The 57,671-nt window shown below is 63.1% G+C and carries 47 protein-coding genes and 2 pseudogenes (2 of these 49 only partly in view); 8 read left to right on the forward strand and 41 right to left on the reverse strand.

Annotation, left to right across the window (positions count from 1 at the left end):
- Positions 1–181 carry the 5' end (the start) of a flagellar biosynthesis protein FlhF gene (gene flhF, locus QCE64_RS12715; protein ID WP_309931329.1) on the reverse strand. It extends 1,631 nt beyond the left edge of the window, so 181 of the gene's 1,812 nt are visible here — the first part of the coding sequence; its start codon is at positions 179–181; its stop codon lies off the left edge, out of view.
- Between the two features lie 323 nt (positions 182–504).
- Between flhF and QCE64_RS12720 the strand changes: the two genes are divergently transcribed.
- The 3 genes and pseudogenes from QCE64_RS12720 (at position 505) to QCE64_RS12730 (ending at position 2,977) form a co-directional block, all read left to right on the forward strand.
- Positions 505–2,211 (forward strand): thiamine pyrophosphate-binding protein, encoded by a 1,707-nt coding sequence (locus tag QCE64_RS12720; protein ID WP_310004007.1) that lies wholly within the window; start codon positions 505–507, stop codon positions 2,209–2,211.
- A 78-nt stretch (positions 2,212–2,289) separates the two neighbouring features.
- Positions 2,290–2,574, forward strand: a pseudogene (locus tag QCE64_RS12725) (PepSY domain-containing protein).
- Positions 2,559–2,977: pseudogene (locus tag QCE64_RS12730) on the forward strand (cytochrome b/b6 domain-containing protein). The pseudogenes QCE64_RS12725 and QCE64_RS12730 overlap by 16 nt, the downstream one beginning before the upstream one ends.
- A gap of 51 nt (positions 2,978–3,028) precedes the next feature.
- Here QCE64_RS12730 and QCE64_RS12735 read toward each other — a convergent pair.
- The 4 genes from QCE64_RS12735 to hemE all read right to left on the reverse strand — a co-directional run bounded on the left by QCE64_RS12735 (position 3,029) and on the right by hemE (position 12,540).
- Entirely contained in the window at positions 3,029–4,174 is a 1,146-nt protein-coding gene (locus QCE64_RS12735) for a branched-chain amino acid ABC transporter substrate-binding protein (protein ID WP_310004009.1), read from the reverse strand.
- A 100-nt stretch (positions 4,175–4,274) separates the two neighbouring features.
- Complete coding sequence (putA, locus tag QCE64_RS12740; RefSeq protein WP_310004012.1) at positions 4,275–8,213, reverse strand: trifunctional transcriptional regulator/proline dehydrogenase/L-glutamate gamma-semialdehyde dehydrogenase; 3,939 nt, start codon at positions 8,211–8,213, stop codon at positions 4,275–4,277.
- Positions 8,214–8,724: 511 nt separating this feature from the next.
- Complete coding sequence (locus QCE64_RS12745; protein ID WP_310004014.1) at positions 8,725–10,965, reverse strand: primosomal protein N'; 2,241 nt, start codon at positions 10,963–10,965, stop codon at positions 8,725–8,727.
- 477 nt (positions 10,966–11,442) lie between these two features.
- Positions 11,443–12,540 carry a uroporphyrinogen decarboxylase gene (hemE, locus tag QCE64_RS12750; RefSeq protein WP_309919219.1) on the reverse strand — a complete coding sequence of 366 codons (1,098 nt, stop codon included), beginning with the start codon at positions 12,538–12,540 and terminating at the stop codon, positions 11,443–11,445.
- Positions 12,541–12,754: 214 nt separating this feature from the next.
- On the opposite strand from hemE, the gene QCE64_RS12755 reads away from it, so the two are divergent.
- On the forward strand, positions 12,755–13,609 hold the full coding sequence (locus QCE64_RS12755) for a transporter substrate-binding domain-containing protein (RefSeq protein WP_309919221.1): 855 nt from the start codon (positions 12,755–12,757) through the stop codon (positions 13,607–13,609).
- A 4-nt stretch (positions 13,610–13,613) separates the two neighbouring features.
- Here QCE64_RS12755 and QCE64_RS12760 read toward each other — a convergent pair whose 3' ends face one another.
- The 27 genes from QCE64_RS12760 to QCE64_RS12890 all read right to left on the reverse strand — a co-directional run bounded on the left by QCE64_RS12760 (position 13,614) and on the right by QCE64_RS12890 (position 44,564).
- Entirely contained in the window at positions 13,614–14,561 is a 948-nt protein-coding gene (locus QCE64_RS12760) for an alpha/beta hydrolase (protein ID WP_309931334.1), read from the reverse strand.
- A gap of 625 nt (positions 14,562–15,186) precedes the next feature.
- On the reverse strand, positions 15,187–16,917 hold the full coding sequence (locus tag QCE64_RS12765) for an AMP-binding protein (RefSeq protein ID WP_309931335.1): 1,731 nt from the start codon (positions 16,915–16,917) through the stop codon (positions 15,187–15,189).
- 308 nt (positions 16,918–17,225) lie between these two features.
- Positions 17,226–17,651: a F0F1 ATP synthase subunit epsilon gene (locus tag QCE64_RS12770; protein WP_309919230.1), complete on the reverse strand. Its 426-nt coding sequence runs from the start codon at positions 17,649–17,651 to the stop codon at positions 17,226–17,228.
- 81 nt (positions 17,652–17,732) lie between these two features.
- The gene (gene atpD, locus QCE64_RS12775) at positions 17,733–19,127 is read right to left on the reverse strand and encodes a F0F1 ATP synthase subunit beta (protein WP_309919232.1); all 1,395 of its coding nucleotides are present in this window, start codon (positions 19,125–19,127) and stop codon (positions 17,733–17,735) included.
- Positions 19,128–19,165: 38 nt separating this feature from the next.
- Positions 19,166–20,050: a F0F1 ATP synthase subunit gamma gene (gene atpG, locus QCE64_RS12780; RefSeq protein ID WP_309919235.1), complete on the reverse strand. Its 885-nt coding sequence runs from the start codon at positions 20,048–20,050 to the stop codon at positions 19,166–19,168.
- Between the two features lie 113 nt (positions 20,051–20,163).
- Entirely contained in the window at positions 20,164–21,705 is a 1,542-nt protein-coding gene (gene atpA, locus QCE64_RS12785; RefSeq protein ID WP_309931337.1) for a F0F1 ATP synthase subunit alpha, read from the reverse strand.
- Positions 21,706–21,774: 69 nt separating this feature from the next.
- Positions 21,775–22,317, reverse strand: coding sequence for a F0F1 ATP synthase subunit delta (locus QCE64_RS12790; protein ID WP_309810895.1), 543 nt, complete (start codon positions 22,315–22,317; stop codon positions 21,775–21,777).
- Between the two features lie 2 nt (positions 22,318–22,319).
- Entirely contained in the window at positions 22,320–22,790 is a 471-nt protein-coding gene (locus tag QCE64_RS12795) for a F0F1 ATP synthase subunit B (RefSeq protein WP_309810898.1), read from the reverse strand.
- A 134-nt stretch (positions 22,791–22,924) separates the two neighbouring features.
- Positions 22,925–23,194 carry a F0F1 ATP synthase subunit C gene (gene atpE, locus QCE64_RS12800; RefSeq protein ID WP_007180033.1) on the reverse strand — a complete coding sequence of 90 codons (270 nt, stop codon included), beginning with the start codon at positions 23,192–23,194 and terminating at the stop codon, positions 22,925–22,927.
- A gap of 94 nt (positions 23,195–23,288) precedes the next feature.
- Positions 23,289–24,140, reverse strand: a complete 852-nt coding sequence (gene atpB / locus QCE64_RS12805; RefSeq protein WP_309810900.1) for a F0F1 ATP synthase subunit A — start codon at positions 24,138–24,140, stop codon at positions 23,289–23,291.
- A 176-nt stretch (positions 24,141–24,316) separates the two neighbouring features.
- Complete coding sequence (locus tag QCE64_RS12810; RefSeq protein WP_309919238.1) at positions 24,317–24,862, reverse strand: ATP synthase subunit I; 546 nt, start codon at positions 24,860–24,862, stop codon at positions 24,317–24,319.
- Positions 24,863–25,073: 211 nt separating this feature from the next.
- On the reverse strand, positions 25,074–26,210 hold the full coding sequence (locus QCE64_RS12815; protein ID WP_309931340.1) for an SLC13 family permease: 1,137 nt from the start codon (positions 26,208–26,210) through the stop codon (positions 25,074–25,076).
- 12 nt (positions 26,211–26,222) lie between these two features.
- Positions 26,223–27,125 carry a ParB/RepB/Spo0J family partition protein gene (locus tag QCE64_RS12820; protein ID WP_309810907.1) on the reverse strand — a complete coding sequence of 301 codons (903 nt, stop codon included), beginning with the start codon at positions 27,123–27,125 and terminating at the stop codon, positions 26,223–26,225.
- 46 nt (positions 27,126–27,171) lie between these two features.
- Entirely contained in the window at positions 27,172–27,951 is a 780-nt protein-coding gene (locus QCE64_RS12825) for a ParA family protein (RefSeq protein ID WP_309919244.1), read from the reverse strand.
- A gap of 76 nt (positions 27,952–28,027) precedes the next feature.
- Positions 28,028–28,693 (reverse strand): 16S rRNA (guanine(527)-N(7))-methyltransferase RsmG, encoded by a 666-nt coding sequence (gene rsmG / locus QCE64_RS12830; RefSeq protein ID WP_309919247.1) that lies wholly within the window; start codon positions 28,691–28,693, stop codon positions 28,028–28,030.
- Entirely contained in the window at positions 28,690–30,654 is a 1,965-nt protein-coding gene (gene mnmG / locus QCE64_RS12835; protein ID WP_310004016.1) for a tRNA uridine-5-carboxymethylaminomethyl(34) synthesis enzyme MnmG, read from the reverse strand. The genes rsmG and mnmG overlap by 4 nt, the downstream gene beginning before the upstream one ends.
- Before the next feature lie 157 nt (positions 30,655–30,811).
- Complete coding sequence (locus QCE64_RS12840) at positions 30,812–31,570, reverse strand: ABC transporter ATP-binding protein (protein ID WP_404987335.1); 759 nt, start codon at positions 31,568–31,570, stop codon at positions 30,812–30,814.
- Positions 31,567–33,351 (reverse strand): branched-chain amino acid ABC transporter ATP-binding protein/permease, encoded by a 1,785-nt coding sequence (locus QCE64_RS12845; RefSeq protein WP_310004019.1) that lies wholly within the window; start codon positions 33,349–33,351, stop codon positions 31,567–31,569. Before QCE64_RS12845 ends, QCE64_RS12840 begins: the two co-directional genes overlap by 4 nt.
- Positions 33,352–33,355: 4 nt before the next feature.
- Positions 33,356–34,411, reverse strand: coding sequence for a branched-chain amino acid ABC transporter permease (locus tag QCE64_RS12850; protein WP_310004021.1), 1,056 nt, complete (start codon positions 34,409–34,411; stop codon positions 33,356–33,358).
- 143 nt (positions 34,412–34,554) lie between these two features.
- On the reverse strand, positions 34,555–35,727 hold the full coding sequence (locus QCE64_RS12855; protein ID WP_309810925.1) for an ABC transporter substrate-binding protein: 1,173 nt from the start codon (positions 35,725–35,727) through the stop codon (positions 34,555–34,557).
- Positions 35,728–36,051: 324 nt separating this feature from the next.
- Complete coding sequence (locus QCE64_RS12860) at positions 36,052–37,218, reverse strand: ABC transporter substrate-binding protein (protein WP_404987336.1); 1,167 nt, start codon at positions 37,216–37,218, stop codon at positions 36,052–36,054.
- A 501-nt stretch (positions 37,219–37,719) separates the two neighbouring features.
- Positions 37,720–38,691: a branched-chain amino acid ABC transporter permease gene (locus tag QCE64_RS12865; RefSeq protein WP_309811755.1), complete on the reverse strand. Its 972-nt coding sequence runs from the start codon at positions 38,689–38,691 to the stop codon at positions 37,720–37,722.
- Positions 38,691–39,575, reverse strand: coding sequence for a branched-chain amino acid ABC transporter permease (locus tag QCE64_RS12870; RefSeq protein ID WP_309810934.1), 885 nt, complete (start codon positions 39,573–39,575; stop codon positions 38,691–38,693). The genes QCE64_RS12865 and QCE64_RS12870 overlap by 1 nt, the downstream gene beginning before the upstream one ends.
- A 95-nt stretch (positions 39,576–39,670) precedes the next feature.
- Positions 39,671–40,891 (reverse strand): ABC transporter substrate-binding protein, encoded by a 1,221-nt coding sequence (locus QCE64_RS12875; protein ID WP_309919259.1) that lies wholly within the window; start codon positions 40,889–40,891, stop codon positions 39,671–39,673.
- An 81-nt stretch (positions 40,892–40,972) separates the two neighbouring features.
- The gene (locus QCE64_RS12880; RefSeq protein WP_309898389.1) at positions 40,973–41,734 is read right to left on the reverse strand and encodes an ABC transporter ATP-binding protein; all 762 of its coding nucleotides are present in this window, start codon (positions 41,732–41,734) and stop codon (positions 40,973–40,975) included.
- Positions 41,731–42,510, reverse strand: coding sequence for an ABC transporter ATP-binding protein (locus QCE64_RS12885; protein WP_309810943.1), 780 nt, complete (start codon positions 42,508–42,510; stop codon positions 41,731–41,733). The genes QCE64_RS12880 and QCE64_RS12885 overlap by 4 nt, the downstream gene beginning before the upstream one ends.
- Before the next feature lie 377 nt (positions 42,511–42,887).
- Positions 42,888–44,564, reverse strand: coding sequence for a GMC family oxidoreductase N-terminal domain-containing protein (locus QCE64_RS12890; protein ID WP_310004023.1), 1,677 nt, complete (start codon positions 44,562–44,564; stop codon positions 42,888–42,890).
- A 135-nt stretch (positions 44,565–44,699) separates the two neighbouring features.
- Here QCE64_RS12890 and QCE64_RS12895 point away from each other — a divergent pair, with 135 nt between their 5' ends.
- Positions 44,700–45,602 (forward strand): LysR family transcriptional regulator, encoded by a 903-nt coding sequence (locus QCE64_RS12895; protein ID WP_309919264.1) that lies wholly within the window; start codon positions 44,700–44,702, stop codon positions 45,600–45,602.
- Positions 45,603–45,717: 115 nt separating this feature from the next.
- Entirely contained in the window at positions 45,718–46,245 is a 528-nt protein-coding gene (locus QCE64_RS12900) for a class IV adenylate cyclase (RefSeq protein WP_309931354.1), read from the forward strand.
- On the opposite strand, the gene QCE64_RS12905 is transcribed toward QCE64_RS12900, so the two are convergent.
- Positions 46,242–46,727, reverse strand: coding sequence for an Lrp/AsnC family transcriptional regulator (locus QCE64_RS12905; protein WP_309810952.1), 486 nt, complete (start codon positions 46,725–46,727; stop codon positions 46,242–46,244). The genes QCE64_RS12900 and QCE64_RS12905 overlap by 4 nt on opposite strands.
- Positions 46,728–46,975: 248 nt before the next feature.
- Complete coding sequence (locus QCE64_RS12910) at positions 46,976–47,206, reverse strand: DUF3717 domain-containing protein (protein ID WP_309898397.1); 231 nt, start codon at positions 47,204–47,206, stop codon at positions 46,976–46,978.
- Between the two features lie 177 nt (positions 47,207–47,383).
- Between QCE64_RS12910 and QCE64_RS12915 the strand changes: the two genes are divergently transcribed.
- Positions 47,384–48,070 (forward strand): response regulator transcription factor, encoded by a 687-nt coding sequence (locus QCE64_RS12915; RefSeq protein WP_309810954.1) that lies wholly within the window; start codon positions 47,384–47,386, stop codon positions 48,068–48,070.
- A 93-nt stretch (positions 48,071–48,163) separates the two neighbouring features.
- Complete coding sequence (locus QCE64_RS12920; RefSeq protein WP_310004217.1) at positions 48,164–49,618, forward strand: sensor histidine kinase N-terminal domain-containing protein; 1,455 nt, start codon at positions 48,164–48,166, stop codon at positions 49,616–49,618.
- Between the two features lie 61 nt (positions 49,619–49,679).
- Here the strand turns inward: QCE64_RS12920 and QCE64_RS12925 are convergent, their stop codons facing one another.
- From QCE64_RS12925 to mnmC, 7 genes are all read right to left on the reverse strand, one after another.
- On the reverse strand, positions 49,680–50,156 hold the full coding sequence (locus tag QCE64_RS12925) for an SET domain-containing protein-lysine N-methyltransferase (RefSeq protein ID WP_310004025.1): 477 nt from the start codon (positions 50,154–50,156) through the stop codon (positions 49,680–49,682).
- A gap of 182 nt (positions 50,157–50,338) precedes the next feature.
- A complete protein-coding gene (locus QCE64_RS12930) occupies positions 50,339–51,451 on the reverse strand; it encodes an NADH:flavin oxidoreductase/NADH oxidase (protein ID WP_310004027.1) in 1,113 nt (370 codons plus the stop codon).
- Between the two features lie 88 nt (positions 51,452–51,539).
- Positions 51,540–52,268: a glutamine amidotransferase gene (locus QCE64_RS12935; RefSeq protein ID WP_309919276.1), complete on the reverse strand. Its 729-nt coding sequence runs from the start codon at positions 52,266–52,268 to the stop codon at positions 51,540–51,542.
- Positions 52,269–52,414: 146 nt separating this feature from the next.
- A complete protein-coding gene (locus QCE64_RS12940; protein ID WP_310004218.1) occupies positions 52,415–53,059 on the reverse strand; it encodes a MarR family winged helix-turn-helix transcriptional regulator in 645 nt (214 codons plus the stop codon).
- Between the two features lie 709 nt (positions 53,060–53,768).
- Positions 53,769–54,881 carry a YbdK family carboxylate-amine ligase gene (locus QCE64_RS12945; protein WP_309810973.1) on the reverse strand — a complete coding sequence of 371 codons (1,113 nt, stop codon included), beginning with the start codon at positions 54,879–54,881 and terminating at the stop codon, positions 53,769–53,771.
- Between the two features lie 20 nt (positions 54,882–54,901).
- Entirely contained in the window at positions 54,902–56,104 is a 1,203-nt protein-coding gene (locus QCE64_RS12950) for a cation:proton antiporter (protein WP_309919281.1), read from the reverse strand.
- Between the two features lie 785 nt (positions 56,105–56,889).
- Positions 56,890–57,671 carry the 3' portion of a bifunctional tRNA (5-methylaminomethyl-2-thiouridine)(34)-methyltransferase MnmD/FAD-dependent 5-carboxymethylaminomethyl-2-thiouridine(34) oxidoreductase MnmC gene (gene mnmC / locus QCE64_RS12955; RefSeq protein ID WP_310004030.1) on the reverse strand. Its footprint extends 1,060 nt past the window's final position, so the window shows 782 of its 1,842 coding nt (coding positions 1,061–1,842); its start codon lies beyond the right edge, outside the window; the stop codon is at positions 56,890–56,892.

Genomic DNA, 57,671 nt, shown 5'->3' on the forward strand with positions numbered 1-57,671 from the left:
CCGCCTGCTCCTGCGCGGCGGGCGAGATCGAAGCGATGTCGCTGTCCGCGACCGCGACGATTTCGACCGAGCCGTCGTCCAGCGTGCGATTCGACAACACCACGGCATCGGGACCGAGCGTTTCACGAACCTGGCGCAGTGCGTCACGGCTGTTCGCGCCGATGAATTTACGAATGTTCAAACTTGCCCCCGATGAGGTGTGATACGGCGATCGTTGCGAGCGAACCGGTCTGTCTGCTTGCCGGTCCCGCTTTTCAGTGAAGCCATTATTGCGAAGTTCCCCTTGGGTCCATCGCTGGATAAAGGGTGGGAAAAAGGGGTATTTCGGCTGATGGACAGTTCGGGGCCCGAACACGGCGCGCCCGCCGCAGCCAAATGTTCCCGGGCGGCGTGTGGCCGAAGGCGCGGCCGAACGCGTAAGCTGGAGGGCACGTCGCTCACCGTCCGGCACCTCTCCGGCATCGAACCGAGGCGTTTCCGGACATTTCAAGGAGACTTCATCGCATGACGTCCGCTGCTTCCGCTGCTCCGTCCGCCGCTCCCGAAAGCCAGACGACCGGCGCCCGTCTCGTCGTCGATGCGCTCGTTCATCACGGCGTCGAGCGCGTGTTCTGCGTGCCCGGCGAGAGCTTCCTCGCGGTGCTCGACGCGCTGCACGACGAAACCGCGCACATCCAGACCATCGTCTGCCGCCACGAGGCCGGCGCGGCGAACATGGCGGAGGCGGTCGGCAAGCTGACCGGACGTCCGGGCGTGGCGATCGTCACGCGCGGGCCCGGCGCGACGCACGCGTCGATCGGCGTGCACACCGCGTTTCAGGATTCGACGCCGATGCTGCTGCTCATCGGCCAGTGCGCGCGCGATCACATGGACCGCGAGGCGTTCCAGGAGATCGATTACCGGCGCATGTTCGGGCAGATGGCGAAGTGGGTCGCGCAGATCGACGACCCGCGCCGCGTGCCGGAATACCTGAGTCACGCGTTTCACGTCACGACGGCCGGGCGTCCCGGGCCGGTCGTGCTCGCGCTGCCGGAAGACATGCTCACCGAGACGCTCGCCGCCATCCCGCCGCTGCCGCGCTACCAGCGCGTGGCGGCCGCGCCCGCGCCGGCGCAGATGGAACGCCTGCGCGAGCTGCTCGGCAACGCACGGAAGCCGTTCGTGATCGCGGGCGGCAGCGGCTGGACGGAGGAAGCCACGCAGGACTTCGCGCGCTTCGTCGAGCAATGGCAGTTGCCGGCGGGCTGCGCATTCCGCTATCAGGACACGCTGTCGAACGAGCATCCGAACTATGCCGGCGATGTCGGGCTCGGCATCAACCCGGCGCTCGCCGCGCGCGTGCGCGACGCCGATGTGCTCTTCGTGCTCGGCCCGCGCTTGGGCGAATCGACGACGGGCGGTTACGCGCTGATCGACATCCCGAAGCCGAGGCAGACGCTGATCCACGTACACCAGGGCGCGGAGGAACTCGGGCGCGTGTACCACGCCGATTTGCCGATCGTCTCGGGCATGCCGGAAATCGCGGCGATGCTGGCCGCGCTGCCGCCGCCGCCTTCCATCGCGTGGGCCGGCGAGGACGAAGCGGCACACGCTGCGTATCTCGACTGGCGCGAGCCGCGCCCGATGCTCGGCGATGTCCAGCTCGGCGAGATCATGCGCCAGCTTGCCCAGACCCTTCCCGCCGACGCCATTCTCACCAACGGCGCCGGCAACTATGCGACGTGGCTGCATCGGCATTACTCGTACCGGCAGTTTCGCTCGCAGGTCGCGCCCACCAGCGGCGCGATGGGCTATGGCGTGCCTGCCGCGATCGCCGCGAAGTCGCTGTACCCGGAGCGCACGGTGATCGCGTTCGCAGGCGACGGCTGCTTCATGATGTCGAGCCACGAGCTGGCCACGGCCATGCAATATGAATTGCCGGTGATCTTCATCGTCGTCAACAACGGCCAGTACGGGACCATCCGCATGCATCAGGAACGGCACTATCCGAACCGCGTGCATGGAACCGGACTCACCAACCCCGACTTCGCCGCCTACGCGCGGGCGTTCGGCGCGCACGGCGAACTCGTCCAGACGACCAGCCAGTTCATGCCCGCGTTCGAGCGCGCACAGCGTTCCGGCCTGCCAGCCGTAATCGAAGTCCGCATTCCGGCGGAACAGAGCACGCCGGGCGCGACGCTCGAACACATTCGGCAGCAAGGCAAGCGTTAGCGGACAAACTTTCAGCCTGCTTTCAGTGCGCTCCCGGTGGCGCTAGAGTAGCCCGTCCAGAACCACCGGGAGTAAGTCATGCTGAAGATTCTGGCGTTGTCGCTGGCGATGGGAATGTCGGGTGCGGCGTTCGCGAAGGCGGATTGCACGGCGCATCCGAAAAGCAAATAGATGAAGGAGTGCGACGCGAAGGCCAGGCTCGAGGCCGAAGGCTGCAAGATCCGCAAGTTCAAGGTCGATGGCAACTGCTACGAGATCTACGGCCACGACAAGAACGGCAAGAAGGTCGAGATCTATGACGACACGAAGACGCTCGCGGTCGTGAAATCGGAAGTGGAACAAGCGTCATGTCTCCGCCCGTGACCCGGCCCACGAGAGTCTGGGACCTCTGGGTGCGGCTCACGCACTGGGTCGTTGCGGGCATCGTCCTCTGGAACCTGTTCGGTCCGACCGATTCCACTCACCGGCTGCTCGGGTATGGCGCGGCGGGTCTGGTTGCCGCGCGCATCGTGTGGGGCTTCATCGGGCACGCTGTGGTGCCTGATTCTCGCGCTCGCGCTATCCGGCTGGATCATGCGGCTCGATGCCTTCTGGGGCGAAGACTGGCGGCAGGAGATCCACAGCTGGCTCGCGGTCGCGGTGGAAGTGTGCGTCTGCGTGCATGTCCTTGCGGCTGTGCTGATGAGTGTGTGGACGCAGGAAAAATCTCGTCGGGGCGATGCTGACGGGCAACATGCGCGGTCCCGAAAAGGAAAAAGCCCCGTGACCGGAGTCACGGGGCCTTCACCCGAAACATCAACCGCGAGAGCTGGCGTGCTTACTTGCCGCCCACGCTCTGCAGCGTCGTCCACTTGCCGCCGACGACCTTGTACAGCGTGATGCCGCCGTTCTTCAGATCGCCCTTCGTGTCGTATTCCAGATGCTTCGCCGTCACGCCCTGCATGTCGGTCTTCGCGAGGAACGGCAGGTACTTGGCCGGATCCGTCGAGTTGGCCGCCTTCATGGCGGTGAACATGGCCATGGCGCCGTCGTAGGCGTACGGCGAGTAGGTCTGCACGTCTTCGTTGAAGCGCTTCTTGTACTTCGCTTCGTAGGCCGGGCCGCCCGGCATTTCGTTCATCGGCAGGCCGGCGAGCGAGGCCACCGTGCCGTCGGCCGAGTTGCCCGCGATCTTGAGGAACGTGTCGGTCTTGACCATTTCGCCCGCCATCAGCGGTGCGCGCAGGCCGAGCGTCTTCATCTGCTTGACCATCGGAGCGGCTTGCGAATCCGCGCCGCCGTAGTACACGAGGTCCGGATTCATCGACTTGATCTTGGTCAGGATCGCCTTGAAGTCGACGGCCTTGTCGTTCGTGAATTCACGGTCGACGATCGTGCCGCCCGCCGCCTTCGCCGCCTTCTCGAACTGGTCGGCAAGACCCTGGCCATAGGCCGTGCGGTCATCGACGATCGCAATCTTTTTGACCTTCAGGTTCTTCACCGCGAACTCACCCGCGACCGAGCCCTGCTGCGTGTCCGAGGTCATCATGCGGAACGCCGTCTTGAAACCCTGCGTCGTGTATTCCGGCGCCGTGGCCATGGCGATCTCGGGAATGCCCGCGTTCGCGTAGATGCGCGAAGCCGGGATCGTCGTGCCCGAGTTGAAGTGCCCCAGCATGCCCTTGATGCCGCCATCCACGAGCTGCTGCGCGACCGTCGTGCCGGTGCGCGGGTCAGCCTGGTCATCGGCCGATTCCAGCACGATGCGAACCGGCTTGCCGCCGATCACCGGCTTCGTCGCGTTGAAGTCTTCCACCGCGAGCGTGATGCCGTTCTGCATGTCCTTGCCGTAGTGCGCCTGCGCGCCCGTCAGCGGGCCGGCGTAACCGACCTTCACGTCTTCCGACGTCTGCGCGACTGCCGTCCCCGCGAACAGGCCGGCGAGCGTCATGGCTGCTGCCAGCTTGGTTATCGTGTGCTTCATAGCTTCTCCTGGTTCCAGTGTGGATGGCAGCGCGTGCCGGGATCGCCGTGCCTGCTGCCGCTTGTTTGAATGTTCCTGATCCGAACGTCCGAGGGGTAACTCAGCCGATCGTCATCAAATTGGCATTGCCGCCTGCCGCCGCCGTGTTCACGCTCACCGAGCGTTCCGTCAGCAGACGTTCGAGCGCATAGTCTTCGCCGTCGTGGCCTGCGTCGGCGAACGCTCCCGCAGCCACGCCCTGCACCGATACGATCGGTCCCGGACGCTTCGCGACTTCCTTCACCAGCGACAGCAGTTCATCGCTGTCGCCTTCGAACAGCACGGCGTCGAAGTCCTCGGCCGCCTTGCGAACCTGTGCATACGGCTTGAGCGCCGCCGGCAGCGACGCCGCCAGTTGCTCACCCGCCGATCCGCCGAACAACGCGCGGTTGCCCGTCGCGAGCACCGCCGCGAACTGCGCGCGCGCGCCGCTTTGCGTCGCCGCCACGCACAGCACCGTGCCGCGCGCGCCGAGCGTATAGGTATTGCGCTCGCCCGTCGGGCCGGTCAGCACCGCCGTCGCGCCCGCCATCACATGCTGCAGATAGCCGTCGCAACGCGCGGCCGTGTGCGGATCGCGCTCGCCGATCGCCCAGTCGCGCAACGCGGTGAGCGCCGCGGCCGGCGTGTCCTTCGTCGCGGCCGGATCGACGGTCAGCGCGCTTTCCAGCGACTTCGGCAAACCGCTCGGGCGCTTGGCCAGGAGGCGTTGCAGATACAGCGCGCCACCCGCCTTCGGACCCGTTCCCGACAGACCTTCGCCGCCGAACGGCTGCACGCCGACCACGGCGCCGATCACATTGCGGTTCACGTAGATGTTGCCCACGTGCGCCCGCGAAATGACGTGCGCGATGGTTTCGTCGATGCGCGTATGGATGCCGAGCGTCAGGCCATAGCCGGTCGCGCGAATTTGGTCGAGGAGTTTATCAAGGTTCGATCGGCGGTAGCGAACCACATGGAGCACCGGGCCGAACACTTCGCGCTTCAGTTCGTCGATGTTCTCCAGTTCGATCAGCGTCGGCGGCACGAAGGTGCCTTGCGCGCAGTGGTCCGGCATCGGCAGTTGCACGACGTTGCGGCCTTTCTCGCGCATCGCGTCGACGTGCGCGTCGATGCCGCGCTTCGCGTCCGTATCGATGACCGGGCCCACGTCCGCCGAAAGCCGGTCCGGATTGCCCACCGCCAGTTGATTCATCGCGCCGGTGAGCATCTCGAGCGTGCGGTCGGCGACGTCGTCCTGCAGGCACAGCACGCGCAGCGCCGAACAGCGCTGGCCGGCCGAGTCGAACGACGATTGCAGCACGTCCGCCACCACCTGCTCCGCGAGCGCGGACGAATCGACGATCATCGCGTTCTGGCCGCCGGTCTCGGCGATCAGCGGAATCGGGCGGCCGTCCGGATCGAGGCGCTCGGAGAGCGTCTTGTTGATGAGGCGCGCGACTTCGGTCGAGCCGGTGAACATCACGGCGCGGGTGCGCGGATCGGCGACCAGCGCCGCGCCCACCGTTTCGCCATTGCCCGGCAGCAGTTGCACCGCGCCCGCCGGCACGCCGGCCTCGCGCAGGATGCGCACGGCCTGCGCGGCGATGAGCGGCGTCTGTTCCGCCGGCTTCGCGAGCACCGGATTGCCGGCCGCGAGCGCGGCGGCGACCTGGCCCATGAAGATCGCGAGCGGGAAGTTCCACGGGCTGATACACACGACCGGACCGAGCGGACGATGCGTATCGTTCGAAAACTCGCCACGGATCTGCGCGGCGTAGTAGCGCAGGAAATCGACGGCTTCGCGAATCTCGGCAATCGCGTTCGGCAGCGACTTGCCTGCCTCGCGGATGATGAGGCCCATCAGCGTATGCATCTGCGCTTCGAGCAGGTCGGCGGCGCGGGTCAGGCAATCCGCGCGGTCTTCGACCGGCGTCGCCTGCCAGATCGGCGCGGTGGCGACAGCATTGGCGATGGCCGCGCTCACCTGTTCCGGCGACGCCTCGACCACCGTGCCGACGAGATCGCGCAGATCCGACGGATTGCGCACGTCGCGGGCGACGCCGTTGCTCGCGGCATCGTCGGCCGATGCGCCTTCGAGCATCGGCTGCGCGCGCCACGGATGATTCGCGCTCGCCAGCAGCGCCGACGACAGCGACGCCAGACGATGCTCGTTCGACAGATCGAGGCCCATAGAATTGGGCCGCTCGTCGCCGTAGAGATGGCGCGGCAGCGGAATCTTCGCGTGCGGCGCGCCGAGCGGCACGAGTTTCTGCGCTTCGTCGATCGGATCCTGGACGAGGTCCTTCACCGGAATCGATTCGTCGGCGATGCGGTTCACGAACGACGTGTTCGCGCCGTTTTCGAGCAGGCGCCGCACGAGATACGCGAGCAGCGTTTCATGCGTGCCGACCGGCGCATATACGCGGCACGGACGGTTCAGCTTGTCGCGGCCGGTGACTTCCTCATAAAGCGGCTCGCCCATGCCATGCAGGCACTGGAACTCGTACTGGCCGGGATAGTAGTTCTGGCCCGCGAGGTGATAGATCGCCGACAGCGTGAATGCGTTGTGCGTCGCGAATTGCGGATAGACCGCGTCGGGCGCGGCCAGCAGCTTCTTCGCGCACGCGAGATACGAGATGTCCGTGTAGATCTTGCGCGTGTAGACCGGATAGCCTTCGAGGCCGTCCACTTGGGCCCGCTTGATTTCCGTGTCCCAGTAGGCGCCCTTCACGAGGCGGATCATCAGGCGATGGCGGCTGCGGCGGGCCAGGTCGACCAGATAGTCGATCACGAACGGGCAGCGCTTCTGATAACCCTGCACCACGAAGCCGATGCCATTCCAGCCCGCGAGTTCCGGATCGAAACACAGCGCTTCGAGCAGATCCAGCGAGAGTTCGAGGCGGTCCGCTTCTTCGGCGTCGATATTCAGACCGATGTCATAGCGGCGCGCGAGTTGCGCCAGCGAACGCACGCGCGGCAGCAGCTCGTTCATCGTGCGTTCCTGCTGGGCGCGCGAGTAGCGCGGGTGCAGCGCGGAGAGCTTGATCGAGATGCCCGGGCCTTCGTAGATGCCGCGCCCGCCGGCCGCCTTGCCGATCGCATGAATGGCCTGCTCGTAGGACGCGTAGTAGCGCAGCGCGTCCTCCTCGGTCGTCGCGGCTTCGCCGAGCATGTCGTACGAGTAGCGGAAACCGCGCGCCTCGAACTTGCGGCTGTTCGCCAGCGCCTCGGAAATGGTCTCGCCGGTGACGAACTGCTCGCCCATCAGGCGCATCGCCATGTCGACGCCCTTGCGGATCAGCGGCTCGCCGCCCCGGCCGATCAGGCGCGTCAGCGCGGACGACAAACCTGCTTCGCTGTTCGTGGTCACCAGCTTGCCGGTGATCATGAGGCCCCACGTGGCGGCGTTCACGAACAGCGACGGCGCCTGGCCCATGTGCGATTTCCAGTCGCCCTTGCTGATCTTGTCGCGGATCAGCGCGTCGCGCGTGGCGCGGTCGGGAATGCGCAGCAGCGCTTCCGCGAGGCACATCAGCGCCACGCCTTCCTGGCTCGACAACGAAAACTCGTGGATCAGCCCTTCGACACCGCCGCCCGAACTCTTCGCGCGCAAGGCTTCGACGAGCTTGGTCGCGAGTTTTTCGGTATCGGCGGAGACGTTCGCCGGCAGGCGCGCCTGGCCGATGAGGAACGGCACGCACTCCGGCTCGGGCCGGCGATACGCGGCGGTGATCGCCGCGCGCAGCACCGATTGCGGCTGCACGTTCTGGGCAAAGTCGAGGAAGGGATGCGGCGCGCCATCTTCGTCGCTGTGGACGGGCGCGGCGTCAGCCAGTTCCGAGCCGCCGTTCGCGCCCGACAGTTCGGGCGGCAACTGGCCGTGCTCGATGCGCTCGAGGTAGGCGAAGATCGCCTGCTTGATCAGCCAGTGAGGGGTGCGCTCGAGACGCGTCGCGGCATCCTTCAGCCGGGAACGCAGCAGATCATCGACTTTGACGCCTAAGGTTGTGCTCGCCATGGTTCCTTCGTTTGCCGGTGGTGGGGCCCGGCGAAAGACTAAAAAGTGGGCGAATCGTACTCCGCTGATATAAAAGGTGCAACCATTTCAGAAATGGGTTGCACCCTGCTTATAACCCTTATGGGTCAAGGGGTTGCGGGGAATGTTCTCGGACCGAGGGCAACTGGTTTGCTCGGTACTTTCCCTGAAGCAAGGAAATTTTGGGACAAACCCTAAGTAATGCCTGCGACAACGCCGATATAAACACAATGCGCCGCCCACGGCGCGGCATACGCGGTCAATGATCCGCGACCTCGGGGAGAGTTACGAGCATGAGCACTTGGATGGTGGTAGCCAGCGTTTGGGTAATGTTCGCAGTCTGTGTCGTGCTGTTCGTGCGGGGCGCATCGCCACAGGTCTTCCGTTCGGAAGACGCTCAGGAGGAAGGCCGACCCGCACGCAACGACGTTTCCCGCGCAAAGTCCTGAGTCTTCGAAGCGGCATGACTTTGCCTGCCGCTCTCGCGTCAGCATCAGACGTCCTGTGGATCGACTTCCACATTCCAGCGCAACACACCCTTCAGCGAACGCAGCACCGGCTGCCACGCGCGCAGCGAGGCTTGCAGCGCCGCGCGTGAGTTGCTTTCCAGCAGCAATTGCGCGCGGTGCACGTTGAACACTTTCACGATGGTCAGCGGCACGGCGTCGTACACCGTCACGCGCTCGGCGCCCGGCAGCGGCGCGAAGCCGGCGGCTGCCTGCTCCAGAAAGGCCAGCGCCGCTTCGAGCGTGCGTCCCTCGGCACGCAGCATCGCCTGATAGACGAACGGCGGAAGGTGCGCGTCGCGCCGTTCGGCCAGCGTCGAGTTGGCAAATCCCGCATAGTCCTGGCGCGTCAACGCCTGGTAGAGCGCATGGCGCGCATAGCGCGTCTGGATCATCACTTCGCCGGGCAGGCCGGCGCGTCCCGCCCGGCCGCTCACCTGCGTCAGCTGGGCAAAGAGGCGTTCGCTGGCGCGGAAGTCGTGTGAGAACAGCGCCAGGTCGGCATTGAGCACGCCGACGAGCGTCACGCGACGGAAGTCGTGCCCCTTCGCGATCATCTGCGTGCCGACCAGAATGTCGACTTCCCCGGCGTGGACATCGGAGAACAGCGCCTGTGCGCTGCCCTTGCGGCGCGTGCTGTCGGCATCGATGCGCAGCACGCGCGCGCCCGGCACCACGCTCGCGAGCGTCTCCTCGACGCGCTGCGTGCCGCGGCCCATCGGCGCGATGTCGATGTTGCCGCAATCCGGACACGACTTCGGAATGCGCGACTCCCAGCCGCAGTGGTGACAGCGCAGCGCCCGCTCCGGCTTGTGGAGCACGGCATAGGCGCTGCAACGCGGGCAGCCCGCGACCCAGCCGCAGGCGTCGCATGACAGGATCGGCGCATAGCCACGCCGGTTCAGGAACACGAGACTCTGTTCGCCGCGCTCGACACGTGTCTTCAATGCGGCGATCAACGGCCCCGAGAGCCCGTCGACCGAGGCGCGGCCGCGGCGCCGCTCTTCTTCCAGATCGATGAGGCGGATGCCCGGCAGCACGGCCTCGGCGACGGCCCGCCGTGTAAGCGTCAGGCGCGTGTAGCGGCCCTGCTCCGTCTGCCACCAGGTTTCGAGCGACGGCGTCGCTGAGCCCAGCACGACGGCGATGTCGAGCTGCTTGGCGCGATAGATGGCGAGATCGCGCGCCGAATAGCGCAAGCCTTCCTGCTGCTTGTAGGCGGGGTCGTGCTCTTCGTCGACGACGATCATCGCCAGATTCGGCATCGACGCCAGGATGGCGAGACGCGTGCCCAGCACGATGCGCGCGTGCCCCGTGTGCGCGGCCAGCCAGTTGCGCGCGCGCTCGCCTTCTGCGAGACCGCTGTGCATCGTGACGATGGCTCCATCCGCGAGGCCCGCGAAACGCGCGCGAAAGGCGGCCTCGAACTGCGGCGTCAGATTGATTTCGGGCACCAGGACGAGCGCCTGTGCGTAGGGGCGTGCGGCGAACAACTGCGCCAGCGCCTGCAGATACACCTCGGTCTTGCCGCTTCCCGTTACGCCGTGCAGCAGGAACGGGGCGAAACCTTGTGCGGCCGAGATGGCGTCGACGGCTGTGCGTTGTTCGTCGGTCAGCACCGGAAGGGGGGCGTTGCCCGTCGGCGTGGCTTGAGGTGGCGACGCCGGGGCGCCCTCATTCACTTGCTCGATCCAGCCGCGTCCCAACCACTCTTCGAGCGTCGCGCCCGCCTTGGGGTGCAGGGCGCGGGCGTCACCGAGGCCGAGAACAGGCTGTTCGGCGAGCGTCTGCGCCAGACGTCGCAGCGCGCTGGCGCGGGCGGGCAAGGCATCGGGCAGGGCGTCGCGTCCCTCGGCCAGCAAGCGGTAACGCGCTTCGATGGCAAACAGGCGATTCCACCTCGACGCGTCACGCAGCGCCTGCGGCAGCGCCGGCAGCGCGACTTCTCCAAGACCACGCTGATAGTAGTCGGCCGCGAACTCCGCGAGCGCGATCCACGACTCCGACAGCGGCGGGCAAGACACGCAGATCGCGCTTACGCTGCGCAGCTTGCCGGCGGGGACATCGGTCGTGGACGCGATCTTGCAGATCAGTCCCACCACTTCGCGCCGGCCGAACGGCACGAGCACCAGCGATCCTTCAACCGGAGCCTCGGCCAGCGCATAGCGATAGTCGAACAGCACCGGCATGGGCTGGTCCACGGCGACGCGCACGAAAAGGTCGGCCATTATCCACAGCTCCGGCCCGGTGGGCGTGGGACAGAAGCATGGATTGCCCGGCTGAAGTTAAAGTAAAACATCAGAATCGTTGGTAAACCGCAGATTAGTTTTGGATTTCCGATGCTTTCCACAGCCTTGTGGATAACTTTGTTGAGAAGTGCTGGCGGGCATGCCGCAAAGCCCGTCACGAAACCCTTATGTGCGCTAGCCCACATTTCGGGTCATGCCGATTAAAACTCTTATCATTCATGGACTTAAAGCACATATAGAGATGCCGCATCAGCTCTTTCAGGCCATAGGTCTGATGGCGCGCCGCAGCGAACGAAATGTGTATAAGTTCAGTCTTGACATCGCCGGACTCCGCGTGAGACGGGCGATTGCGACAAAAAGCTACACCCGCTGACGATTCCAGCCGCGATCGTGACATTGCAGCGCAACATGCGTTCGTAACACGGGCTTTCGGACGCAGCGGCTCGGCGACGCTGATTACCGCGAGCCTTGTCCAGCCCGAATGGCGCGGCTATGCCGATGCACCTCGTCGACCAGTTCCGCGACATGCTCCGGCGGCGTGAATTGCGAAATGCCGTGGCCCAGGTTGAAAACGTGGCCCGGATGGTTGCCGAAACTGTCGAGCACGGCGCGTGCTTCCATGCGGATCGCGGCGGGCGGCGCAAACAGCACGTTCGGATCGATGTTTCCCTGCAGCGCGACGCGCGCGCCCACTTTCTCCCGCGCCCGGCCGAGGTTCATGGTCCAGTCGAGCCCGACGGCATCGACACCCGTCGCCGCGATCTCCTCCAGCCACAGGCCGCCGCCCTTCGTGAAGGTGATGACCGGGACCCGCGCGCCGTCGTGCTCGCGCTTCAGCCCCGCGACGATCTTCGCGATGTAATCGAGCGAGAAGCGCTGGTAGGCGCCGTCCGCAAGCGCTCCGCCCCACGTGTCGAAGATCATCACGGCTTGCGCGCCCGCTTCGATCTGCGCATTCAGGTATGCGACCACTGCCTGCGCGTTGATGTCGAGGATGCGGTGCATCAGGTCCGGCCTGGCATAAGCCAGCGACTTGACCGTACGGTGGTCGTCCGAACCGCCGCCTTCCACCATGTAACACGCAAGCGTCCACGGACTGCCCGAGAAGCCGATCAGCGGCACTTTCTGGCGACCCTGCGAATCAGTGAGCGCGCGCCGGATCTGGCTGACGGCGTCGGTGACGTAGCGCAAAGTGCTGTCGATGTCCGGCACCGCGAGGCGCTTCACGTCGTCTTCCGTGCGCACGGTCCGCTCGAAGCGCGGACCCTCGCCCTGCACGAAATTCAGCCCGAGGCCCATGGCGTCAGGCACGGTCAGGATGTCGGAAAAGAGGATGGCGGCGTCCAGCGGAAAGCGTTCGAGCGGCTGGAGCGTGACTTCGGTTGCGTAATCCGGGTTCTTCGCGAGCCCCAGGAAACTGCCGGCGCGCGTCCGCGTGGCGTTGTACTCGGGCAGGTAGCGGCCTGCCTGACGCATCAGCCAGATCGGCGTGTAGTCGGTGGGCTGGCGCAGCAGCGCGCGCAGGAAGGTGTCGTTCAGAAGTGTGTGTGCCACGTCGCTCGGTGCTCAGTGCTGAAGGCGGAGAATCATTCATTCTACCGGACCGCCCGAGCGTTGCCGTTGACGGATCCGGACGATTCGGAGAGTCTCACACGGCGCCGGCCTATGCCGTTCGGCCGACTGTCGGGCCGTCGAAAGGCTCGTTATGATCGCTGGACGGTCATCGCCCGTTACAACCCACCAGAAACAAAGACAACCGGGAGAATCAATGAAACGCACGTCTGTCCGTCTTGCCGCAGCCTTTTGCAGCGTCGTGCTGTCGTCCGCATTCGCGGGCGCCGCGCATGCCCAGACCGTTCAGGCGGGCGCCGTCTCAGGCGCACCGCCGGCTCCGGCGTCTGCGCCTGTCGCCAGCGCGCCGGCCACACGCCTCGACAGCATTCTCGCGCGCCACACGCTGCGCGTCTGCACCACCGGGGACTACAAGCCGTATTCGTTCCTGCGGCCGGACGGCCAGTTCGAAGGCATCGACATCGATCTGGCAGAGAGCCTCGCGAAGTCGCTCGGCGCGAAGGTGGAATACGTGAAGACGTCGTGGTCAAACCTGATGAACGACTTCATCGCACAGTGCGACATCGCCGTGGGCGGCGTTTCGACCACTCTGGAACGGCAGAAGCGCGCGTTCTTCACCGCGCCGTATATGGAAGACGGCAAGACGCCCATCGTCCGCTGCGACGATGTGGACAAGTATCAGACGGTCGCGCAGATCGACCAGCCGGGCGTGCGCACCATCGTCAATCCCGGCGGCACGAACGAACGCTTTGCCAAGCAGTATTTCCCGCACTCGCAGCTGATCGAATATCCGGACAACGTGACCATCTTCAAGCAGATCCTCGACGGCAAAGCGGACGTCATGGTCACGGACGCCTCCGAGACGCTGCTCCAGCAGAAGCTCAACCCCGGCTTGTGCTCGGTGCATCCGGACAAGCCGTTTCAGTTCGGCGAGAAGGCGTATCTGCTGCCGCGCGGCGACGTGGTGTTCCAGCAGTACGTCGACCAGTGGCTGCATCTCGCCCGCGCGTCGGGCGAGTATCAGGCGGTGTATGACAAGTGGCTGAAGTAAGGGCTCAGCGCCCTGCCCGCAGCAGCTCGCCGGTGCGCACGCCGATCTTGCGCAGCCAGGCGAGCGCCGCCTCGGAATGCGCATGCAGGCGGGCGAATCCGTGCGTCATGTCGCGCGCGTCGATCATTTCGGCGCGGCCGCCGTTGGCTTCGAGAAAGCTTTTCAGGGCGTAGGCGTCGTCGTAGAGCGGGTCATAGGCCGCCGCGACAATCAGCGCGGGAGCCGGCGCGCGCTCGCACGGTTCAGCGAGCGGGAAGGCGCGGGCGTCGTCGGAATCCGGCACGCCGGCCGCGAAGAACCGGGCCCAGTACCACCTCATCTCTTCGTTGGTGAGGCCTGGACCATTCGCGTTGGCCACGCAGCTCGGGCTGTCGAACTGCTGCCGCATGACCGGATAGAGCAGCACCTGCAAGTCGACGATGCCGGCCACCTGGTGGTTCGCCCCGCGCGCCGCGACCACCGCCAGATGGGCGCCGGCGCTGTCGCCGCCCACGGCCAGGCGGTCAGTCGCGAAGCCGAGCCGGGATCGGTGCTCGGCGAGCCAGATCAGCGCGTCGAGTGCGTCGGCACAGGGCGCAGGGAAGGGAAACTCGGGCGCCAGCCGGTAGTCGACGCTCGCCACCGCGCATTGGGCGTCCCGTGCAAGCCGCGCGACAAGGCCGTGGTGCGTTTCCAGATCGCCGACCACCCAGCCGCCGCCATGGAAATACACGAGGAGCGGCAAAGGGCCGGTGGTGCCGGCGGGTTTGTATATGCGCGCGTTGACGGAGCGGCCTTCGAGCGGGATCTCGATGTCCTCGGTCGTGACATCGGCATCGCTCGGGCCTGCGTAGGCGCGGGCGATTTTGCTGAACCGGTCTCGCACTGCTCGCGCATCGTCGTCCAGCGCGGGAAGCGGAAAGGCCTGGGCGACTTGCTGGTAGTAACGGAGCAGGGCTGCATCGATGGTCATGCTTGTCTCCATGGTGCGTTTTTTGGAAAGGACGCCCGCATTTCGGGTTTTGCGCTCCGTTTACATGCGTCCACGTGTTCTATTTTCTCGGACGATTAGAATAATCGCACTAGTCCTTAAGTCGGCATTTTTTCATTCGAACAATCCGATGAAGTGAACGTTTCGATGTTCAGGCAATATATCCACGCGAAACCCACAGTTTGCGCGAGAAAATTTCCTGAAAGCCTTACAGGACGGGGGTTACAACCTGAAACACTTTGTTACGGCGACGCGGATTCAATTCGCCCACAATCTGTTCAAACGGTTTCAACACGGATGTATTGGGCGTGCGAGTCAAAAACTCCGCGTTTCCAATGGTCGGCAATCGCCGAAGCTCACTTTTGGGGCATCTTTGCTGGGATCGTTTTTCGAGTCTCTTGCTCGAAACATCTCACCTTTGGTCTCCTCGCGCTAACCCCGTAGCGTGTGGTTTTTAGCGGGCTCCAGGCCCGCTTTTTTTTTGCCTGAACAAACGTTTGCGCCGTTCGGGAGCTTTGAAGAGCTTCGGCAGCGCCAACGTTTCGTCCCATGACAGAAGGGAGCGCACTGCGCTCCCTTCTTCGTTTTGGCTGAATCATCCGCGTCGTCAGGCTGTCCGGCTCTCCGAAAGCTTCAGCTCGTCGATCATGCGGGCGCGCATGACGAATTTTTGCACCTTCCCGGTTACCGTCATCGGCAGGTCGTCGACGAAACGAATGTAACGCGGCACCTTGTAATGCGCGATCTGGCCCGCGCAGAAGTCCCGCACTTCGTCCTCGCTCATTTGCTCGCCCGGGCGCACGACGATCCACGCGCACACTTCCTCGCCATACTTCTGGTCCGGGACACCGAAGACCTGGACCGACTGCACCTTCGGATGGCGGAACAGGAATTCTTCGATCTCGCGCGGATAGATGTTCTCGCCGCCGCGGATCAACATGTCCTTCAGCCGGCCGACGATGTTGCAATAGCCCTCGGCGTCGAGCGTGGCGAGGTCGCCGGTATGCATCCAGCCGTCGACCACGGTTTCGCGCGTCTTCGCCTCGTCGCCCCAGTAGCCTTTCATGACCGAGTAGCCGCGCGTGCAGAGTTCCCCCGTCTCGCCAACCGGCACGATCTCGCCCAGCGGATCGACGATCTTCACTTCGAGATGCGGCTGGACCCGTCCGACGGTCGTCGTGCGCTTGTCGAGCGGATCGGTGGTCGAACTCTGGAACGACACCGGGCTCGTCTCCGTCATGCCGTAAGCGATGGTGATCTCGCTCAAATGCATCTTCGACACGACCCGCTTCATGGTCTCGATCGGACACGGCGAGCCGGCCATGATCCCGGTGCGCAGGCGGCTGAGATCGAACTTGCTGAAATCCGGGTGATCCAGTTCGGCGATGAACATGGTCGGCACACCGTGCAGCGCCGTGCATCGCTCTTCGTGGACGGCGGCGAGCGTTGCGCCCGGGTCGAAGGCCTCGCCGGGGAAGACCATCGCACAGCCCGTCGATACGCACGCGAGCACCGCCAGCACCATGCCGAAGCAGTGGTACAGCGGCACTGGAACGCACAGCGAGTCCTGCTCGGTGAGCCGCATCGCCATGGCGATGTAGCGCGCGTTGTTGACGATGTTGCGATGCGTAAGCGTCGCCCCCTTCGGGTTGCCGGTCGTGCCGCTCGTGAACTGGATATTGATCGGTTCGTCCGGATTGAACACCGCTTCCAGCGCGTCCAGCTTTGCACTGTCGCGTTGTTCGCGGCCCCGGCGCATCACGTCGGCGAAGTTGAGCATGCCGGGACGGCTCGCCTCGCCCATGCGAATCACCGCGCGCAACTCGGGCAGCTTTTGGGCGCGCAGCGCGTTGGGCTCGGCGTGGGCGAGTTCAGGCGCGAGCGACTCGAGCATCTCCAGGTACTTCGACGTCTTGAACTGCTCGGCGGCGATGATGGCCTTGCAGCTGACCTTGTTCAACGCATATTCGAGCTCGGCCAGCCGATACGCCGGATTGATGTTCACCAGCACGGCGCCCATGCGCGCCGTGGCGAACTGGGTCAACAGCCATTCGGCCCGGTTCGGCGACCAGATTCCCACGCGATCGCCCGCCTGGATCCCCAGCGCCAGCAGGCCGCTTGCGAGCGCATCGACCTCGTCGGCGAACTGACGCCACGTCCAGCGGATGCCCTGCTCGCGAAACACCACCGCGGGGCGATCCGGAAAACGGCGAACGGTGTCGAGAAGGAAGCGCGATACGGTTGCTTCGCTCAAGGGGATATCGGTTGCACCGCGTACGTAGGACACGCCGTCGCGCGGTTCGACCTGCGCACCCGCCTGCGTCTGTTCAATCGCCATCGATCACTCTCCGCCTGGATTTCGCCGCCCTGTGCCGGCGTATGTGGCTGGCCGCTGTAAGGGCCGATGAAAGCCATTGTGCATGGCGATCTTGCCGGCGGGCATTGAGTGTTTCCCCGCAATGCCGCGCGAACATTCCGCGCGCCTTGAACGAGAAAGTCGAAGAATCAAGGGTCTACGGAGCGGCGCGTCAGAGGCTGCACATCCGATATGCAGAAAAGGCCCAATCCGCTTCTCACATCAAGCAAAAAAAAAGCAGCCCGAAGGCTGCTTTCTCAACGCTGAACACGCGTAAAGCGTGCTGCGTGTCAGTGCCTTGCGTGAACCTTGCGCAGACGCTGGATTGCTGCGAGCTGCGCCGTCGCGTACGCCAGTTCGGCTTGCGCCGTGGCGTATTCGAGCTCGGACTTGTTGTCCTGCATCGCTTCTTCGGCACGCTTCTTCGCTTGCTCTGCCTTCGCTTCGTCGAGATCGGCGCCGCGAATGGCGGTATCGGCGAGCACGGTCACGATGCCCGGCTGGATTTCGAGAATCCCGCCGGCAACGAACACGAACTCTTCCGAACCGTCTTCCGCCTCGATGCGCACCGCGCCCGGACGAATGCGCGTGATGAGCGGCGTGTGGCCCGGCAGAATGCCGAGTTCACCTGCTTCGCCCGGCAGCGCGACGAACTTCGCCTGGCCCGAGAAGATCTGCTCTTCCGCGCTGACGACGTCTACCTTGATGGTTGCCATATGTGTCGACTCCTGTGTCGGTCAGTGTATTTCGTGGACGCCGCTGCAAGGCAGTGGCGTCCGCCTGAAATAACCCGACCTTTACTGGATCTTCTTGGCCTTTTCGAAGGCTTCGTCGATCGTGCCGACCATGTAGAACGCCTGCTCCGGCAGATGATCGCATTCGCCTTCCACGATCATCTTGAAGCCGCGGATGGTTTCCTTCAGCGGCACGTACTTGCCCGGCGAGCCCGTGAACACTTCAGCGACGTGGAACGGCTGCGACAGGAAACGCTGGATCTTGCGCGCGCGCGCGACCGACAGCTTGTCTTCCGGCGACAGTTCGTCCATGCCCAGAATCGCGATGATGTCGCGCAGTTCCTTGTAGCGCTGCAGCGTCTGCTGCACGCCGCGCGTGATCGTGTAGTGCTCTTCGCCGATCACGTTCGGGTCGATCTGACGCGAGGTCGAATCGAGCGGGTCCACGGCCGGGTAGATACCCAGCGAAGCGATGTCACGCGACAACACGACGGTTGCGTCCAGGTGGCCGAAGGTCGTAGCCGGCGACGGGTCGGTCAAGTCATCCGCAGGGACGTACACGGCCTGAACCGACGTAATCGAGCCGGTCTTGGTCGACGTAATGCGCTCTTGCAGCTTGCCCATTTCTTCAGCCAGCGTCGGCTGATAGCCCACTGCCGAAGGCATACGGCCGAGCAGTGCCGACACTTCCGTGCCTGCCAGCGTGAAACGGTAGATGTTGTCGACGAAGAACAGCACGTCCAGGCCTTCGTCACGGAAGTGCTCGGCCATCGTCAGACCGGTCAGCGCGACGCGCAGACGGTTGCCCGGCGGCTCGTTCATCTGGCCGTACACCAGCGCGACCTTGTCGAGAACGTTCGAGTCCTTCATTTCGTGATAGAAGTCGTTCCCTTCACGGGTACGCTCACCCACACCGGCGAACACGGAATAACCGCCGTGTTCCTTCGCGATGTTGTTGATGAGTTCCATCATGTTCACGGTCTTGCCCACGCCTGCACCGCCGAACAGACCGACCTTGCCGCCCTTCGCGAACGGGCAGATCAGGTCAATAACCTTGATGCCGGTTTCGAGCAGTTCCGTGGACGGCGACAGTTCGTCGAACGCCGGCGCCTTCTGGTGGATCGAACGCGTGGTTTCCGCGGTGATCGGACCGGCTTCGTCGATCGGACGGCCGAGCACGTCCATGATGCGGCCCAGCGTCGGCTTGCCGACCGGCACGCTGATCGGCTTGCCCGTGTTCTTGACCATCGTGCCGCGGCGCAAACCGTCGGAAGCACCCAGACAGATGGTGCGAACCACGCCGTCGCCCAGCTGCTGCTGGACTTCGAGCGTCAGTTCGGTGCCTTCCAGAATGAGCGCGTCGTAGATCTTCGGCATCTCTGCACGCGGAAACTCCACGTCGATAACGGCGCCGATGCACTGTACGATCTTGCCTTCTACCAAAGCAGTGGTACTCATCGCATTTCCTTTAGATACTGTGTTCTTTCACGCGGCCGTCAGACCGCTGCGGCGCCGCCGACGATTTCCGACAATTCTTTCGTAATCGCGGCCTGGCGGCTCTTGTTGTAGACGAGCTGCAGTTCGTTGATCACGGTCTTCGCGTTGTCCGACGCGGCCTTCATCGCGACCATGCGCGCGGATTGCTCAGACGCCATGTTTTCCGCGACAGCCTGATAAACCAGCGCCTCGACGTAGCGCACGAGCAGCTCGTCCACCACGGTCTGCGCGTCCGGTTCGTAGATGTAGTCCCACGAAGTCTTCGGCGTTTCGCCGTCTTCATCCTTCGCGTGGAGGTCATCCACCGACAACGGCAGCAGTTGCTCGATCACCGCTTCCTGCTTCATCGTGTTGACGAAGCGCGTGTACGCCAGGTACACCGCGTTGATCTTGCCTTCCGAATACAAGTCGAGCTGCACCTTGATCGCGCCGATCAGCTTTTCCAGATGCGGCGTGTCGCCCAGTTGCGTGACTTGCGACACGACCTGCGCCTTCAGCCGGTTCAGGAAGCCCAGACCCTTGCCGCCGATCGCCGATGCTTCGATCTTCACGCCGCTCTGATCGAGTTCCTTGATCTTGTTCAGCGACGCACGCAGCACGTTCGTATTCATGCCGCCGCACAGACCCTTGTCGGTGGTGACGAGGATCAGGCCGGCGGTCTTCGCGCCCTTGTTCTCCACCATGAACGGGTGGCGATACTCGGGGTTGGCCTTGCTCATGTGCGAGGCGATTGCGCGGACCTTGTCGGCATACGGACGGGCGGAACGCATGCGCTCCTGGGCGCGGCGCATCTTCGATGCGGCGACCATTTCCATCGCTTTGGTGATCTTGCGCGTGTTCTGCACGCTCTTGATCTTGCCGCGAATTTCCTTCATTCCAGCCATTGCTTACTCCTTGTCGGCCCGAGTTGGCGCTTTAGCGCTTACTCGGGCCCCATGCAACGCGGATCGAAGCCGCGCGATGTTGTTGAACATCGCGCGTTGCCTCTCTATCCCGATCAATAAGCGCCCGACTTCTTGAAGTCCTTCAGCGCGGCATGCAGTGCGCCTTCGTCGTCCTTCGCCAAGTCCTTGTTGTCTTCGATGCGCTTGATCAGATCGCCGTGGCTGGTCTTCAGGAATTCGCGCATGCCCTTTTCAAACGGCAGCACTTGCGAAACTTCCAGGTCGTCCAGGTAGCCATTGTTCGCCGCGAACAGCGACACAGCCAGTTCCCACACTTGCAGCGGCTGATACTGCGGCTGCTTCAGCAGTTCCGTCACGCGGCGGCCGCGCTCCAGCTGCTTGCGGGTGGCTTCGTCGAGGTCCGATGCGAACTGCGCGAACGCAGCCAGTTCACGATACTGCGCCAGGTCGGTACGGATACCGCCCGACAGCTTCTTCACGACCTTCGTCTGAGCCGCACCGCCGACGCGCGACACCGACACGCCCGCGTTGATGGCGGGGCGGATACCGGCGTTGAACAGGTCGGTTTCCAGGAAGATCTGGCCGTCGGTAATCGAGATCACGTTCGTCGGAACGAACGCGGTGACGTCGCCGGCTTGCGTTTCGATGACCGGCAGCGCCGTCAGCGAACCGCTCTTGCCCTTCACTTCGCCGTTGGTGAACTTCTCGACGTACTCTTCCGAGACGCGGGCCGCACGCTCGAGCAGACGCGAGTGCAGATAGAACACGTCACCCGGATATGCTTCGCGGCCCGGCGGGCGGCGCAGCAGCAGCGAGATCTGGCGATACGCCCACGCTTGCTTGGTCAAGTCGTCATAGACGATCAGCGCGTCCTGGCCGCGGTCGCGGAAGTATTCGCCCATCGTGCAGCCGGCGTACGGCGCGAGGTATTGCATCGCGGCCGATTCCGAAGCCGAAGCCGCCACGACGATGGTGTATGCCATCGCGCCGGTTTCTTCGAGCTTGCGCACCACGTTCATGATCGACGAAGCCTTCTGGCCGATCGCGACGTAGATACAGAACAGGTCCTTGCCCTTCTGGTTGATGATCGCGTCGACGGCCACCGCGGTCTTGCCGCACTGACGGTCGCCGATGATCAGCTCGCGCTGGCCGCGGCCGATCGGCACCATGGCGTCGATCGACTTCAGGCCCGTCTGCACCGGCTGCGACACCGACTTGCGCCAGATCACGCCCGGCGCGATCTTTTCGATGGCATCGGTCTTCTTTGCGTTGATCGGACCCTTGCCGTCGATGGGGTTGCCCAGCGCATCGACCACGCGGCCGATCAGTTCCGGACCGACCGGCACTTCGAGAATGCGGCCCGTCGTCTTGACGATGTCGCCTTCCGAGATGTGCTCGTACTCGCCGAGAATAACGGCGCCGACGGAGTCACGTTCGAGGTTCAGCGCGAGGCCGAAAGTGTTGCCCGGGAATTCGAGCATTTCGCCCTGCATCACGTCCGACAGGCCGTGGATGCGCACGATACCGTCGGTCACGGAGATCACGGTGCCCTGGTTGCGAACATCCGCGCTCGCTTCAAGGCCCTGGATCCGGCTCTTGATCAGCTCGCTGATCTCAGAGGGATTGAGTTGCATTATTCGCTCCTGATAGTCAATTCTGTTGCGTGCCCGCTAGAGACACGGTTGGCCGCATTAATTCGCAAATTAAGCGGTCAGAGCCGTCTGCATGCGGGCGAGGCGCGCGCGGACCGAGGTATCGAGCACTTCGTCGCCGACCGTCACGCGAACGCCGCCGATCAGCGACTGATCCACCGTGACAACCGGCTTCAGCTTGCGCTGAAACTTGCGTTCGAGACTGGCGACGAGGTCGTTCAATTGTTCGCCTTCGAGGGGGAACGCGCTCACGATCAGCGCGTCGGCCGCACCTTCGCGGGCGTTCTTCAGTTCGTCGAACTGGACAGCGATTTCCGGCAGCAGCGGCAGGCGATGATTCTCGACCAGCATGCCGACGAAATTCTTTGCTTGAGCGTTGCCTTGAGCGAGCGGCGACTTCACCGCGGCGAGCAGCAGATCGATGATTTGCTGACGATTCACCTTCGGGCTCGACGCGACCGATTCCACTTCGGGCAGACGCGCAACCTGTGCCAGCTCCTCGACGAAGGTGGACCAGCCCGCGAGATCGCCGGTTTCGGCCACGCGGAACAGCGCTTCTGCGTAAGGACGAGCGATGGTTGCAAGTTCGGCCATGATCAGAGCTCGGTTTTGAGTTGATTCAGCAGAGCGGCGTGAGCGTTCTGGTCGACTTCGCGCTTCAGGATCTGCTCGGCGCCCTTGACGGCCAGCGCAGCCACTTCCGCACGCAGCGTCTCGCGTGCCTTCACGATCTGCTGGTCGGCGTCAGCCTTGGCTTGAGCGACGATGCGCGCGGCTTCGGCCTGGGCATTCGCCTTGATTTCTTCTGCGACGGCGGCAGCACGCTTCTCGGCGTCAGCAATGCGCTGCTGGCCGTCGTTGCGTGCTTGCGCGAGTTCCTGGTCGACGCGCTTGTGCGCTGCTTCGAGTTCCGCTTTGCCCTTGTCGGCGGCGGCGAGGCCGTCGGCAATCTTCTTCGAGCGCTCGTCGAGGGCGTTGATCAACGGCGGCCACACGAACTTCATCGTGAACCACGCGAGGATCAGAAACACGACCATTTGCGCAAACAGGGTTGCGTTGAGATTCACGGTGTTTCCTTAAACGTTGCTTGATCGGAGGGAATACGGTTAAAAGGCGCTCATCGGCTTGTTGAGCTCGATCAGCGCCTCACCCGTTCCGTTCTGGCGTCTTGAAAGAGTCAGACGCACACTTCCGAGGAACCTCAGCCTGCGAGCTTCGAGAGCAGCGGGTTCGCGAACGCAAACAGCATTGCCACACCAACGCCGATCAGGAACGCCGCGTCGATCAGACCAGCCAGCAGGAACATCTTGGTCTGCAGCGGGTTCATCAGTTCCGGCTGGCGGGCGCACGCTTCAATGTACTTGCCGCCCATCAGGCCGATACCGATACAGGCGCCGATTGCACCCAGGCCGATGATGATGCCGATACCGATGGCGGTCAGACCCTGGATGTTGGCGATGAAAGCTTGCATGATCACTCCTTTGATTAAAGACTTTGGAACTGGATTTATAAAAATTGAAACTTGTGAAACCTAAACCTGAAAACTTCCGGAACGTGCGGCTGCTTTAGTGCGAGTCATGCGCCTGGCCGATATACACCAGCGTCAGCATCATGAAAATGAACGCCTGCAACAGCACGATCAGAATGTGGAAGATCGCCCAGACGGTGCCCGCGACCACGTGGCCGATAAAGCCGAGCAACGACAGATCCGCGCCGAACGACCACATGCTGCCCAGAAGGGCGATCAGCAGGAACAGCAGTTCGCCGGCGTACATGTTGCCGAACAGCCGCATGCCGAGCGAAACCGTCTTGGCGACGAACTCGATGATGTTCAGCGCGAGGTTCGGAATCCACAGCAGCGGATGCGCGCCGAACGGAGCCGACAGCAGTTCGTGAACGAAGCCGCCCGCGCCCTTGATCTTGAAGTTGTAGTAGATCATCAGCACGAACACGCCGAGCGCGATGCCGAGGGTGCCGTTGAGGTCGGCGGTCGGCACGATGCGATGGTGCGGCAGGACATGCTCGAGACCGAGCCAGCCGATCAGACGGCCCGGCAGGTCAACGGGGATGAAGTCGAGGGAGTTCATCAGGGCGACCCAGACGAACACGGTCAGCGCGAGCGGAGCGATGAAGCGGCGGCTGCCGTGGATCATCGACTTCGACTGGTCTTCGACCATCTCGACCAGCATCTCGATGGCGCACTGGAAACGGCCCGGAACGCCGGAGGTCGCCTTGCGCGCCGCGAGGCCGAGAATGACGATGGTGAGGAGACCGCATACGATCGACCAGAACAGCGTGTCGAGATTCCAGACGTGGATGTCGAAGATCGACGTCTGCGTATGCGTGGAAAGATTCTGCAAGTGGTGCGCAATGTACTCGGACGGATCCAGAGCGTGCGTTCCTTCGCTAGCTGCCATATCGTTAAAGCCACCCAAATTGTCAAAAATCTTTCGCCGCCTGCCGCTGCCGGGACGCCGCTTCGCGTCGCGTCTCCGGGCGGGAGGCCCGAGTGCGGAAACTGTTCCGCACCTGTTCATTCATGATGCTACTTGCAATCGGTGCTGCGGGCGCTTACCTGGGACGTCATGGAATGTCACCGTAGCGCCATTGCAACCCAGTAAGTCTTCAGAGCGATGATGTAAGTCACGAGCAGCGGCAGCCACAACGCGCTCTTGTACCAGAACGCGATCGCCACGAACATAGCAATCGTCGCTCCCATCTTGAGCGCCTCGCCGATCATCCAGCTCACGATCGTCTCCGCGCCGCTCTTTGCCTTCAGGCGCGCGGCGAACAAGGCACTCGGCGCCCAGCAGATCGCTCCTCCCAGGAAGGCTGACAGCGCAGCATCGCCCGGTGGCTTGTAAAACAGCCACCACAGCAGCGTCGCACCCAGGGACAAAACCATTTGCGCCGCCACGACCCGAAACGGCGTGACACGCGATGGACGACTCACTTCCGGGCCAAACAGCTTCTCTGCCTGATCCCGCGTGAGCGGAACGATATTGTTATCTTGCGCTTCGGCGTCCCACGACTCGCTCGACGTACTGTGCGGCTGATTTCCGGGGACGTGCGCAGCGTCGGTTGCATGCGCGTCCGGCGCTCGATTTTTCTCTCGCACCGTCTTCAAACCTTCAACCAAAAGTCCGGGGAAATCACCCTGCGCTTTCGCGGCGCTTTCGAGGTGGCCTAGCTGATAAATCCGGGCGATTGTAAGCGATTGTTGTCACGGATTCAATAGTTTAGGTGTGTCAAAAGGCAGTGAAAAAGCATGCCGAAAAGGTTCTCGAAAACGAGACTTTCCTTGCAATTGCAAGCAGATTCTCATGTGCTGGCAGAGGTGTCTCCGAGCCTCAAACAAGCACCCATCCGATGATCATCGCCACGATCCAGAACGGGATCGATACGATATGAAACGGCATCCACATGCCCTTCTCGTTAGACAGCCTGACCGCGATCAGATTGGCCAGTGAACCGATGGCGATGCCGAAGCCACCCACGCTCACGCCGAAGGTCAGTGCACGCCAGTCCTTCGAGAACTCGGCGAGCACGATGGCAGCCGGAACGTTGCTGATACCCTGCGACAGCACGGCGCCCGCCGCGTACGCCCTGACCGGCGTGTCGATGCCGAGATGCGCGATGGCTTGATGAATCACGGGCAATGCAGCGGCACTGCGCAACACGATGAACATCAGCACGAAGATGAGCAGCAGCAGCCAGTCGATCTTGAAGACTGCCTCACGCCGCCAGAGCAGGAATCCGGCAGCCAGGACGGCGAGCGCGGGTCCGACATGATGGGCATCGGCGAGATAGACGAACGCGGCGAACGCCACGGCACTGACGACGCACAGCACGCGATCCACCCGATGCTCTTCGACGTCGCTGGACAGGTCGAGCGGCGCGCCGCGGAACATCGCGAACGTCACGATGGCCAGCAGCACCATCAACGCCGCGCACAGCGGCAGCATCGTCCAGACGAAGGCGCCGAACGCGACACCGCTCGTCTGCCAGAGGAAGAGATTCTGCGGATTGCCGAGCGGCGTGAGAATCGATCCCGCATTCACCGCGAGCGCGATCACGATGACCAGCCGTTTGATCGGCAAGGGCGCGAGCTTGTGCAGCGACAGCGCAAGCGGCACGACCGCGAAGAGCGCGACGTCGTTGGTGAGCACGGTGGACAGGCCCGCCGCGAGCGCAACCAGCAGCAATGCAAGCGTGCGCTCGCCGTGGATGTGATGCACGAGCCGATGCGCCGCCCACATCAGGAATCCTGATAATTCGATGGCTTTCGTCAGGATCAGAAGACCCGCGAGCGTCAGGACCGTTTGCCAGTCGACGAGGCCAGGCAAGGACGGCCACGGGCGCGGCTGCACGACCTGCAGCACGACCAGCGCGAACACCAGAATGGCGAGGACCGGCTCCTTCGAGACGGTCCTCCAGATGCGTCCGATCCAGTCCGGCCGCGTACGCTTGACGTTGACCTCGGACACGATCCGCGATCGTCAGGCAGTCGGTGTAGTCGATTCGATGCTGCCACGCAGTTTGCTCAGGATGCCTTCGAGCGAATCGAGCGTGCCGAAGTCGATCGTGACCTTGCCGCGCCCTCTTCCACCGACCTTGATCTTTACGTTCGCGGACAACAAATCGGACAGTTCTTCTTCCAGACGGCGCGTATCGCGGCCACCATCGTTAGCTACACGCGCTTTGGTCGCCGGCGCTTCCTTCGTCGTCGCCGCGACGAGACGTTCGGTTTCACGCACCGACAGGCGGCGGTTGACCACATGATTGGCCAGCTGGATCTGCGTGGCGGCGTCCACGGCCAGCAGCGCGCGTGCGTGGCCCATGTCGAGATCGCCGGCGAGGAGCATCGTCTGGACGGGTGTCGCCAGATTGAGCAGGCGCAGCAGGTTGGATACGGCACTGCGCGAGCGGCCGACCGACTCTGCTGCCTGTTCGTGCGTAAAACGGAATTCATCGAGCAGACGCTGGATGCCCTGCGCCTCTTCGAGCGGATTCAAGTCCTCGCGCTGGATGTTCTCGATCAGCGCCATCGCCGCCGCGGCCTGATCTGGCACGTTTTTCACGAGCACCGGCACTTCGTCGAGTCCGGCCAGCCGCGCGGCTCGAAACCGTCGTTCGCCCGCGATGATTTCGTAGCGGTTGTCGCCTACCGAGCGCACGAGAATGGGTTGCATCAACCCTTGAGCACGGATGCTCGCGGCCAGCTCCTGGAGCGCGCCTTCGTCCATGCGCGTTCGCGGCTGGTATTTGCCGGCCTGCAGCTTGTCCAGCGCCAGCACCGAGGGCGTGCCCTCACCGCGCACGGCTTCGGTGATGTCGACACTGCCGCCGAGCAATGCATCCAGGCCCCGGCCCAACCCCTTCTTCTTCATCACAGCGCTCATTTCGGTTCCTCCGTCGGCGTTCGCTGCCGCATCGAATGGGTGTTGCTCAGTTCACGTTCAGCGCGCGCACGCGCTCGATCATTTCCGTGCCGAACTGGATATACGCCTGGGCGCCGCGCGACGACTTGTCGAACACGACCCCCGGCAGCCCGTAGCTCGGCGCCTCGGCAAGACGCACGTTGCGCGGGATGACGACATCGAACAGCTTGCTGCCGAAGTGCTCCTTCAGCTGGTCCGACACCTGTTGCTGCAAAGTGATCCGCGGATCGAACATCACGCGCAGCAGGCCGATGACCGTCAGCTCGCGGTTGAGATTGGCATGGACCTGCTTGATCGTGTTCACGAGGTCGGACAGTCCTTCCAGCGCGAAGTACTCGCACTGCATCGGAATGACGACGCCGTGCGCCGCGCACAATGCGTTGAGCGTCAGCAGCGACAGCGCCGGGGGGCAATCGATCAGGACGAAGTCATAGTCATCGACTACCTCGGCAATCGCGTTGCGCAGGATGCGCTCGCGATTTTCCATGTCGACGAGCTCAACCTCCGCGCCTGCCAGTTCGCGATTGGCCGGTACCACGTCGTAGTTCACTGCACCGGGACGCACGCGGGCGTCGCGAACGGCCACGCCATCGACGAGCACTTCGTACACAGTGTTCTCGCAGGCTGCCTTGTCGATGCCGCTGCCCATGGTTGCGTTACCTTGCGGATCAAGATCGATCAGCAGTACGCGTTGCCCGAGCCCGCCGAGGCTCGCCGCGAGGTTGACCGCCGTCGTGGTCTTTCCAACGCCGCCCTTCTGATTTGCGACGCAGAAGATTTTTGCCATCGTTTAGTGTCCTCGTTATTCCGCTGTCAGAAGATCAGCGTGCCTGGAATGCCGGATCGAACGGTGCGGCGAACCGTCATTCTGCTGCGACGGCTATTTCGATCAGATGTCGCTCGGCGTCGAGCATCGGCACTTTCAGACGCTCCACGCCGAGCACCGTTGCGCCCGTCGGGAGACGTGCGACTTCGGCATCGGGCTTGATGCCTTTCATCGCGAGAATGCGCCCATCGACTTCGACCAGATGACGCGAAAGTGTAACGAAATCGGAGAGCTCTGCGAATGCGCGAGACACGATTACATCGAATTTTTCGGGTATTTCGATACCTGGACGCAGCGCTTCGACGCGCCCCGTTACGACGGACAGATTGACAAGGCTCAACTGAGCCTTGACTTGCGACTGAAAGGCACTCTTTTTATGGACGATGTCGTTCAATGTCACGCGGACGTCCGGCAGGGTGATCGCCAGCACGACGCCTGGCAGTCCGCCACCCGAGCCGACATCGAGCACCGTCGACGGATGGCGGGCAGACACCATCGGCACGATGGCGAGCGAATCCAGAATATGCTGAATCATCATTTGCTCAGGATCGCGGATGGCCGTCAGGTTGTAGACGGCGTTCCACTTGCCGAGCAGCGCGACATAGTCGAGCAGCTTTTGTTTTTGCTCAGGAGAAAGCGAAATGGAGAGATCGGCGGCGCCCTTGTCCAGTATCGTCGCGAGCGAGGATGGGCGTTCCGTCATTGAACCGCCGTCGGTTTGCCTGCCGAGGATGAATCTTCCGCCGAGTTACGACCTCGACGGCCAGCGCCGCGCTTGAGGTGAACCATCAGCAACGAGATCGCCGCTGGCGTGATGCCCGAAATGCGCGAGGCCTGCCCGATCGTCTCCGGTCGATGCTGCATAAGCTTCTGGCGCGCTTCGAACGACAGCCCGCGGACTTCGTTGTAGTCGAGCCCGTCCGGCAAACGGGTGTTTTCCTGCGCGCCATTGCGCATGATTTCGTCGGCTTGACGCTCGATATAACCTTGGTACTTCACGCCGATTTCGATCTGTTCCTTGATCTGCGCCAGCAACACCGGATCGTCCGCGAGTCCGGCGTCCGGTCCGCATTCTCCATCGCGAAGGGCGCAGATCGCGTCATAGGACACTTCCGGACGACGCAGCAGGTCTGCAAGGCTATATTCGTGGTCGATCGGCTTACCGAGCAGTGCTGTCGCCTCTTCTGCCGGCAGCGTTTTAGGATTAACCCACGTCACACGCAGACGCTGTGTTTCACGTGAAACAGCATCACGCTTGCGACTGAACGCATCCCAGCGTGCGTCATCAATAACGCCCAACTCCCTACCCGCTTCCGTCAAGCGCATGTCTGCATTGTCTTCGCGTAACGAAAGACGATACTCCGCACGGCTGGTGAACATCCGATACGGCTCGGACACGCCGCGTGTCACCAGATCGTCGACCAGCACACCCAAATAGGCCTGGTCACGTCGCGGCGACCACGCATCCTTTCTTTGGACTTGTAGTCCGGCGTTGATCCCGGCCAGAAGTCCCTGAGCCGCCGCTTCTTCGTATCCGGTGGTCCCATTGATCTGCCCGGCGAAGAACAGACCGTTGATCGCCTTGGTTTCAAGGGAGGCCTTCAACGCGCGCGGGTCGAAATAGTCATATTCGATCGCGTAGCCGGGGCGAAGAATGTGCGCATGCTCGAGACCACGCATCGAGCGGACCAAGTCAAGCTGGACGTCGAACGGCAGGCTGGTTGAGATCCCGTTCGGATAAAACTCATTGGTCGTGAGCCCTTCCGGTTCGAGAAAAATCTGGTGCGCATCCTTCGAAGCAAACCGGTGAATCTTGTCTTCGATCGACGGACAGTAGCGCGGCCCTACCCCCTCGATTACGCCGGTGTACATCGGCGAACGATCCAGGCCCGAGCGGATGATGTCATGCGTCTGTGCGTTGGTATGGGTAACCCAGCACGGCACTTGGCGGGGATGCTGCTCAACGCGGCCAAGGAACGAGAAGACCGGGATGGGATCGAGATCGCCGGGCTGTTCCTCGAGCTGCGAGAAATCGATCGTCCGGCCGTCGATTCGCGGCGGCGTACCGGTCTTGAGCCGGCCCTGAGGGAGCTTCAGTTCCTTGAGACGCGCAGAAAGCGACACGGCTGCGGGATCGCCTGCACGGCCACCGACGTAATTATTCAAACCAACATGGATCTTTCCGTCGAGGAAGGTCCCAGCCGTCAAAACGACCGCCCGGCCTCGGAAACGCAATCCCACCTGCGTCACCGCGCCGACAACGCGATCCCCCTCCACCATCAGATCTTCCACTGCCTGCTGGAATAGCCACAGATTCGGCTGATTCTCCAGCCGATGACGTATCGCCTGCTTGTAGAGCAGCCGATCAGCCTGCGCCCGCGTCGCGCGAACAGCTGGGCCCTTCGAAGAGTTGAGGATGCGAAACTGGATGCCCGATTCATCCGTCGCCGCTGCCATTGCGCCGCCGAGCGCATCGACTTCCTTGACCAAATGCCCTTTGCCGATGCCGCCAATCGACGGATTGCAGCTCATCTGGCCGAGCGTCTCAATATTGTGCGTCAGAAGGAGCGTCTTGCAGCCCATGCGTGCTGAAGCAAGCGCCGCCTCAGTGCCCGCATGACCGCCGCCAACGACGATCACGTCAAATTCAGTGGGATAAAGCATTGGGATCTCGTGTGCGAACGACACGATCCTGAAGAGAGAACAGCCTTGAATTATAACGGTTTCTTCTCTTCCTCAACTTCGACGCAGGTCCGATGCGCGAAAAAAAAGCGTGTTTCACGTGAAACACGCCCCTCTTCGACAGCATGAAACAAAGCATCTAGGCCATTTTCTTGGACAGACCGAGATAAGTTTCAATCACCTGAGGATCGTGCTGCAGATCATCCGCCTTGCCTTCCAACGCAAACTCGCCGGTTTCCAAGACATATCCATAGTCCGAAATCTGGAGCGCCGCGCGGGCATTCTGCTCGATCAGCAGCGTCGCAACGCCACTCTGTCGCAATGCACTGATGATGTGGAAGATCTCTTTAACGATCAGCGGAGCGAGACCAAGGCTCGGTTCGTCGAGCATCAGCAACTGCGGCTTGCCCATCAGCGCCCGCCCGACTGCCAGCATCTGCCGCTCCCCGCCCGACAGCGTTCCCGCCGCCTGCTTCCGCCGTTCCTTGAGACGCGGAAACAAGCGGTAGACCTCATCGATCTGATCCAGGAAGTTTCGCTCGCCGGCCCGCTTGCGCCGATACGCTCCGAGAATCAAGTTGTCTTCCACCGCCATCGTGGCGAATAGCTCACGCTTTTCCGGGACGAGACACATGCCTCGCGATACCCGCCGTTCGATCGCCAGTGCAGACACTTCTTCACCAAGGTAACGCACCGAGCCTTTGGCATGTCCCGATGACGGCAACGCACCCATGATGGCGTTCAGCAGTGTCGACTTGCCGGCGCCGTTCGGGCCGATCACGGACACGATCTGACCGGCGCCGACCGTGAGCTTGCCGTCGTGCAACGCCTCGACCTTGCCGTATCTCACCGACAAGCCATCCACTTGCAGAATCGGATTCGTAATCTGCGACATCATTCCACCCCGCCCAAATACGCTTCCAGCACCGCAGGATCCTTCTGCACGTCGACCGGCAGTCCTTCCGCGATCTTCGTGCCGAATTCCATTACGACGAGTCGATCCGTCAGATTCATGACGAAATCCATGTCGTGTTCGACCAGAAGAATGCTCATCCCTTCCGCGCGCAGCTTGCGAAGCAGTTCAGCCAGCTGTTGTTTTTCCTGATAACGCAAACCAGCGGCGGGCTCATCGAGCAATAACAAAGTCGGATCACAGCAGAGCGCACGCGCGATTTCCAGAATCCGCTGCTGGCCAAGCGCCAGACTTCCGGCCTCGCTGTAGATGTGCTTCTCGAGCCCGACGCGCCGAATCTGCCTGGCCGCTTCCGCCATCAACCGGGCTTCCTCGGCTGCATTCAAGCGAACAATGCTTCGCCACACGCCTGTCGTGCCGCGCAGATGCGCGCCAATCGCCACGTTTTCGAGCACGGTCATGCCGGGCAGCATCTTCACGTGTTGGAAGGTTCGCCCGATACCCCGCTTGACGATATCGCGCGACGTGAGCTTCTCGATGCGTTCGCCGTGAAAGCTGATCGCACCACTGGTCGCCTGCAACACGCCGGTGACGAGATTGAACGTCGTCGATTTTCCCGCGCCATTCGGACCGATCAAACCGATGATCTCGCCTGCCTTGACTTCGAAGCTCACGTCATTGACGGCAACCAGCCCGCCGAATTGCTTGCGCGCCTTTTCAACGACCAGCAGACGTTCTCCCGTCGCCGGTTTGCTGCGCTGCGGCAAAGCTTCTCCGTGCTCGGGAACATGTGCACTCGGCCCACGCGGAAAAAGTCGTGCGACGAACGGCCATACGCCCTGCCGCGCATACTGGAGCAGCAACACCATCACGACGCCGAACACGATGATCTCGAAGTTGCCGTTCGCCCCGATCAGCTTGGGCAACCAGGTTTGCAGATAGTCCTGCAGAACGGTGAGGATCGTGGCGCCGAGAATCGCACCCCAGACATGCGATACCCCGCCCACTACCGCCATGAACAGGAATTCGATGCCGTGATTCAGGCCGAACGGCGTCGGATTGACGGCGCGCTGCAAATGCGCGTACAGGAAGCCGGAAATGGCCGCCAGGACCGCCGCATAGATGAAGATGGTGACCCGCATCCACGCGGTGTTCACGCCCATTGCCTCGGCCATGGTGCCGCCGCCGCGCAGCGCGCGAATGGCACGTCCCGGCCGGCTGTTCAGAAGGTTCTGAACCGAAATCACCGCCAGCAGCACGACCACCCAGATCAGGTAGTAAATGCTCCTGCCCGATTCGAGCTGCCATCCGAAGACGCTCAAAACCGGAATGCCGTTGATGCCGTCGTACTTGCCGAGCAATTCCATGTTGCCGAACAGATAGAACAGCGACAGGCCCCAGGCGATCGTGCCAAGCGGCAGGAAGTGGCCCGAGAGACGCATGGTGATCAGCCCGAGCAACAGCGCAATGAAAGCGGTCAGCACGACGCCTGCAATCAGCGCAAGCCACGGCGAAACGCCGTACTGCGTCGTCAAGAAGGCCGTTGCATAGGCGCCGACGCCCACGAACGCGGCCTGCCCGAAGCTCGTCATGCCGCCGATCCCGGTCAGCAGCACGAGCCCGATCGCAACGATCGAATAAAGCCCGATGTAGTTCAGCAGCGTGATCCAGTACTCCGGCACGGCGGCCGGTCCCGGTAGCACCGGCAGCGCGAAGACGACCAGCAGGAACACCCAGAAGAATCGATAACGTTTCAGGAATTTCATCCGCTTACTCCTCGTCCTCATCCGTATGCGGCGTTGCCAGGCTCCGCCACAGCAACACCGGAATGATCAGGGTGAAGACGATCACTTCCTTATAGGCACTCGCCCAGAACGACGAATACGATTCGAGCAGCCCGACGAGCAGCGACCCGGCTGCCGCGAGCGGATAACTCACCAGACCGCCGACAATGGCGCCCACGAAGCCCTTCAGGCCGATCAGGAAGCCCGAGTCGTAGTAGATCGTCGTGATGGGCGCGACCAGCACGCCGCACAGCGCGCCGAGGCCCGCGGCGAGCGTGAAGGCGAGCCGCCCCGCCTGCGTCGTGCCGATGCCGACCAGCCGCGCGCCGAGACGATTCACCGACGTTGCGCGGAGCGCCTTGCCGGAAATCGAGCGATCGAAATAGAAGTACAGCGCGACGATCAGCACCACCGCCGTTCCGACCACCCACAGGCTTTGCCCGGAGATCGACACGCTGCCGAGATTGAAGTTGGCATCGGAGAAGGCTGTCGTGCGCGAACCTTCGGCGCCGAACATGACGAGCCCGAGTCCCACCATCGCGAAATGCACGGCTACGGCAACGATCAGCAGCAGCAGCGTGCTCGCCTCTGCGATCGGCTCATAGGCGAGGCGGTAGACGAACGGCCCCATCGGCACGACGATCAGAAGCGTCAGCGCGATCTGCGCGATCATCGGCAGCGTCTGGGGAGCGACCGCCTGGGTCAGCGCCCACACGGCCACCGGGAACAGCAGATACTTGCCTGCGAGCACAGCCAGCAAGCGTCCGATCTGGTGATATCGCGCGGGATGACGCACGATGCCGGCCGTTTCGGCGACGAAGCAGCCCACGCCCATGGCGATGAGCAGATAGCAGGTCGCCGGCAGCTTCTGTGTTTGCAGGGCCGCGAGCGTCAGCGCGCCGTACGCGACGAACTCGCCCTGCGGTATGAAAATGACCCGCGTGACGGAGAACACGAGCACCAGCGCCAACGCCAGCAACGCGTAGATCGCGCCTGTGGTGATCCCGTCCTGCGCGAGAATCGCCGCAATCGATAAGTCCATACTTCCTCTTCAAAGCTTCTCGTGGAACAGGCGCACCGGAATCCGCGGCCTCGCATGCTCGAAGCGGCGCGCCGTTGCCGGTGCGCCGCCCCGTCATCTCGAAATTAAGACGCATGAACGCGCGGTGACGCGCGACACACGGCTTAGTCGTTCAGCAACTTCCACTTTCCGTCGACGATCTGCACCATCACGCGCGCGCGATCGTCGAAACCGTTGTGATCGGTCGGAGTCGTGTTCATGATGCCGTGCGCGACCGGCAGGTCCTTCAGGTTTTCCAGCGCGGCGCGCAGCGCCTCGCGGAATTCCGGCGTGCCCGGCTGGCCTTTCTTGAGCGCCTCGGGAATGGCCCGCTGAAGCATCTGGCCGGCATCCCATGCATGGCCGCCGAAGGTCGACAGCGACCCCGCGCCATAGGCCTTCTCATACGCGTCCTTGTACGCCGCCGAAGACTTCTTCACCGGATTGCTCGCCGGCAGCTGCTCGGTCACCAGCACCGGGCCCGCGGGCAGGATCTCGCCTTCGCAATCCTTGCCGCACACGCGCAGGAAGTCGTTGTTGGCCACGCCGTGCGTCTGATAAACCTTGCCCTTGTAGCCGCGCTCCTTCAGCGCCTTGGCCGGCAGCGCCGAAGGCGTGCCCGCGCCCGCGATCAGCACCGCGTCCGGATTCGCGCCCATCGTCTTCAATACTTGTCCGGTCACCGACGTGTCCGTGCGGTTATACCGTTCGTTCGTGACGATCTTCAGCTTGTGCGCCGCTGCGGCCGTGTTGAAGACGTTGTACCAGCCGTCGCCGTAGGCATCCGCGAAGCCGATGAAGCCCACCGTCTTCACGCCGTGCTTCTCCATGTAGCTCGCGATCGCATCGGCCATCAAGGCATCGTTCTGCGGCGTCTTGAAGACCCATGCCTTCTTCGCATCCATCGGCGCGATGATCGCGGCCGATGCGGCCATCGAGATCATCGGCGTCTTGCCGGACGCGGCGGGGTCGATCATCGCGAGCGAGTTCGGCGTCACGGTCGAGCCGACGATCGCATCCACATGATCCTCGTCGATCAGCTTGCGCGTGTTCTGCACCGCGCGGCTCGTGTCCGAGCCGTCGTCGAGCACGATCCACTCGACCGACTTGCCGGCGATTTCCTTCGGCAACAGCGCGACGGTATTTTTCTCGGGAATCCCAAGCGATGCCGCCGGGCCCGTCGCCGAGAGCGTCACGCCGATCTTCACCTGGGCATATGCCGCACCCGTGCCGAGCAGCGCGCCGCCCGCAAGTGCGAGCGCCATGCTCGTCCTGATCCATGCCTTCTTCGTTTTCATTGCTGTCTCCAAACGCGACGTGCTCGTTTTGCCAACACGCACCCCAGCGGTGCGCTGCTGCGAGTTGTTATCGATGCCGCCTCTTGTGGGCCAATCGAGCCAGGCCATGCAAAGGGCCGCCCCAATCTATTTACCGCCATATTGCATGCCAAGGGTGGTTTTCCCTGACCGTTGCGCGACGTGTTGCCCTGACTGCACGTGAGCATTCCGCGAGGCTTTGCGCCCTCTTCTTTCCGTCGCTTCCCGCCAACTGCACCACACAGAAAAAAGGCGCGTTCTGCTTCGACGCGCCTTGGTTTCCGAATCAGTTCACATACGATTCCGTCAGTTGCCCGAGAGCTTCCACTTGCCGCCGACGATCTCGACCATCACGCGGGCGCGCTGGTCGAGTCCGGAGTGATCGTTCGCGCTCATGTTGAAGATCCCGTGCGAGGCCGGCAGATTCTTCGTCTCTTCGATAGCGGCGCGCAGCGCTTCACGGAACGCCGGCGTGCCCGGCTGACCCTTCTTCAGCGCAAGCGGAATGGCGCGCTGGAGAATGAGGCCCGCGTCCCACGCGTGACCGCCGAAGGTCGACACCGAACCCGCGCCATACGCGCCTTCATAGGCCTTCTTGTAGGTCAGCGCGGCCTGCTTTACCGGGTTGCTGTCAGGCAATTGCTCCGCGACCAGCAGCGGACCCGCCGGCAGGAAGGTGCCTTCGCAATCCTTGCCGCACACGCGCAGGAAGTCATTGTTCGCGACGCCGTGCGTCTGATAGAGCTTGCCCTTGTAGCCCCGCTCCTTGAGCGTCTTCTGCGGCAGCGCGGCCGGCGTGCCCGCGCCCGCGATCAGCACCGCATCCGGGTTCTGCGACATCATCTTGAGCACCTGGCCCGTGACCGATGCATCGTTGCGCGCGAAGCGCTCGTTCGCGACGACCTTGATCTTCGCGAGGTCGGCGGCCTTCGAGAATTCCTTGAACCAGCTTTCGCCATAGGCGTCGCTGAAGCCGATGAACGCCACCGTCTTAACGCCATGATTCGACATGTGCTGCGCGATGGCGGTGGCCATCAGGATGTCATTCTGCGGTGTCTTGAAGACCCACGCGCGCTTGGCATCCATCGGTTCGACGATGCTCGCGGCGGCGGCCATCGAGATCATCGGCGTTTGCGTTTCGGAAGCGATGTCGATCATCGCGAGCGAGTTGGGCACCACGGTGGAGCCGACCAGTGCATCGACATGATCTTCGCTCGTCAGCTTGCGCGCGTTCTTCACGGCCTGGGTGGAGTCCGTGGCGTCATCCAGCACGATGTACTGGATCTTCTGACCAGCGACTTCCTTCGGCAGCAAGGCAATGGTGTTCTTTTCCGGAATGCCGAGCGACGCGGCCGGACCGGTCGCCGAGACCGTCACGCCGACTTTCACGTCCGCCCAAACCTGAGTGCTGAATACCGCCGAAAACCCGACAACGGCCATTGCGACCGCGCTGATGCGTGAAGCCAACTTCATTGATGTGCGCCCCGTAATTCGTGTTTCTTCGTGATGATCTGCTCGCGAAAATGCCCCTGAATTGCGCTCGCCGCGAATTCCCGACCAGTGGGTCGGGAAATGCAGTTTAGCGAGGCATGCGCTGCGCAGCAAGCGTTTTGAAGGCTCTCCCGTGTGGCTTTTCGCATTGTTTTTCAAGGCCTTGCGCAATCATCTCGCGCAAGCTGGGAAGCCTCAGGGAAAACCCCGTTTAAAATCGCCCGCCGAATTTAATCACATAATCAGTGGGCAATAAAAAAAGCGCTGTTGGACTCATCCAACAGCGCTTTTCGGTCGGGCACTTCGTGCCTCATGTCTCCTCGTTCTCCACCTCAAAAATCTGGGTGCAACAGAACTAGACCGAATGTTAAAGAACGCAACAGTGCACGACAACCTAGCATTTACCCTAGTGGTGCATGAAAGCACCCGGAAGGGGCGTACTTCTTGCAATAAAACACGCCTCAGTGCGTGGCTCCGCGGATTTCAGCCTTGCAGCGGACGGACCCGCGCGACGATCTCCCCGACAATGCCGCGCCGGAACGCCAGCACGCAGGCAATGAAGATCACGCCGGTCACGATGGTCACGGATTCCCCGAGCGAGTTGAACCACGTCATGCCGGTCAGCCGCGCGAGACCTCCGCCGATGTCGCCGAGCCGGTCCTCCAGCGCGACGATGATCGCGGCGCCGAGCAGTGGTCCGAACATCGTGCTCATGCCGCCGACGAGCGTCATCAGCACCACCAGGCCGGACATGGTCCAGTAGGCGTCGCCGAGCGTCTCGAAGCCAAGCACGAGCGTCTTGGTGGCGCCCGCCAGTCCCGCGAGTCCCGCCGACAGCACGAAGGCCAGCAGCTTGTAGCGCGACGTATCGTAGCCGAGCGACACCGCGCGCGGCTCGTTCTCCTTGATCGCGATCAGTACCTCGCCAAACGGCGAATGCACGATGCGCACGATCAGCGCGAATGCGAGCAGCATCACGACCAGCACGACGTAGTAAAGCGTGATGTCGCTGCCGAGATCGATCATGTTGAACAGCTTGCCGCGCGGCACGCCCTGCAAGCCGTCTTCGCCGTGCGTGAACGGCGCCTGCAGGAACACGAAGTACACCATCTGCGCGAGCGCGAGCGTGACCATCGCGAAGTAGATGCCCTGGCGGCGGATCGCCAGCAGCCCCGCAACGAGCCCGAGCAGCGTCGCCGCCGCCGTACCCGCGATCACGCCGAGTTCCGGCGTCAAACCGATGGTCTGGATCGAATAGCCGGCGACGTAACCGGCGGTCGCGAGAAACATCGCGTGGCCGAACGAGAGCAAGCCGGTATAGCCAATCAGCAGGTTGAAGGCTGCGGCGAACAGCGCGAAACACAGCACCTTCATCATGAACAGCGGATACACGCCGACGAACGGCGCCACGATCAGGCCGATCAGCAACAGGCCGTAGAGCGCTTTTCTCTGCATCATTTTTCCTTGCCGAAGAGTCCTGCCGGGCGAATCATCAACACGATCGCCATGATGACGAAGACGACCGTCGCGGACGCTTCCGGATAGAACACGCGCGTGAAACCTTCGATCACGCCGAGCAGGAGACCCGTGAGGATTGAGCCCATGATCGAACCCATGCCGCCGATCACGACGACCGCGAACACGGTGATGATCATCGACTGCCCCATCAGCGGCGACACCTGGATCACGGGCGCGGCCAGCACGCCGGCGAAGGCCGCGAGCGCCACGCCGAAGCCGTAGGTCAGCGTGATCATCAGCGGCACGTTGACGCCGAACGCCTCGACCAGCTTCGGGTTTTCCGTGCCCGCGCGCAGATACGCGCCCAGGCGCGTCTTCTCGATCACGAACCACGTCGCGAAGCACACCGCCAGCGACGCCACCACGACCCACGCACGATAGTTCGGCAGGAACATGAAGCCGAGATTGGTCGCGCCGGACAGCAGCGAGGGCACGTCGTAAGGCTGGCCCGACGAGCCATAGATGGAGCGGAACACGCCCTCGACCACAAGCGTCAGGCCGAAGGTCAGCAACAGCCCGTAGAGATGGTCGAGCTTGTAGAGCCAGCGCAGCATCGAGCGCTCGATGACCATGCCGAACAGCCCGACGATGACCGGCGCAAGCACGAGCATCGCCCAGTAGGGAATGTTGAAGTACGCGTAGCCCATCCACGCGAGCATCGCGCCCAGCATGAACAGCGCGCCGTGCGCGAAGTTGATGACGTTGAGCAAGCCGAAGATCACCGCGAGACCCAGGCTCAGGATCGCGTAGAACGAGCCGTTCACCAGCCCCAGCAACAGCTGGCTCAGCATTGCGGCGAGTGGAATGCCGAAAATTTCCATTGAACCTGCCGTCAGAAACGTGTTGACGCGGTTGCAGCGGCGGAAGTCCTCACCGGACGCCCGCCGCGCGAACGCGCTGAATCACTGCCGAATGCTTACTTCCAGAGCTTGCAGCGCGATTCCGCCTTCGTGCCGAATGCCTGGTCGCCCGGAATCGTGGCGGTGATCTTGTAGTAATCCCACGGTTCCTTCGACTCCGACGGCTTCTTCACTTCCATCAGGTACATGTCGTGGATCATCGCGCCGTCTTCGCGAACGTAGCCCTTCGCGTAGAAGTCGTCGATCTTCATCTTCTTCAGCTGTTCCATGACCTTGTCGCTGTCGGTCGTGCCCGCCGCCTGCACGGCCTTCAGATAGGTCGTGGTCGCCGAATAGTCCGCCGCCTGCAGGCTGCCCGGCATCTTCTTCATCTTGTCGAAATAGCGCTTGGCCCAGGCGCGCGTCTTGTCGTCCTTGTTCCAGTACCAGCTGTCCGTCGCCACGAGGCCCTGCGTGGTTTCCAGGCCCAGCGAGTGGATGTCGGACAGGAAGATCAGCAGCGCGGCGATCTTCATCGACTTGGTGACGCCGAATTCCTTCGCCGCCTTGATGGAATTGACCGTGTCGCCGCCCGCGTTGGCGAGGCCGAGCACCTGCGCCTTCGAACCCTGCGCCTGCAACAGGAACGACGAGAAGTCCGACGCCGACAGCGGATGGCGCACTTCGCCCAGCACCTGGCCGCCGCTCGCCTTCACGACGTCCGCGGTGTTCTTCTCGAGCGCCTTGCCGAACGCATAGTCCGCCGTCAGGAAGTACCACGTCTTGCCGCCCTGCTTGGTCACCGCGGAACCGGTGCCTTTGGCGAGCGCCATCGTGTCGTAGGCGTAGTGAACCGTGTAGGGCGAGCATTGCTCGTTGGTCAGGTTGTCCGCGCCCGCGCCGATGTTGATGTACGGAATCTTCTTCTCGGCCGTGACCTGCGCGCTGGAGAGCGCCGTGGCCGAGTTCGTGCCGCCGATGATCGCATTCACCCCGTCGCGGTCGATCCACTCACGCACGCGCGATGCGGCGATATCCGCCTTGTTCTGATGGTCCGCATACACCAGTTCGATCGGCTTGCCGTTCACCTTGCCGCCGAAATCCGCGATGGCCATGCGGATCGCTTCGAGGCCGCCTTGTCCGTCGATGTCCGCATAGAGGCCCGACATGTCGGTGACGAAGCCGATCTTCACGGTGTTGCCGTCGGCGGCGTATGCGCTGCTGCTCATCACCGCCACACTCGCCGCCGCAGCCGCAAAGCACAACGTAGAGAGGCGCGCGAGGGTCTTCTTTTTCATTCCAGTCTCCATGAGTTTTTGATTTGATGCGGTGTTACTGGTGATGCCCTTTCCATTCCGGTGCGGCACGCCGGCGCCCGATTACACGCCGAGCAGTTCGTGCAGCACCGGCATCTTCGCCTCGAGTTCCCCCGCGCCGAAATGCTCGACGATATTGCCGTGCTCCATCACGTAGAAGCGGTCCGCGAGCGGCGCCGCGAAACGAAAATTCTGTTCGACCATGACGATGGTGTAGCCGCGCGACTTGAGCATCAGGATCATGCGCGCGAGTGTCTGCACGATGACCGGCGCGAGGCCTTCCGAGATTTCATCGAGCAGCAGCAGGTTCGCGCCGGTGCGCAGGATGCGCGCGACGGCCAGCATCTGCTGCTCGCCGCCCGACAGACGCGTGCCCTGGCTGGCGCGGCGTTCCTTCAGGTTGGGGAACATCGAATAGAGTTCGTCGAGCGACATCGCATCTTTCGGGTCGCCGATCAGCGGCGGCAACAGCAGGTTTTCTTCGCAGGACAAACTCGAGAATATGCCGCGCTCCTCCGGACAATAGCCGACCCCGTAATGCGCGATCTTGTGTGTAGGCAGGCCGATGGTCTCGTGTCCGCTCACGCGGATCGAACCCGTGCGCCGCCCGGTCAAACCCATGATGGCCCGGAACGTGGTGGTGCGGCCCGCGCCGTTGCGTCCGAGCAGCGTGACCACTTCGCCGCGGTTCACCTTGAGGTCCACGCCGTGCAGGATATGCGACTCGCCATACCACGCCTGAAGGCCCGAGATTTCCAGCGCCGGCACGTTGCTGGCCCCGCCGTTCGCGTTGAGCGAGCGGCGTTCTTCCACGATCGTACTCATGCATGCGCTCCGGTGAGCGCCGCATCGGCGCTGCCCATGTAGGCTTCCATCACGAGCGGATTCTTCGACACTTCCGCGTAGCTGCCTTCGGCGAGCACTTCGCCTTGCTTGAGCACGGTGATGGTGTCGGAGATGCCTGCGATCACGTTCATGTTGTGCTCGACCATCAGGATGGTGCGGCCCGCCGACACCTTCTTGATCAGCGCCGTCACGCGGTCGACATCTTCGTGGCCCATGCCTTGCGTCGGTTCGTCGAGCAGCATGAGCTCCGGCTCCATCGACAGCGTGGTCGCGATCTCCAGCGCGCGCTTGCGGCCATAGGACAGCTCGACGGTTTTCGTGTCGGCGAAATCGGTGAGGCCGACTTGTGTCAGCAGATCCATGGCGCGGTCATTGAGCTGGTCGAGCGAGCGTTCGCTGCGCCAGAAATGAAACGACGTGCCCAGCTGCCGCTGCAAGCCGATGCGCACGTTCTGCAGCACCGAGAGATGCGGGAACACCGCGGAGATCTGGAACGAGCGGATGACGCCGCGCCGTGCAATATGCGCGGGACGTTCGCGCGTGATGTCGACGCCGTTGAAAACGATCTGGCCCGCAGTGGGATCGAGAAATTTGGTGAGGAGATTGAAGCAGGTGGTCTTGCCTGCGCCGTTCGGTCCGATCAGCGCGTGGATCGAACCCCGGCGCACGCGCAGGTTCACGTCATTCACGGCCGTGAAGCCTTTGAACTCCTTGGTGAGCCCTCGCGTTTCCAGAATGGTGTCGCCGAGAATCATGTCCCCTTCCATGCGAAGTGAAGCGCTAGACAGCGGGTGGGTCTGCGCCTTGTTTTTTTGATCCGCGCGCACCGGGCGGTGTCTCCATTCCGGTACTGCTTCGCTTCGTACAGCGCTGTTGCGTCCGCACAAAGTGCGCACGAGTGTCCTCGAGCATCACTTGATCCGGGGCCATTGTCGCGCCAATGATGCAGCGCAATCATTGGGATTTGCACTAACTAACGAATGGCTTGGAAGGCGCGCTGCATGCACGCTTCGAGGGCATGCGAAGCGGTATTTCTGCAACGCATGCAGGCGCATCGGATGCATCGCGTGCGATGTCATCCGTGCGCCATGCCTCTGTCATCTCAACATGTGAAGTGCGCTCGTTCGCACCGTCATGCGAAGGCAGTCGCGATCGCTTCTTCCGTGGCAAGACCGCGGCGGTCCTCGCGGATCATCTCGCTCGCGCGCTCGGCGATCATCAGCGTCGGCGAGTTCGTGTTGCCCGAGGTGATGGTGGGCATCACCGAGGCATCGACCACACGAAGGCCACGCACGCCGATCACGCGCAGGCGGCTGTCCACGACCGCGGCGGGATCGTTGTCGGTGCCCATGCGGCAGGTGCCGACCGGATGGAAGATCGTGGTCCCGACCTGCCCCGCCGCTTCGACCAGTTCTTCCTGGGTCTGGAACTGGATGCCCGGAAGAATCTCCTGCGGCGCATATTGCGCGAGCGCGGGCGCGGCGGCGATGCGCCGCGTGAGTCGCAAGGCATTGGCGGCGACTTCGCGGTCGCGGTCCGTCGACAGATAATTCGGCGCGATCAGCGGCGCCGCATGCGCATCCGGCGACTCGATATGCACGCTGCCGCGCGAGGTCGGCCGCAGATTGCATACTGAGGCGGTGAAGGCGTTGAACGCATGCAGCGGCTCGCCGAAGCGTTCGAGCGACAAAGGTTGAACGTGATACTCGAGGTCGGGCCGCTTGATGGACACGTCGTCGGGATTGGACTTGGCGAACGCGCCAAGCTGCGAGGGCGCCATCGACATCGGGCCGCTGCGCATGAACGCATACTGCATGCCGATGAACAGCTTGCCCCACCAGTGCGCGGACAAGGTGTTGAGCGTACGCACACCGGTCACCTTGTAGGCCATGCGCAATTGCAGATGATCCTGCAGGTTTTCACCGACGCCGCGCAGATCCTTCACCACGTCGATGCCGAGCCGCTGCAGACGCGCGCCATTGCCGATGCCCGACAGTTCGAGAATCTGCGGCGAGTTCACCGCGCCCGCGCTCAGCACGACTTCGCAGCGCGCACGCGCAAGGTAATCGACATCGCCGCCGCGATACTCGACGCCGACACAACGCGCCCCTTCGAACACGAGCCGTTGCGTATGCGCGCCGGTGATCGTCGTCAGATTGGGACGCTTCATGGCTTCGCGCAGGAAGGCCTTGGCCGCATTCCAGCGGATGCCGCCACGCTGGTTCACATCGAAATAGCCAACGCCCGTGTTGTCGCCGCGATTGAAATCTTCCGCAGCGGGAATGCCGGTCTGCTGCGCGGCCTGCGAGAAGGTTTCGAGGATCTTCCACTTGAGACGCTGCTTCTCGACGCGCCACTCGCCGCCCGCGCCATGCCACTGATTCGCGCCGCCATGATGATCCTCGCTGCGCTTGAAAATCGGCAGAACAGAGTCCCATGACCAGTTCGGATCGCCGCTGATGTGCGCCCAGTCGTCATAGTCCTCGCGCTGGCCGCGCATGTAGATCATGCCGTTGATCGACGAACAGCCGCCGAGCACCCGGCCGCGCGGATACGACAGCGCACGCCCGTTGAGCCCGGGCTCGGCCTGGGTCTTGTAGAGCCAGTCCGTGCGCGGATTGCCGATGCAATACAGATAGCCGACCGGAATGTGGATCCAGTGATAGTCGTCCTTGCCGCCGGCTTCGAGCAGCAGCACCTTGACGTCCGGATCTTCGGTGAGGCGATTCGCCAGCACGCATCCGGCCGTGCCCGCACCCACGATGATGTAGTCGAATTCGCCTTCGAGCCTGCGCGCGTCCTGTTTCATTGCCGTCTCCGATATCGTCTTTCGTTGTCGTTGTTTTGTTGCGCGATGCGTACGACACCGAGCGTACTGCCGGTCACGTCTCCGAATCCAATCAGATATGTTCAACTGCGATATAAGAAGCGTTAATATCAGCGGATGGACTACACCCTGCTGCGCGCCTTTCTCACCGTCGCTCGCGAAGGCAACCTGACGCGCGCGGCGGCGCAACTGCATGTCACGCAGCCAGCCGTCAGCCTGCAGATCAAGAACCTTCAGGAGATGCTCGGCGTCGTGCTGTTCTCGCGCACGTCGCACGGCCTGCTGCTGACGCGCGATGGCGAAGCGTTGCTGCCCCATGCCGAACGCGCGCTCGCCGCCGCCGCCGACGTCCGCCGCGCCGCTGCCGCCTTGCGTCACGAAGTGAGCGGCACCTTGCGTATCGGTTCGATCCTGGATCCCGAGTTCCTGCGCCTGGGCGGCTTCCTGCGCCAGCTGGTGGAGACGTATCCGCGCATCGAGACCTCGCTGCGGCATGGCATGTCGGGCTGGGTGCTGGAACGCGTGCGGACGCGCGATCTCGATGTCGGCTATTACATCGGCGATCCGGCCAGCGACGGCACACGCGACAGCGACCGTTTCCACGTCGTGCGGCTCACGCCTTTCGTGTATCGCGTGCTGGCGCCGGCAGGCTGGCACAACCGCGTGAACAAGGGCAAGCGCAGCTGGGCCGCGCTCGCGAAGCTGCCGTGGATCTGGACGCCGGCCGAATCCGCGCACAACCGGCTCTTGTCGCGCCTGTTCCGCGAAGCGGGCGCAATGCCGACGGTGGTCGCCGAAGTGGATCAGGAGCCGTCGATGCTCGATCTCGTCAAGTCGGGCATCGGGCTTTCGCTGGTGCGCGATTCGATCGCGCTCGGCGAGGCGCATGCGCACGCGCTGACGATCGTCGAAGGCGTGTCGGTGCCGACGCAGCTGTCGTTCATCGTGCTCGCCGAGCGGTGCGACGAGCCGGCCATCGCGGCGGCGCTGCGGCTGATCGACGCGCAATGGGCCGTGTGACGACCCGTCCGGCGGCCATGCCCGAAAAATGCGCCGGGTTTCAAGCGGGCTTCATCGAAACTTTGCTAGTCTGAGTCCTCGCTTAAACCCAACCTTTTGTGTTCGAGGAGTCTTCATGGCACGCAACATCGAAATCAAGGCGCGCGCGCATCAGTTCGAGCAATTGCGCGAGCGCGCGGCCGCGCTCGCCACCGACGCGCCGCTTGTGTTTCGCCAGCAGGACTTCTTCTACGACGTGCCCACCGGCCGTCTCAAGCTGCGCCAGTTCGACGACGGCACGCCCTCGGAACTGATCTTCTATCAACGCGACGACCGCGACGGCCCGAAGGTGTCGTATTACTCGCGCAGCCCGGTCACGAATCCCGAAGCCATGCACGCGCTGCTGGCCCAGGCGCTGACGACGCGCGGCATTGTTTCAAAGGAGCGCCACGTGTATCTCGTCGGGCGCACGCGAATTCATCTGGACCGCGTGGATGGCCTCGGTGATTTCATCGAGCTGGAAGTGGTTCTGGGCCAGGACGACGATGAAGCCGGCGGCGAACAGGAAGCGCACGCGATGTTCGCGCAACTCGGCGTAGGCGAAACGGATCTGGTGCCGCTCGCGTATGTGGATCTGCTGAACCCGGCTCAGGTTGCGGCTTAAGAGGCGTCGGCGGCCAGATGAGCGAGCGGTAACGGACCATTGCGCTTGAAGGTCGTCAGCACGATGTTCGAGCGCACGCTGTCCACGCCCGGCACCCGCATCAGCTTCTTCATCACGAAACCTGACAGCGCGTTCAGGTCCGGCGCGACGATGCGCAGCAGGTAATCCGCGTCGCCCACCGTGGCATGGCATTCGAGCACTTCGGGCAGCAGGTCGATCTGCTGCTGGAACTGCTCGATGACCGAATCGCCATGATGCTTGAGCTTCAGGCTCGTGAAGGCCGTCACGCCGAGTCCCAGCTTTTCGGGCCGCAGCATGACCCGATAACCCTCGATCACCCCCACCGCCTCCAGCCTCTGCAAACGCCGTCCGATCTGCGACGGCGAAAGCGGCACCTGTTCGCCCAGTTGTTGATGCGTGGCCCGTCCGAAGCGTTGCAGGACGTCCAGCAGGGCGAGGTCGAAATGGTCGAGATCGAGCATGAGGTGAATGTGCGCGTAAGCGGGAGCGGATGCGACTTTATCGCATTAACGCGGCCTGGCTCTCTTAACCCTTGCGGCAGAGGGCCGTTCCGTGCGCAGGAATCCGACCCTTACAGTAAAAACAAGGTAACGTGCATGTTACGAACGATGACAGCGCCGAAAGGCAGAAAAACACGGCAAAGCGCGTGATTTTTTGGCGGCTGGAAGCTTAACTGAAGAAAGCCGAAAGCGAGGATGCGCCCAAGCTTTCAGTCGCGCATGCCATTGTTGAAGCGCACGTAAGCTTCCCACGCGGCGCGGGCGTCTTCGTCCAGCTGTTCGGAAGGCAGACTTGACCGACGCTGTACAATCAGCAGCGCATAAGGCCTGGACAGTGCGCTCGCCTCCTTGCAAAGAGCGAGTTCATCGCCGCTCGACGGCGAGCGGCCGCGCCAGTAGTTGATCGCGGCTTCGAGTTCGTTGATCGGGATGAGCGCCATGTCCGGGAAGAAAGACAATCGATGTACGGCCGCTCGCGGCTCAAAGCAGGGTCGCGCAACGCCGCATGAGATGTGAGTTTTAACTGGCTCGAGCCTGCCGCCGCGTCATGCATGACAGAACATGCCACCGATCGCCCCCGCCGGCCTGAGCTCAACCCATTGTACTTGAGCGACTCCATGCGAATCCTTCTGATCGAAGACGACCGCCCCATCGCGCGCGGCATCCAAAGCAGCCTCGAACAATCCGGCTTCACGGTCGACATGGTGCACGACGGCATCTTCGCCGAACAGGCCCTCGCGCAAAACCGCCACGAACTCGTCATTCTCGATCTGGGCCTCCCCGGCATCGACGGCATGACGCTGCTCGCGCGTTTTCGCCAGAGCAACCGCCATACGCCGGTCATCATCCTCACCGCGCGCGACGAACTGCATGACCGCGTGCAAGGCCTCAACAGCGGCGCCGACGACTACATGCTGAAGCCCTTCGAGCCGCAGGAACTCGAAGCGCGCATTCGTGCCGTGATGCGTCGCAGCGGCCCGCACGGCGACGTGCCGCGTCCCGAAGTCTCGCTGGGCGGCCTGCGCCTGTCGGGCGTCGATCGCCGCATCTTCAACGACGAGCGTCCGCTCGAACTGTCGCCGCGCGAATTCGCCGTGCTGGAAATGCTGTTGCTGCGCCATGGCCGCGTGGTCAGCAAGGCGCAGTTGCAGGATCACCTGACGCACTTCGGCGGCGATCTCGGCGATACGGCCATCGAAGTCTATGTGCATCGCGTGCGCAAGAAGCTGGAGAACACCCGCGTCGAGATCGTGACGGTGCGCGGCTTCGGCTATCTGCTCCAGGAAATCCGTCAGGCAGCCTGACGCTCCGCGTCGGCTGCCCCGAAGCAGACTGCCTTGCGATTTCCCACCCGGCGCGCGGGCGACCAGCGTTTCGCCCGCGAAGACTGGCTCGATCTGGCGCGATCGAAAGCCCCCGAGACACCGACGCCGCCGAGCCTGCGGCGCACGTTGCTGCGCCGCCTTGCCGCGCCGCTGTCGCTGCTCGCGCTGATGAGCGGCCTGATGGCGTACTGGCTTGCCTGGCAATACACGCAGCACGTGGTGGACCGTTCGCTCGCGGATCTGGCCACCGCCATCTCCAAGCAGATCCAGCTCGCGGGCGTCGATGCGCCTGTCACCGTGCCGCCGCTCGCGCAGGCGATGTTCTCCGACCCGGTCGAGCAGCTCATCTACCGCATCAGCACGGGCGACGAGGAAATCGCCGGCGAGCGCGACCTGCCGCTCACGGGCAGCAACGTCCGGCGCATTCACTACGCGTATGTCTTCGAGACGCACTTCCAAGGCGTGAGCGTGCGCGCGGCGCAAGTGCGCGTGCCGCAACCGACCGGCAATCCGATCGTCGTGGAAGTGGCGCAGCGCGTGGGGTCGCGCTATCGCATCGCGGTGGAGTTTTTGATCGCGATCATGATGCCGCTCGCGCTGCTGCTGCTCGCCGGCTGGGTGATCGTGTGGCGCGTCGTGAACCAGCAACTGAACCCGCTGACCGACCTCGCCGACGCACTCAACCAGCAGACCCACATCTCGCTAGAACCGGTCGACGAAACCTACGTACCGGGTGAGATCCGTCCGCTCACCAGCGCGATGAACGCCTTGCTCGTGCGCCTGCAGACGGCGCTCGATGCGCAGCGCAAGTTCATCGCCGATGCCGCGCATCAGCTGCGCACGCCACTGACGGCGGTGAAGCTGCACGCGGAACAGGCGCTCAGCTCACGCGATCCCGCCAAGGCGGTGGAAGCGGTGAAGGAACTGCGCGCCTCGGCTGACCGGGCGGTGCGGCTGTCGAATCAATTGCTGTCGCTGGCGCGGGCAGAACCGGGCGAGCAGGCCGCGCGCTTCACCGATTTCGATTTCGCCGCGCTCGCCTTCGAAACCGGCGCCGAGTGGGTGCCACGGGCACTCGCATCGAATGTCGATCTCGGCTTCCAGCGCCTCGACGATCCCGAGAACGAACATCCGCTGATCGTGCGCGGCAATATCGTGCTGACGCGCGAGGTGATTGCGAACCTGATCGACAACGCGCTCAAGTACATTCCGCCGTTTCGCGCGGAGGGCGCGCGCATCACGCTGACGGTCACCGAATGGCGTGACGAGGAACGGCGCGCTTTCGCCGAAGTGGTGGTGGAGGACAATGGACCCGGTGTGCCGTCCGACCAGCAAGCCGATCTCTTCAAGCGCTTCTTCCGTGGCGATGGCCAGAACGTCGAGGGCGGAGCGGGATTGGGTCTGGCGATCGTGCATGACATCGTCGTGCTGCACGGCGGCTCGGTGCATTACGAGGATGCGCCCGAAGGCGGCGCGCGCTTCATCGTGCGCATTCCGCTCAAGCAGGAAGCCGTAGCGCAGTCGTGAAAAGAGCCACGGTAAAGATCACCGTGGCTCTTCTCGAAGACAATCGTTGTTGCCGGACCCGCTACTTCTTTTTCTTTTCCTTTTCCTTTTCCTTCTTCAAGGCCAGCATGGTGCCGCGGCATTTCTTCGCGCCGCAACGGCACTCGTATTCCTTCTTGAGCTTCTTCGTGATGCGGCCTTCGATGACGAGGCCGTAGTCGTAATTCAGCTCTTCTTCCGCCTCGATATCGCGCAGCGCGTGAATGAAGACACGCCCTTCGATTTCCTCGGCTTCGCAGTTCGGCGCGCACGAATGGTTGATGTACTTCGCGCTGTTGCCTTCGATCTTGCCGTCGATCACGCGGCCGTCGTCGAGGGCGAAATAAAAGGTGTGATTGGGCTCGTCGGGATTGTGCGGATGGCGTCGCAACGCTTCCTTCCACGAGATGCGCTCGCCCTTGTATTCCATCACCTTCTCGCCGGCGGCGATCGGCTTCACAGCAAACACGCCCTTGCCGTGCACGCCTGAGCGGCGAACGGTGACCCTGCGTGAACTCATCGACTGAATCCTTGAATGACGCTTCGCTCCCGCGCGCTCGGGATGAACATCGGGGATAAAAAAAACGCGGTGGCCTTCGAGGCGCCGCGTTAGCTTGGTTGAACGCTCACAGGTCCAACACACCGGTATCCTACACTCCCGGCGCGCGAATGCTCAACCGTCTCGATGACGCTCGATACTTTTCAACGTTGTCCGATCGTGATCTCGCCGAACAGGTTCTTCTGGTCGCGCGGCTGCGAACGCCAATATTGCGGCGGCGCCGTGACGGCCGCGCCGAGCTCGGCGGCAGCGTGCCACGGCCAGCGCGGATCGTAGAGCATGCCGCGCGCGATCGCGACGAAGTCCGCCTGGCCGCCGGCCACGATCTTCTCCGCGTCCTTCGCTTCAGTGATGAGGCCGACCGCGATTGTATTCACGCCCGTCGCTTCCTTCACGGCCTGCGCGAACGGCACCTGATAACCGGTGGCAAGCGGGATCTTCTGCAATGGCGATACCCCGCCCGACGAGACATCGATCCAGTCGACACTGCGCTTCTGCAACTCGGATGCGAACGCAATCGTGTCCTCGATGCCCCAACCGCCATCGACCCAATCAGTCGCCGAGACGCGCACGCCGACCGGCTTGTCGGCGGGAAACGCGGCGCGCACCGCATCGAAGATTTCGAGCGGATAACGCATGCGGTTTTCGCGCGAGCCGCCGTATTCGTCGGTGCGCTGATTGGAGATGGGCGAGAGGAACTGATGCAGCAGATAACCGTGCGCGCAATGCACCTCGATCCCGTCGATGCCGAGCCGCGCCGCACGTCGCGCCGATGCTGCGAAGGCTTCCTTCACGCGCATGAGTCCTGCGGTGTCGAGCGCGAGCGGCGGTGTCTCGTCGGGCTTGTGCGGCACCGCCGACGGCGCGTAGGTCATCCAGCCGCCCTCCGCGACCGGGATCAGCTGTCCGCCGTCCCAGGGCGCGTGACTCGACGCCTTGCGGCCCGCGTGCGCCAGCTGCATCGTCACGGCGATGTCCGAATACTGGCGGATCGCGGCGAGCACCGGGCGCAAGGCAGCTTCCGTGACGTCGTCCCACAGGCCGAGATCGCCGGGCGTGATGCGGCCGTCGGGCTCGACCGCTGTGGCCTCGATAAACAGCATCCCTGCGCTGGACAGCGCGAGCTGCCCGAGGTGGATCATGTGCCACGCCGTGGCTTCGCCACGCTCGGCCGAGTACTGGCACATCGGCGAAACCATGATGCGATTGGGAAGCTGCAGGCTGCGCAGGGTCGCGGGTGTGAACAACGCGCTCATGTCGTGGGCTCGGGGAAGGAAGGATGCGGTCGAGAATAGCATCGCGTTTTCAACGCTGCAGGACGTGCCGCGAATGCTTGCGCCACGCTCAGGCGTGCGGGTCCTCGCGGGCAAAACGGTCGAGCCATTCGCCGAACATCGCGCGCGCAGCGCGTTCGAGAGCGGGTCCGTGGCGCGCGGTGTCCTCGCGCAACGCAGTGACGGTGGTGCCGCTGCGCGCGACATCGCCGGGATAGGCAACCAGCCAGCTTTCGAAGCGATCGGCCAGGACTTCGGGATGGCACTGCAACGCAAGCACATGCTCGCCCCACGCGAAGGCCTGATGCGCGCACTGCGCAGTCGATGCGAGCAGCGTGGCGCCGGCGGGAAGATCGAAGGTATCGCCGTGCCAGTGGAACACGGGGATGGGCGCGCCGTCGGCTTCGAGATGGCGCAGCGCGGAAGCACGTCCCGCGTCGGTCAGCGTGAGCGGCGACCAGCCCAGTTCGGTCGAGCCGGAAGGATAGACCCGTGCGCCGAGCGCCCGGGCAATCAGTTGCGAGCCGAGACAGATGCCGATGGTCGGCAAGCCCGCCGCAATGCGCTTTTCCAGCATCGCGAGCAAGGGAGAAAGATGGGGATACGCCGCGTCCTCATAGGCGCCGATCGGCCCGCCAAGTACGACGAGCAGGGAGGGATCGAGCGGATTGGGCGCATCGATGCGGCCGCGTCCGACATCCAGATAGCGCACGAGATGGCCGCGATCGCCCAGTACGAGTTCGAGGCTGCCCAGATCTTCGAAATAGACGTGGCGAATCGCCAGGACTTCATCTTTCATCGGCGGCTTCCGTGAGCGGGCTGTGCGTGTCGGGCAAGTGTTGACGAGCCGCGCCTCGCGGGGAGGCGCGACGGGCACAGTCTAACCGACTCGCCGCGGCCTCACAGCGTCGCTGCCGCCGGATGAATCACTCCGTTTGCCCGATGTCAGGCAAGCTGAGCGAAGACCTTCCAGCTCTTCTTCTGCGTCGCGGGATCGGCTTCTTCGTAGACCGAGCAGTCGAGACGCAGATCCGTATCCGCCATGTCGATCTGCAACAGCGCGCAATGATGCGGCGCCTTCTTCGGATTCTTGCTGGCCTGGAAGTGCGAGCAGGACAGGCACATACGGTGCGCCGGCATCTGCTGCTGCGACTCGAGATGGCGGATGGTCTTCAGCAGCGTGCGATAGAACGCCACCTGCTCTTCCTCGCGCAGCGTGCCGACCGCCTTCGCCAGGAAGTCCGGCCATTGCACCGCCTTCTTCGCGGCCGTGCGGCCACGTGCGGTCAGGCGCACGGCCAGCGCGCGGCCGTCGTCGAGCGCGCGGCGCTTCTCGACCAGCCCCTTGCCTTCGAGCGTGCTCACCGCATCGCTCGTCGTGGCAGCCGTCAATGCCGTTTCACGTGCGATCTCGCCGAGGCGCATCGGCCCCCTGCGCTGCATCAGCAAAACGAGAATTTCACCCTGGGTCGGCGTCAGCCCCACGCCTTCTGCCCATTCCCAAGCCTGGCTGCGCATCGCCGTGCTCAGCCGCAGCAGACCGTGGGTCACCCGCCCCGTCGCCTGCTCTCCGTAAACGCCTTCATTCATAGTCTTTCGCTTGTTGTTCCGCTTATGTGTTTTGACGGCATGTTCACGTGACCACGCGAACACCGTTCCCGAAACGCTTCCGCAGAAAACGACTTGCAACCCCTTGCGGAACACGCTCGTTCCCGGTCCCCGCCGTCTCAAAATTCAGGCGTGCCAAGCCTCACGGCGACACCTGAATGGGGACACTGCTACCCTCTTGTTTATGCGCCCTCTTATGGTCTGCTTTGCGGCGCTACGTATTTGCCGACTATAACGCCCCGCCGGCAAAGTCGCCATTCTAAGCGACATGGAACAAACGTACACCTTAATTGTCCGTGTCAGACTGTGGATAACTCTCGAAATCGCCTCACTCGCTGATTGCCGACTCGTTTTGATTAACTCTGTACGAGTCGTAAGTCGTCTTCACGTCACTGAAAGTTCCGCCAGAGTTTGCTTGCGTAGCCCAGGCCACGCGCATGACGCGCAACCATTACGCCGGTATACGGTTTGTTTGAGGCAAACCTTAGAAGCGGAAGTTTGAACCTGCTTCAAACGATGGCATGAGACAGTTATTCCCGATTCACGCTCACGTCCTTGTTTCATAAAGCGCAAAAGAAAAAGGCTGCATGCATATTTAAGCAGCAGCCTTTCCTGTTCATGAATGCCGATTACCAAGGCAAGCCTTACGGTAAGCAACATGCTACGTCTCGCGTCATTGGCGTCATTGGCGTCATTGACGCCATTGCAAGCATTGTTGCCTGACGGCTTCGTGCAGCGATTTCTCCTTGTCGAATACGCTGCGCAGCCAGGTGGCGTCGTTCATGCCGCGCGCTATGTCGGCGACCTGTGCCAGCGCCGCCTGCGAGCCGAGCGCTTCGGCGTGCGGTGCGAGCACGTCGAGCGTTGCCAGGATGTCTTCGCCGATGGTCCTGCGTTCGCCCGTCTGCGGATGGATGCAGGTGCCCTCCAGGCCGAAGCGGCACGCCTCGAAGCGATTGAACGTGTAGACGAGGTAGTCGTCCTCGTGGGGCGTGAGCGGCTTGTCCAGCAACAGGTAGCGCGACAGCGTCTGGATATAGCACGCGATCGCGGCCGCCCGGTCTACCGACAGCGGCGTGTCCATCACGCGGACTTCGATCGTGCCGAAACCCGGCTTCGGCCGGATGTCCCAGTAGAAGTCCTTCATGCTGTTGACGACGCCGGTATGCACCATCTTCGAGAAATACTCCTCGAAGCTGTCCCACGTCAGCACGAACGGCGCGCGGCCCGACAGCGGAAACGCAAACACCGAGTTCAGGCGTGCCGAATGAAAGCCGGTATCGACGCCCTGAATGTACGGCGACGAAGCCGACAGCGCGATGAAATGCGGAATGTAGCGCGACATCGAATGCAGCAGGAACAGCGCGCTGTTCGGATCGGGGCAGCCGATATGCACGTGCTGGCCGAACACCGTGAACTGCTTGGCGAGATAGCCGTAGAGTTCGGAGATGTACTGGAAACGCGGTGCGTCGTAGATCTGCCGATCGCTCCATTGCTGGAATGCATGCGTGCCGCCGCCCGCCAGACCCACGTTCAGCTGGTCCGCCGCCGCGACGAGCGTGTCGCGGATGGTGCGCAGATCGGTGACGGCCTGTTCGTGCGTCGTGCAGATGCCGGTCGACAGCTCGATCATGCTTTCGGTGATTTCGGGCGTGATGTTGCCCGGAATCTTCTCGTCCTTGATGAGACGCATGAGGTCCGACGCCGCGCGGGTCAGATCGTAGTCGTGCGTATTGACGACCTGGATCTCAAGCTCGACACCGAACGTAAAGGGTTCGGAGTTGATGAAGGGTTCGAGTGCCATGGCGCCTCTGGAAAAATCGATTACTCGCGCCGCTCGCCGACCGCCGACAGGCTGCGGTACACCACGAACGGCGACACGATCTGCAGCAGCACGATGGAGCACATGACGATCGCGCGCAAGGTGGGATCGTAGTTGGGATAGAGCACGTACATGTCGTCGACCAGCAAGTACGCGAGCGCGGACATCGGCGACAGCGCGACGCCCAGTGCCGCACCCTGCTTCCAGTTCAGGCCGCTCGGCTTCGCAAAGATCAGCACGCCGGCAAGCTTGCCGATGAAGCGCGCGACAATCAGTCCCAGCGCCGCGATGCCGCCCAGTGCGATGTCGCGCCAGTGAAACGACGTCAGCGTGAGCGCGAACAGAATGACGGTAAGCAGCCAACCGGCGGAGCCGAAGTGCGACGGCCATAGCTGCGGACGTTCGTCGGCGTTCTTCACGATGATGCCGGCCGCGAGCAGCGCGAGGATGGTCGACAGCTTGAAGATGTGCGCGACGGCGATCGCCAGCAGCACGAGACCGAACAGCGCGACGAACGAATGCTCGTCGTTGGCGGGCAGGCGCCGGACGAGCAGGTTGCAGGCGCGCGCGAGCAGGAAGGCCAGCACCAGCGAGCCGATCAGCAGATACAGCGGCTGCAGGATGGTGGCGAGCGTATTGCCGTAGATCTCCTGATGCAGCACGCCGGCCGCGAGCTTCTCGACGATCACCGCATACATGCTGTTGAGCGCGGTCAGCGTGAGCAGCCGCTGCGTGACCTGGCCTTCCGAGCGCAGTTCCATCTTGAGCTGGATGACCATCGCGGGCGACGTGGCCATGGCGATGGCGGCAACGACGACCGAAGGCATCGTCGGTACCTTGAGCAGGGTCAGCGCGATCAGCACGAGGCCAAAGGTCAGCGTGGCTTCCGCGATGCTCGACAGGATCAGATACGGATTGCGCCGGATCCAGCGCAGATCGAGCCGGCCGCCGAGTTCGAACAGCAGCAAGCCGAGCGCAACATCCAGCAGCGGCCGCGACAGCCCGGCTGCGCTCGAGTCGATCACGCCGAGACCCGCATTCCCCGCGATCAGCCCGATCACCGCATAGCCGGTGATGCGCGGCAGGCGCCAGGCGCGCCACAACAGTTCACCGGCCAGGCCCGCCGTGACGAGCGCGAGACCGGCCCAGAGAATGGCGTCGGGTTCGAGCGGCCACGCGGGCAGAAATGAAAACGCCGAGTTCATCGTATTGGCTTCTCCTTCGTTACTGCTATCTGTTGCTGCTATCCGGGCGCGCGTCCGTAGCGTCACCTCGCCTGAGGGCGCCGCGCTCGCAGGCGGCGCGCGTCCGCTCCCGTGAGCGGACGTCAGTTCATTCAGGCGACACGAAATGCGAACGAACACGGTGTCACGGTCTGGCCGTGCACGAGTTGGTCGACGTGTCCGGTGTGAGGCTGCAGGCCGCGTGCGGTTCAGTGAGACACCGAGCCTACATGCGGCAATCGAACGATTGCCGACCGGACACAGAAAACGACGACGCGGCTTCGTTGATCAGATTCTTGGCGCGCGGCCATCGTTCCGTTGAAAGCGCTCGCCGCATGCACGGCGCGACGCAGGAAGAAGCGCGATTGTGCCATACCTGGATGTCCCTGACAGAAAGACCAAGCTCATGATTCCTTTGAGGTAAAAGCGACTGCCATATGCTGGAGCGGATTGGCAATGCTGACCGGAAACATGAAGCGACGGGGTGAAATGGTTTGCCTTGCTACCGTCGGACAGCTCCGCCTTCAGGTGTTTACAGGTTTACTGTATATACAAGTAGTAGTAGTTAACAAGCGCTGCCGCGCACTGTGGATAACCGCAATTTTGTCTTTTCAAACAATGAATTGGGAGAAGCACAAAGGCGCGGTAAACATGTTCGTCCGCGGCGGTTAACCTGGAACAACTTTGGGCGAGTAAACCGGAACCCGCGGGTTGTCCCGTTTACATGCACAACGAGTTCACACGCGTTTCACCGGCAATCCGCCGCGTTATCCACAGACCGGCGGGGACAACTCATCGGGGTCGATCTCGCCATGGCGCAGCGCCCGCAGCAGGAAGCGGGCGGGATCGACGGCCTCGGCAAGGTCGCGCTCGATAGGCCAGGGCTCGCCTTCGATCTGCGCCGCCACGAGCTCAGCGGCGAGGCTTGCCCAGATCAGTCCGCGCGAGCCGAACGCGAACGCGCCGTACAGACCCGGCATGCGCGGCAGGTCCAGCGGCCAGGCGCCGGACAGCCGCCGCGCGTCGCGGCGGGCGGCGGCTTCATCGGCGAACTGGCCGATCATCGGCATGCGGTCGCTGGTCACGCAACGGAAGGCGACGCGCCCGCCGCGAACCGTGTCTTCGGTGAACCTCAGTCCAGGGAGCATGCCGGCGACGCGTTCGCGGTTCTCGACATGTCCTTCCGCGTTCAACTCAGGATCGGGATCGTCGATGTCGTAGGTTGCGCCGATCAGCGTGCTGCCTGCGCCGAGCGGCACCGCATAGCCTTCGCCGATCACCGGCACGCGCAGCGCATCGAAGTCGGCTGACTCGAGCATGCTCAACTGGCCGCGCACGATGCGCGTCGGCTGCCCGTGGAGACCAGCCAGGCGCGCGGCATCGCGCGCATTGGCGAGGATCATCGCCGGCGCGCGGGCGATCTCGTTGCCGCTGCTATCGAAGGCTCGCCACAGCCCGTCTTCACGAGCGATGCGCGCCACTTCGATATTCATACGCATGACCATTTGCGCGGCAGACCCGGCCAGTTGCGCGGCGCATAACGCAGCGG

The organism is Caballeronia sp. LZ043, assembly GCF_031451075.1.
Taxonomy (GTDB): Bacteria; Pseudomonadota; Gammaproteobacteria; order Burkholderiales; family Burkholderiaceae; genus Caballeronia.

Bases quoted from the DNA above. Each gene is read 5' to 3' on its own strand.
- QCE64_RS12720 (WP_310004007.1), top strand. From the start codon at position 505: ATGACGTCCGCTGCTTCCGCTGCTCCGTCCGCCGCTCCCGAAAGCCAG.
- QCE64_RS12735 (WP_310004009.1), bottom strand. From the start codon at position 4,174: ATGAAGCACACGATAACCAAGCTGGCAGCAGCCATGACGCTCGCCGGC.
- putA (WP_310004012.1), bottom strand. From the start codon at position 8,213: ATGGCGAGCACAACCTTAGGCGTCAAAGTCGATGATCTGCTGCGTTCC.
- QCE64_RS12745 (WP_310004014.1), bottom strand. From the start codon at position 10,965: ATGGCCGACCTTTTCGTGCGCGTCGCCGTGGACCAGCCCATGCCGGTG.
- QCE64_RS12755 (WP_309919221.1), top strand. From the start codon at position 12,755: ATGAAACGCACGTCTGTCCGTCTTGCCGCAGCCTTTTGCAGCGTCGTG.
- QCE64_RS12760 (WP_309931334.1), bottom strand. From the start codon at position 14,561: ATGACCATCGATGCAGCCCTGCTCCGTTACTACCAGCAAGTCGCCCAG.
- QCE64_RS12765 (WP_309931335.1), bottom strand. From the start codon at position 16,917: ATGGCGATTGAACAGACGCAGGCGGGTGCGCAGGTCGAACCGCGCGAC.
- QCE64_RS12770 (WP_309919230.1), bottom strand. From the start codon at position 17,651: ATGGCAACCATCAAGGTAGACGTCGTCAGCGCGGAAGAGCAGATCTTC.
- atpD (WP_309919232.1), bottom strand. From the start codon at position 19,127: ATGAGTACCACTGCTTTGGTAGAAGGCAAGATCGTACAGTGCATCGGC.
- atpG (WP_309919235.1), bottom strand. From the start codon at position 20,050: ATGGCTGGAATGAAGGAAATTCGCGGCAAGATCAAGAGCGTGCAGAAC.
- atpA (WP_309931337.1), bottom strand. From the start codon at position 21,705: ATGCAACTCAATCCCTCTGAGATCAGCGAGCTGATCAAGAGCCGGATC.
- QCE64_RS12790 (WP_309810895.1), bottom strand. From the start codon at position 22,317: ATGGCCGAACTTGCAACCATCGCTCGTCCTTACGCAGAAGCGCTGTTC.
- atpE (WP_007180033.1), bottom strand. From the start codon at position 23,194: ATGCAAGCTTTCATCGCCAACATCCAGGGTCTGACCGCCATCGGTATC.
- atpB (WP_309810900.1), bottom strand. From the start codon at position 24,140: ATGGCAGCTAGCGAAGGAACGCACGCTCTGGATCCGTCCGAGTACATT.
- QCE64_RS12820 (WP_309810907.1), bottom strand. From the start codon at position 27,125: ATGAGCGCTGTGATGAAGAAGAAGGGGTTGGGCCGGGGCCTGGATGCA.
- QCE64_RS12825 (WP_309919244.1), bottom strand. From the start codon at position 27,951: ATGGCAAAAATCTTCTGCGTCGCAAATCAGAAGGGCGGCGTTGGAAAG.
- rsmG (WP_309919247.1), bottom strand. From the start codon at position 28,693: ATGACGGAACGCCCATCCTCGCTCGCGACGATACTGGACAAGGGCGCC.
- mnmG (WP_310004016.1), bottom strand. From the start codon at position 30,654: ATGCTTTATCCCACTGAATTTGACGTGATCGTCGTTGGCGGCGGTCAT.
- QCE64_RS12840 (WP_404987335.1), bottom strand. From the start codon at position 31,570: ATGATGTCGCAGATTACGAATCCGATTCTGCAAGTGGATGGCTTGTCG.
- QCE64_RS12845 (WP_310004019.1), bottom strand. From the start codon at position 33,351: ATGAAATTCCTGAAACGTTATCGATTCTTCTGGGTGTTCCTGCTGGTC.
- QCE64_RS12850 (WP_310004021.1), bottom strand. From the start codon at position 34,411: ATGGACTTATCGATTGCGGCGATTCTCGCGCAGGACGGGATCACCACA.
- QCE64_RS12855 (WP_309810925.1), bottom strand. From the start codon at position 35,727: ATGAAAACGAAGAAGGCATGGATCAGGACGAGCATGGCGCTCGCACTT.
- QCE64_RS12860 (WP_404987336.1), bottom strand. From the start codon at position 37,218: ATGAAGTTGGCTTCACGCATCAGCGCGGTCGCAATGGCCGTTGTCGGG.
- QCE64_RS12865 (WP_309811755.1), bottom strand. From the start codon at position 38,691: ATGCAGAGAAAAGCGCTCTACGGCCTGTTGCTGATCGGCCTGATCGTG.
- QCE64_RS12870 (WP_309810934.1), bottom strand. From the start codon at position 39,575: ATGGAAATTTTCGGCATTCCACTCGCCGCAATGCTGAGCCAGCTGTTG.
- QCE64_RS12875 (WP_309919259.1), bottom strand. From the start codon at position 40,891: ATGAAAAAGAAGACCCTCGCGCGCCTCTCTACGTTGTGCTTTGCGGCT.
- QCE64_RS12880 (WP_309898389.1), bottom strand. From the start codon at position 41,734: ATGAGTACGATCGTGGAAGAACGCCGCTCGCTCAACGCGAACGGCGGG.
- QCE64_RS12885 (WP_309810943.1), bottom strand. From the start codon at position 42,510: ATGATTCTCGGCGACACCATTCTGGAAACGCGAGGGCTCACCAAGGAG.
- QCE64_RS12890 (WP_310004023.1), bottom strand. From the start codon at position 44,564: ATGAAACAGGACGCGCGCAGGCTCGAAGGCGAATTCGACTACATCATC.
- QCE64_RS12895 (WP_309919264.1), top strand. From the start codon at position 44,700: ATGGACTACACCCTGCTGCGCGCCTTTCTCACCGTCGCTCGCGAAGGC.
- QCE64_RS12900 (WP_309931354.1), top strand. From the start codon at position 45,718: ATGGCACGCAACATCGAAATCAAGGCGCGCGCGCATCAGTTCGAGCAA.
- QCE64_RS12905 (WP_309810952.1), bottom strand. From the start codon at position 46,727: ATGCTCGATCTCGACCATTTCGACCTCGCCCTGCTGGACGTCCTGCAA.
- QCE64_RS12910 (WP_309898397.1), bottom strand. From the start codon at position 47,206: ATGGCGCTCATCCCGATCAACGAACTCGAAGCCGCGATCAACTACTGG.
- QCE64_RS12915 (WP_309810954.1), top strand. From the start codon at position 47,384: ATGCGAATCCTTCTGATCGAAGACGACCGCCCCATCGCGCGCGGCATC.
- QCE64_RS12925 (WP_310004025.1), bottom strand. From the start codon at position 50,156: ATGAGTTCACGCAGGGTCACCGTTCGCCGCTCAGGCGTGCACGGCAAG.
- QCE64_RS12930 (WP_310004027.1), bottom strand. From the start codon at position 51,451: ATGAGCGCGTTGTTCACACCCGCGACCCTGCGCAGCCTGCAGCTTCCC.
- QCE64_RS12935 (WP_309919276.1), bottom strand. From the start codon at position 52,268: ATGAAAGATGAAGTCCTGGCGATTCGCCACGTCTATTTCGAAGATCTG.
- QCE64_RS12940 (WP_310004218.1), bottom strand. From the start codon at position 53,059: ATGAATGAAGGCGTTTACGGAGAGCAGGCGACGGGGCGGGTGACCCAC.
- QCE64_RS12945 (WP_309810973.1), bottom strand. From the start codon at position 54,881: ATGGCACTCGAACCCTTCATCAACTCCGAACCCTTTACGTTCGGTGTC.
- QCE64_RS12950 (WP_309919281.1), bottom strand. From the start codon at position 56,104: ATGAACTCGGCGTTTTCATTTCTGCCCGCGTGGCCGCTCGAACCCGAC.